The 57,671-nt window shown below is 39.1% G+C and carries 46 protein-coding genes (2 of these 46 cut by a window edge); 19 read left to right on the top strand and 27 right to left on the bottom strand.

The genetic code is table 11. From position 1 onward, the window contains the following. The 5 genes from RCC89_12230 to RCC89_12210 all read right to left on the bottom strand — a co-directional run. A protein-coding gene (locus RCC89_12230) for a hypothetical protein (protein WMJ73924.1) crosses the window boundary here: on the bottom strand, positions 1-84 show its start. 597 nt of this gene lie to the left of the window's left edge; the window shows 84 of its 681 coding nt (coding positions 1-84); it begins with the start codon at positions 82-84; its stop codon lies off the left edge, out of view. 345 nt (positions 85-429) lie between these two features. Further along, positions 430-1,326 carry a hypothetical protein gene (locus RCC89_12225; protein ID WMJ73923.1) on the bottom strand — a complete coding sequence of 299 codons (897 nt, stop codon included), beginning with the start codon at positions 1,324-1,326 and terminating at the stop codon, positions 430-432. A 91-nt stretch (positions 1,327-1,417) separates the two neighbouring features. Continuing rightward, positions 1,418-1,555 (bottom strand): hypothetical protein, encoded by a 138-nt coding sequence (locus RCC89_12220; protein ID WMJ73922.1) that lies wholly within the window; start codon positions 1,553-1,555, stop codon positions 1,418-1,420. Positions 1,556-1,663: 108 nt separating this feature from the next. Beyond that, a complete protein-coding gene (locus RCC89_12215; GenBank protein ID WMJ73921.1) occupies positions 1,664-2,875 on the bottom strand; it encodes a DUF418 domain-containing protein in 1,212 nt (403 codons plus the stop codon). A 346-nt stretch (positions 2,876-3,221) separates the two neighbouring features. Next, on the bottom strand, positions 3,222-3,386 hold the full coding sequence (locus tag RCC89_12210) for a hypothetical protein (GenBank protein ID WMJ73920.1): 165 nt from the start codon (positions 3,384-3,386) through the stop codon (positions 3,222-3,224). Between the two features lie 191 nt (positions 3,387-3,577). On the opposite strand from RCC89_12210, the gene RCC89_12205 reads away from it, so the two are divergent. Continuing rightward, positions 3,578-3,880: a hypothetical protein gene (locus RCC89_12205; GenBank protein WMJ73919.1), complete on the top strand. Its 303-nt coding sequence runs from the start codon at positions 3,578-3,580 to the stop codon at positions 3,878-3,880. A gap of 90 nt (positions 3,881-3,970) precedes the next feature. Here RCC89_12205 and RCC89_12200 read toward each other — a convergent pair whose 3' ends face one another. Then, positions 3,971-5,215 carry a cytochrome P450 gene (locus RCC89_12200; GenBank protein ID WMJ73918.1) on the bottom strand — a complete coding sequence of 415 codons (1,245 nt, stop codon included), beginning with the start codon at positions 5,213-5,215 and terminating at the stop codon, positions 3,971-3,973. Positions 5,216-5,500: 285 nt separating this feature from the next. On the opposite strand from RCC89_12200, the gene RCC89_12195 reads away from it, so the two are divergent. After that, a complete protein-coding gene (locus RCC89_12195) occupies positions 5,501-6,166 on the top strand; it encodes an HAD family phosphatase (protein ID WMJ73917.1) in 666 nt (221 codons plus the stop codon). A gap of 351 nt (positions 6,167-6,517) precedes the next feature. On the opposite strand, the gene RCC89_12190 is transcribed toward RCC89_12195, so the two are convergent. Beyond that, a complete protein-coding gene (locus tag RCC89_12190) occupies positions 6,518-7,372 on the bottom strand; it encodes a pirin family protein (protein WMJ73916.1) in 855 nt (284 codons plus the stop codon). Between the two features lie 168 nt (positions 7,373-7,540). Between RCC89_12190 and RCC89_12185 the strand changes: the two genes are divergently transcribed. Continuing rightward, the gene (locus tag RCC89_12185) at positions 7,541-8,482 is read left to right on the top strand and encodes an NADP-dependent oxidoreductase (protein WMJ73915.1); all 942 of its coding nucleotides are present in this window, start codon (positions 7,541-7,543) and stop codon (positions 8,480-8,482) included. A 66-nt stretch (positions 8,483-8,548) separates the two neighbouring features. On the opposite strand, the gene RCC89_12180 is transcribed toward RCC89_12185, so the two are convergent. Both RCC89_12180 and RCC89_12175 read right to left on the bottom strand, forming a co-directional pair. After that, on the bottom strand, positions 8,549-8,977 hold the full coding sequence (locus tag RCC89_12180; GenBank protein ID WMJ73914.1) for a hypothetical protein: 429 nt from the start codon (positions 8,975-8,977) through the stop codon (positions 8,549-8,551). A gap of 132 nt (positions 8,978-9,109) precedes the next feature. Continuing rightward, positions 9,110-9,877: a CPBP family intramembrane glutamic endopeptidase gene (locus RCC89_12175; GenBank protein ID WMJ73913.1), complete on the bottom strand. Its 768-nt coding sequence runs from the start codon at positions 9,875-9,877 to the stop codon at positions 9,110-9,112. 84 nt (positions 9,878-9,961) lie between these two features. Here RCC89_12175 and RCC89_12170 point away from each other — a divergent pair, with 84 nt between their 5' ends. After that, complete coding sequence (locus tag RCC89_12170) at positions 9,962-10,468, top strand: hypothetical protein (protein ID WMJ73912.1); 507 nt, start codon at positions 9,962-9,964, stop codon at positions 10,466-10,468. A gap of 85 nt (positions 10,469-10,553) precedes the next feature. Here the strand turns inward: RCC89_12170 and RCC89_12165 are convergent, their stop codons facing one another. Next, a complete protein-coding gene (locus tag RCC89_12165) occupies positions 10,554-11,879 on the bottom strand; it encodes an NAD(P)/FAD-dependent oxidoreductase (GenBank protein WMJ73911.1) in 1,326 nt (441 codons plus the stop codon). Positions 11,880-12,331: 452 nt separating this feature from the next. Between RCC89_12165 and RCC89_12160 the strand changes: the two genes are divergently transcribed. The 5 genes from RCC89_12160 (at position 12,332) to RCC89_12140 (ending at position 19,345) form a co-directional block, all read left to right on the top strand. Further along, positions 12,332-13,633 (top strand): metallophosphoesterase, encoded by a 1,302-nt coding sequence (locus tag RCC89_12160; protein WMJ73910.1) that lies wholly within the window; start codon positions 12,332-12,334, stop codon positions 13,631-13,633. A 40-nt stretch (positions 13,634-13,673) separates the two neighbouring features. Then, the gene (locus tag RCC89_12155) at positions 13,674-14,075 is read left to right on the top strand and encodes a DUF202 domain-containing protein (protein WMJ73909.1); all 402 of its coding nucleotides are present in this window, start codon (positions 13,674-13,676) and stop codon (positions 14,073-14,075) included. A 61-nt stretch (positions 14,076-14,136) separates the two neighbouring features. Next, positions 14,137-15,624: a transporter substrate-binding domain-containing protein gene (locus tag RCC89_12150; GenBank protein ID WMJ73908.1), complete on the top strand. Its 1,488-nt coding sequence runs from the start codon at positions 14,137-14,139 to the stop codon at positions 15,622-15,624. A 129-nt stretch (positions 15,625-15,753) separates the two neighbouring features. Further along, positions 15,754-16,893, top strand: a complete 1,140-nt coding sequence (locus RCC89_12145; protein ID WMJ73907.1) for a trypsin-like peptidase domain-containing protein — start codon at positions 15,754-15,756, stop codon at positions 16,891-16,893. A 199-nt stretch (positions 16,894-17,092) separates the two neighbouring features. Beyond that, positions 17,093-19,345 carry a helix-turn-helix domain-containing protein gene (locus RCC89_12140; protein ID WMJ73906.1) on the top strand — a complete coding sequence of 751 codons (2,253 nt, stop codon included), beginning with the start codon at positions 17,093-17,095 and terminating at the stop codon, positions 19,343-19,345. A gap of 81 nt (positions 19,346-19,426) precedes the next feature. Here the strand turns inward: RCC89_12140 and RCC89_12135 are convergent, their stop codons facing one another. Then, entirely contained in the window at positions 19,427-19,708 is a 282-nt protein-coding gene (locus RCC89_12135; protein ID WMJ73905.1) for a hypothetical protein, read from the bottom strand. Between the two features lie 265 nt (positions 19,709-19,973). Here RCC89_12135 and ade point away from each other — a divergent pair, with 265 nt between their 5' ends. Then, positions 19,974-21,617, top strand: coding sequence for an adenine deaminase (gene ade / locus RCC89_12130; GenBank protein WMJ73904.1), 1,644 nt, complete (start codon positions 19,974-19,976; stop codon positions 21,615-21,617). A gap of 135 nt (positions 21,618-21,752) precedes the next feature. Here ade and RCC89_12125 read toward each other — a convergent pair whose 3' ends face one another. Then, positions 21,753-22,739: a glycoside hydrolase family 5 protein gene (locus RCC89_12125; protein WMJ73903.1), complete on the bottom strand. Its 987-nt coding sequence runs from the start codon at positions 22,737-22,739 to the stop codon at positions 21,753-21,755. Between the two features lie 84 nt (positions 22,740-22,823). Further along, positions 22,824-23,426: an isochorismatase family cysteine hydrolase gene (locus tag RCC89_12120; protein WMJ73902.1), complete on the bottom strand. Its 603-nt coding sequence runs from the start codon at positions 23,424-23,426 to the stop codon at positions 22,824-22,826. 277 nt (positions 23,427-23,703) lie between these two features. Here RCC89_12120 and RCC89_12115 point away from each other — a divergent pair, with 277 nt between their 5' ends. Continuing rightward, complete coding sequence (locus RCC89_12115) at positions 23,704-23,979, top strand: hypothetical protein (protein WMJ73901.1); 276 nt, start codon at positions 23,704-23,706, stop codon at positions 23,977-23,979. 2 nt (positions 23,980-23,981) lie between these two features. Here RCC89_12115 and RCC89_12110 read toward each other — a convergent pair whose 3' ends face one another. From RCC89_12110 to RCC89_12090, 5 genes are all read right to left on the bottom strand, one after another. Then, the gene (locus RCC89_12110; protein ID WMJ73900.1) at positions 23,982-24,362 is read right to left on the bottom strand and encodes an SRPBCC domain-containing protein; all 381 of its coding nucleotides are present in this window, start codon (positions 24,360-24,362) and stop codon (positions 23,982-23,984) included. Positions 24,363-24,456: 94 nt separating this feature from the next. Continuing rightward, positions 24,457-25,152, bottom strand: a complete 696-nt coding sequence (locus tag RCC89_12105) for a hypothetical protein (protein WMJ73899.1) — start codon at positions 25,150-25,152, stop codon at positions 24,457-24,459. A 312-nt stretch (positions 25,153-25,464) separates the two neighbouring features. Continuing rightward, positions 25,465-26,871, bottom strand: coding sequence for a group II intron reverse transcriptase/maturase (gene ltrA, locus RCC89_12100; GenBank protein ID WMJ73898.1), 1,407 nt, complete (start codon positions 26,869-26,871; stop codon positions 25,465-25,467). 114 nt (positions 26,872-26,985) lie between these two features. Then, positions 26,986-27,186, bottom strand: a complete 201-nt coding sequence (locus RCC89_12095) for a hypothetical protein (protein ID WMJ73897.1) — start codon at positions 27,184-27,186, stop codon at positions 26,986-26,988. A 149-nt stretch (positions 27,187-27,335) separates the two neighbouring features. Further along, a complete protein-coding gene (locus RCC89_12090) occupies positions 27,336-28,346 on the bottom strand; it encodes a hypothetical protein (GenBank protein WMJ73896.1) in 1,011 nt (336 codons plus the stop codon). A 154-nt stretch (positions 28,347-28,500) separates the two neighbouring features. Between RCC89_12090 and RCC89_12085 the strand changes: the two genes are divergently transcribed. After that, a complete protein-coding gene (locus tag RCC89_12085) occupies positions 28,501-29,157 on the top strand; it encodes a hypothetical protein (protein WMJ73895.1) in 657 nt (218 codons plus the stop codon). 52 nt (positions 29,158-29,209) lie between these two features. Then, complete coding sequence (locus RCC89_12080) at positions 29,210-29,689, top strand: nucleoside deaminase (GenBank protein ID WMJ73894.1); 480 nt, start codon at positions 29,210-29,212, stop codon at positions 29,687-29,689. A gap of 512 nt (positions 29,690-30,201) precedes the next feature. Here RCC89_12080 and RCC89_12075 read toward each other — a convergent pair. From RCC89_12075 to RCC89_12060, 4 genes are all read right to left on the bottom strand, one after another. Then, positions 30,202-30,423, bottom strand: a complete 222-nt coding sequence (locus RCC89_12075) for a hypothetical protein (GenBank protein WMJ73893.1) — start codon at positions 30,421-30,423, stop codon at positions 30,202-30,204. Positions 30,424-30,700: 277 nt separating this feature from the next. Continuing rightward, positions 30,701-31,723, bottom strand: coding sequence for an alpha/beta hydrolase (locus tag RCC89_12070; GenBank protein ID WMJ73892.1), 1,023 nt, complete (start codon positions 31,721-31,723; stop codon positions 30,701-30,703). A 23-nt stretch (positions 31,724-31,746) separates the two neighbouring features. After that, positions 31,747-31,884, bottom strand: coding sequence for a hypothetical protein (locus tag RCC89_12065; protein WMJ73891.1), 138 nt, complete (start codon positions 31,882-31,884; stop codon positions 31,747-31,749). A 392-nt stretch (positions 31,885-32,276) separates the two neighbouring features. Next, positions 32,277-32,636 carry an STAS/SEC14 domain-containing protein gene (locus tag RCC89_12060; GenBank protein WMJ73890.1) on the bottom strand — a complete coding sequence of 120 codons (360 nt, stop codon included), beginning with the start codon at positions 32,634-32,636 and terminating at the stop codon, positions 32,277-32,279. A 138-nt stretch (positions 32,637-32,774) separates the two neighbouring features. On the opposite strand from RCC89_12060, the gene RCC89_12055 reads away from it, so the two are divergent. After that, positions 32,775-33,941 (top strand): L,D-transpeptidase family protein, encoded by a 1,167-nt coding sequence (locus tag RCC89_12055; GenBank protein ID WMJ73889.1) that lies wholly within the window; start codon positions 32,775-32,777, stop codon positions 33,939-33,941. A gap of 54 nt (positions 33,942-33,995) precedes the next feature. On the opposite strand, the gene RCC89_12050 is transcribed toward RCC89_12055, so the two are convergent. After that, on the bottom strand, positions 33,996-34,946 hold the full coding sequence (locus RCC89_12050; protein ID WMJ73888.1) for an aldo/keto reductase: 951 nt from the start codon (positions 34,944-34,946) through the stop codon (positions 33,996-33,998). Positions 34,947-35,642: 696 nt separating this feature from the next. On the opposite strand from RCC89_12050, the gene RCC89_12045 reads away from it, so the two are divergent. The 4 genes from RCC89_12045 (at position 35,643) to RCC89_12030 (ending at position 52,351) form a co-directional block, all read left to right on the top strand. Then, on the top strand, positions 35,643-42,635 hold the full coding sequence (locus tag RCC89_12045) for a gliding motility-associated C-terminal domain-containing protein (GenBank protein WMJ73887.1): 6,993 nt from the start codon (positions 35,643-35,645) through the stop codon (positions 42,633-42,635). A gap of 20 nt (positions 42,636-42,655) precedes the next feature. After that, entirely contained in the window at positions 42,656-43,615 is a 960-nt protein-coding gene (locus tag RCC89_12040) for a type IX secretion system membrane protein PorP/SprF (GenBank protein ID WMJ73886.1), read from the top strand. A gap of 904 nt (positions 43,616-44,519) precedes the next feature. Then, complete coding sequence (locus RCC89_12035; GenBank protein WMJ73885.1) at positions 44,520-51,380, top strand: gliding motility-associated C-terminal domain-containing protein; 6,861 nt, start codon at positions 44,520-44,522, stop codon at positions 51,378-51,380. An 11-nt stretch (positions 51,381-51,391) separates the two neighbouring features. Further along, on the top strand, positions 51,392-52,351 hold the full coding sequence (locus tag RCC89_12030) for a type IX secretion system membrane protein PorP/SprF (protein ID WMJ73884.1): 960 nt from the start codon (positions 51,392-51,394) through the stop codon (positions 52,349-52,351). 114 nt (positions 52,352-52,465) lie between these two features. Here the strand turns inward: RCC89_12030 and RCC89_12025 are convergent, their stop codons facing one another. Continuing rightward, a complete protein-coding gene (locus tag RCC89_12025) occupies positions 52,466-52,972 on the bottom strand; it encodes a sigma-70 family RNA polymerase sigma factor (GenBank protein WMJ73883.1) in 507 nt (168 codons plus the stop codon). Positions 52,973-53,273: 301 nt separating this feature from the next. Here RCC89_12025 and RCC89_12020 point away from each other — a divergent pair, with 301 nt between their 5' ends. Next, on the top strand, positions 53,274-53,414 hold the full coding sequence (locus RCC89_12020; GenBank protein ID WMJ73882.1) for a hypothetical protein: 141 nt from the start codon (positions 53,274-53,276) through the stop codon (positions 53,412-53,414). Between the two features lie 57 nt (positions 53,415-53,471). Here the strand turns inward: RCC89_12020 and RCC89_12015 are convergent, their stop codons facing one another. The 3 genes from RCC89_12015 to RCC89_12005 all read right to left on the bottom strand — a co-directional run. After that, positions 53,472-54,920 (bottom strand): exonuclease domain-containing protein, encoded by a 1,449-nt coding sequence (locus RCC89_12015; protein ID WMJ73881.1) that lies wholly within the window; start codon positions 54,918-54,920, stop codon positions 53,472-53,474. Positions 54,921-55,022: 102 nt separating this feature from the next. Beyond that, positions 55,023-57,392 carry a PAS domain-containing protein gene (locus RCC89_12010; protein WMJ73880.1) on the bottom strand — a complete coding sequence of 790 codons (2,370 nt, stop codon included), beginning with the start codon at positions 57,390-57,392 and terminating at the stop codon, positions 55,023-55,025. Between the two features lie 216 nt (positions 57,393-57,608). Then, positions 57,609-57,671: the 3' end of a cold shock domain-containing protein gene (locus RCC89_12005; protein ID WMJ73879.1), read on the bottom strand. Its footprint extends 132 nt past the window's final position; only the last 63 of its 195 coding nucleotides appear in the window; its start codon lies off the right edge, out of view — the gene reads right to left on this strand; it ends in the stop codon at positions 57,609-57,611.

The raw sequence follows: 57,671 nt of genomic DNA, 5'->3' as shown, positions 1-57,671 counted from the left end.
TATAAATGTTTTTCCATGGCCTGGCTCTAATGCGTGCATGGCACCGAGCGAAAATGCTGCTAATGTTGTTAAACCTATATTCATCTGATAATTGAGTTCTAATTGCTTACCCGTACTAATACAACGCAAAAGCTACTAAAAAATTCCATAACGCAACAAAGTTGCGACACCAAAAGTTGGCATGACCAATATCCCTTTGCTTGAAGAACTATCAAAGAACAAAAATCAGCACATTTCAGTTTGTATGCATAATCAAGCTATGATTGTTAGGAAATGGCTGATTAATAGAACGTGTTTGTTGCCCAAGCATTAGGCCTACTGACTTATGAACTTTTAAGACTTTAGTATTATAATATATAACGGATTAGGCCATTAAAAAGATAGCAGAATATGGTATAATTTTCTTTTTATTCTTAGAAACTTTACCTTTTAAGGGGTATAATTTACATATACGAAAGACTTACTATCTGGAGACCAGCAAGGCATATTAAACGTCCCCTGTCCTCCAATCGTCTCGAACAAAGTCTCAGCTTTTTTGTCAGATAGAGACATCAAACGCACCTGAATTTCTTCATTAGAAGGATGTTTGTACACGTCATTGTTATAAGAAAGAAACAGTAAATTGTTCCCATCAGGAGACGGGTGCGGGAACCAGTTATTATAGTCATCAGAAGTGATTTGCTTAAGGTTGTCCCCATTTGCATCGATCCTCCAAACCTCGGCAATTCCGCTTCTATCGGAACTAAAATAAATATACTTTCCATCTAAAGAGTAATCAGGCGTATTGCTCAAAAAATCACCAGAATTAGTCAACTTTGCCAACTCCCCTTGTAAGGAGGCGCTATAAATATCTAATTTATCACTTTGTTTTCCACAAAAAACAAACCTGTTTCCTGTTGGATCCCAACCATGAAACCAAGCATCTCCGTTGAAAGTAAAGTTTTGGGATTGTCCATCTTCTTCTAAAGAAAAAATAGTAATTTGAGTATTATCACCAGGCTTTCCCAATACCGACACCGCCAAACTTTTACCATCAGAGCTTATGCCGTAATTTGGGCTGCATGGCACAGACGAAATAACAGTTTCTACTAATCCATCCTCCACAGATATTTGAAGTATATTTTCATTCTCATTAAAAAAAATATATTTCCCATCAGGAGACCATTGGGGGGAAGATATAATATTTTCAGAAGTATAAATGGTTTTGCTTCCTTTAGACTCTAATGAAAAAACCTCTATAGAGCTAGACACTTCTTGGGTCTCATTTTCACCGCAAGAGAAAAGCATGAATATAAGTAGGAAAAAGAGGGGATAGAATTTCTGCATGTACAAATTTACATATTAGACAAATACAATGCAGGTTAAAAAGAACAAAAAAATAGTCCGAGACTAGGCCCGGACTTATGAACTAAAGCTTTTAAGCGGCTTTTCTTTCTGACTTCTTATGACCAAAGGATTTATTCGATTGCGTCTGATTTACTTGTGCCTGCTGCTCTTTTTGTCTTTGTCTTGCTACAAACTCGAAATACTCGCTGATTGGTGCATGAATTTTCATAGGGTAATGAGAATTAAAATAGTTATTATAATATGTTGTTTTTATCTTAACTCAAAACGCCTATAAACGGTTTCAGTAAAACGACTTATTTTATAAAATTATTAAGCATTATTTTCTAAACCGCTGGAGCTTGCCATAAATACAAGAACGCCACAAGTATTCTACTGGGCCATATTTAAAAAACTTTAACCACCAGTGGCTATACAAAACCTGAAAAAGAAAAAACACAAAGGCAAAAGGAACGTAGTACGCAGGCCCTACGGGACCTAAGCCAAGTCCTATGTTGTAGAAAAAAAGCACACTAATTATGCTTTGCATCAAATAATTGGTCAAAGCCATTCGCCCAGCAGGAGCCATCCAATCCAAAACAGCTTGTTTCTTGGCATATAATAAGCTAAATCCAGCCATATACCCTAATGCTAAAGGGTGCTCTCCCAATGACCTCGCCAAGGTTTTAAAAAAATGCAGATTTTCTGAGCCAGCAGGCCAAGAAAACATAAAGTAAAAATAAGTAAAAACAAGCCCGCCTAAACCTCCAAAAAGTAAAAGAAATTTAAATACTTTAGCATTTTTCTTAATATCAGCAAACAAGTTGTTCCGCCCAAAATAAAGCCCCAGAAGAAACATTCCCCATAATTTAGGGAACCTGCTTCCTGATAATATCTCTGCATACCTTAATAAAGTATCCGGAACTTTGGCCAATAAATAGGTATATAGACCACCCTCTGTAACTATGGTAGAGGATGTAGGCAAGTCCCACGATTGTTTTATACGATGGCCTAATGAGTAAAGAGACTGTCCAGGGTTTATGGACAGTTGATTCATGGCTAACTCGAGAAAAGCTGGTGAAATCAAAAGTGCAACAGAAAAACCAAGTATAGTTTTGTTGTTAGCTTTTTTGAACGGAATCAATAGAATAGCTGCCAGCGAGTATACGGTGAGAATATCACCTTGCCATACAAGTGTATGGAGCAAACCTATGACAAATAAAACACCAAGCCTTCTAAAATACAATGGTAAAAATGGAAGCCCCTTTTGGCTAGTCCTGTCCAATTGAATAGCAAAGCCAAGACCAAAAAGAAATGAGAATAAGCTATAGAATTTGCCTAATGCCAAAAAGTTTACATAAAACAAGACTTTTTCGTCTAACTCTGCTGAACCAAAACTTTCAGGAGAAAAATATTTATATCCAGAAAGGTAAAACAAATTAACAAGTAATATCCCTAGAATAGAGAATCCGCGCAGAGCATCCAAGACATGCATGCGACTTTTCTCCCCTAGCGGCCTCATACCATTACCTGCTGATTGTTGTATTGTCATTCAAAACAATCTTTATAAGATAATAGCCAGAATAAAAAATTTGTTTATTTAAACAGGTTAAAACAAAAAAGACAAAAGGGTAAGCCTAACAAAAGCAAGTAGAAAGGGCAAAGTTATTCAGGAGGAGTAAGGAGGAAAATCAAATGGCTCTGCCAGCTAAAAAACTGACAGAGCACTTCTCTGCCTGACGGCTATGGTATTGCCTTATCCCCACTCTTCTACATTCATCCCTTTCTACCTTTGCCGTACTCCGCACATGTTTTATAAGACGGTACTGTTTTATACTATCATCCATAAAATTAGATTTGATAAAAAACTGAAGAAACCATTTGCATTCAATGCTATCCTAAAAAATAATTGCAGCTTCTTTCTTGTTCTCCTTTTTATGGTTAAAGTCAAAATGCTCTTTTTGATCATTTTTAGCTGCATTTCTTAAAGCCTCTCTTTTTGCCTCTTCTTTCATTCTAGCTAGAAACTCATAGTAGTCGCTGATAGGTGCATATGCTCTCATAATGGTAAAATTTTAATGTTTAAAAATACTTTTCTGTTGTTTTATTTGATACAATATTAAAATGAATTTAAATGTGAAATAATGACTGTCGCCACCTAGAAAACTGATGTTTGTCAGTATAGAAGAAAAGGCCTCCGAAACAAATGTAAAAGAGAAGGGTTCTTTTAGAAACCATAAAGTAAACAGAACAGATGAAAAAGCTAATAGCAGTATTATTTGGATTAGGAATTCTAGGTTTTACTTCTTGCGGAGAAGGACAAGACAATGGCGCTGCAGGAACAACTACTACACCGCAGCAACAAGAGCAACAGGAACAACAAGATCCTGGGCTTGAAGAAGAGGAAGAAGAGGATGAAATGACCGAAGAACAATACGGTGAAGGAGAAAATGGTGCTGGAGCACAAGAGGGTGCAGGCGGTGAAGTAGAAGATGAAGATGACGCTGCCCAGCAAAGACGAGATGGAATTACAGAAGACGATGAAGACCAAATCTAAAGTCTTTGAATTTTGAAGGAAAGCCCCTTTTCAGTAGTTGCAACGAAAAGGCACGCCTGATCGCTACAACTATTTGAAAAGGCTTTTCTTTTAAAGAGGACGAACATTTTTTATAATAAACCCGCTGGCCGGAAGGGCAGGAATCCTGGACATGCTTACAGTCAAATCCTGCTTTGGAACCTGATAGTCCATTTTACGACACAAAAATTTAACAGCAATTTTCATTGTATCAATGGTTATCCATTCACCTGGACACCTATGGTTTTTCTCATGACTTCCTCCTCCTTGAGGTATAAAATTATAAGGGCTTTCATTCCAGTTAGAAAAGCGCTGGGGCCTAAATTTTTCAGGATTTTCCCAGGACCGAGCATCGTGGTTGGTTCCGTACAAGTCTAGTAAAACATTGGTATCTTTCTCAAACTTGAACCCTTTCCATTCAAAATCCTTCTTCACTACAGCGGTTGTAAATGGGAAAAACGGGTAATATCTACGTACCTCCTGCACAAACAACTCCACAAATTCATCATCACCTTTTCTAATTCTTTGTTTATACCCAGGATATTCATGTAGGGCCAATGCTGCAAAAACAATATACCGATCTACTGCTACTGTAGGACGAATAACATTAAGCAGTTCAACAGCAGCTATGCGAGGGTTCAGTTGCGTACCATCTGCATCTTTATGAAAAGCAATGGTGTGAAGGGCGGTATTTTCTTCAACATTTAAATCCCCCTTACGAATATCTTTAACTAAGCGTGAAATCCATTTTTCTGCTTTGCTCCTACCTCTTAAAGCTAATAAATGGATACCTACAGCTCCCGACCCCTCAATAAGTGCGCCTACCTGTTTACGTCTTTTTTTTACTTCTTTATCTTTTAATGGTATGCCACTCCATTTGCAAACAGCTTTAAAAACAATGTCTTCTGCTTCATCAAAAAGCTTTACTTCGTCTTGCTTTACCCATTTTTCAAGGTGACGCTGCCATTGCTCTTCCATTAAAGAACGCAATTTTGCAAGGCCTTCAGGAGACATCATAGACATAAACATCATCTTACGCTTTGCATGCGATTCTCCATCTAGCCCTTGAACACCACCCTCACCAAAAAGTGTTTTCTTTACTTTATCGGGAGCCGCACCCTCTCTTTTAAATAGCTCTTTATCATAAAAGACTTTTGCAGCCTCCTCCCCTTTCATGCATATGCGCCTCTCAAAAAGTAGTTTGGTTTCAAATACGTCTGACTGATACTTTTCGCACCTTTTTGTAATAAATTCATAACCATCAGCCAACAAAGCTAGGCTACTGTCTGGCATTTTATCTTTTGGTATCTTTTGCATAATCTCATTAATTTGTTTGAAAGAAATGTATTTTTATAACTGTTGTCCTTAAACCTTGTTTACAACTATATTTAAAAGCCCACAGCTATAGTAATATCAGTATCCAAAAGATTTCTTTTTTAGCATCTTTTGAACTATTATTGCTTTAATCTCAATTATGCGATATACTTCATCATGAGGAGCAAAATAACAACAAACGTGAGCGAAGACTGACCTGAAGTTGTTTTGCTGCGTATTAGAAAGCCCTATTGATTAATTCAGGTTTGACACCAATTTTGAAATTTAATGACACAGCCAAACAAAGCCTTCATATTTGATATGAATGGCACCATGATAGACGATATGAAATACCATACTGAAATCTGGTATGAAATGCTCAATAAAGATCTTGGAGCCTCTATGACTTACGAACAAGTTAAACTACAAATGTATGGCAAAAACGAAGAGCTATTAGAGCGGGTATTTGGAAAAAGCAGGTTTACTCCTGAAGAAATGAACCATTATGTTATAGAAAAAGAAAAAAGATATCAAAAACTTTATCGCCCCCACATGAAGCTTATAGATGGTCTGGACATCTTTTTTAAAGAAGCTGCTAATCAAAATATACCTATGTCTATTGGTTCCGCAGCAGGTGTTTTTAACGTCGATTATATTCTGGACAATTTAAACTTAAGGCACTACTTTAAATGCATTGTATGCGCAGAAGACGTTAAAGAGAGCAAACCTCATCCAGAAACGTTTTTATTAGCAGCCAATAGTATGGGCGTAGAACCGGAAAATTGTATCGTTTTTGAAGACGCACCCAAAGGTGTCGAATGTGCCCAAAATGCAGGAATGAAGTGCGTAGTTCTAACAACCGCACATGAAGCAAAAGACTTCGAGAAATATGATAATCTATTGGCAATTGTAAAAGATTATACTGATCCTTGTTTAAAGGCGCTTACAGTTTAACCTGCATAATCCAGGTTTAAGTAGGGCCTGCTGAAAAAGTCACAAGTGTGCAAGATATGCATGGCCTTACATGAAGACGTATTGGAATACTTCGAATGAAGGCCATAAAGTAGATTGTGCGCTTGTGGCTAGCCCAAAAAAGTATTGGATTAAAAGCTTGTTAATTTAATGTGCACGGAAAAATAAGAAATAACTGGAAAACCCTTGCACCTACACCTCCTAATTTTTATGCAAATATCAACAGGTCAATATTTTGGGCGTTTTTCAGCGCCCCCTAAGTAAAAGTTTGGTAAATGTAGTAACAAAGACTTGTCTCTACGTTTACCAAATTCATTTTATGTATGCTAAGTCTTAAGAGGACCATGTACCAAACTTTCCTTGGCGGTAATCCTTATAAGCATCTTCTATTTCTTTTTCAGTATTCATTACAAATGGCCCTTGTGCAACCACAGGTTCATCTAAAGGCTTTGCAAAGCCTAACAACACAATACTCTCCGTTTTGGCTTTAATTTCAAGCTTTTCGCCATCATTATTAAACTCTACCAGTTTTAATGCTTCTACATCGGTTCCATTCACCACAACATTGCCATTAATAACATAAAAGAATATATTTTGCTCCTTTGGTATATCAATAGAATAAAAGCCATCCTTTTCAAAGTGAGCAGTGCTTAAGTGTACATCAACAGCTGAATTAAAGGCTCCTTCTTCACTTTCCCACTTTCCAGATACTAAATTTAACTTTACTTTTCCATTGTCCATCGCAACTGAAGGAATATCCTCTTTCTGCAAGCCCTTATAAAAAGGTTTTGTCATTTTCAGCTTTGCAGGTAAGTTCAACCAAAGTTGTAAAATCTCAAGAGGTCCTCCTTTTTCTTTAAATTCATCAGAAGAAACTTCTGCATGTATTAAACCTTTGCCTGCCGTCATCCATTGAACACCTCCTGCATTAATGATACTTTCATGCCCACTACTATCTTTATGAGAAATATCCCCATTTAAAATAAAAGTGACAGTCTCCATCCCCCTGTGAGGATGTGGCCCAAAAGGTAGTCCATTGTTGTTCGGAGGATAAACCTGCGGGCCATGATGATTCAAGAATAAAAATGGGTCAATATACTGAACCGTCCGAGTAGGTATAGCTCGATAAGTTTCTAGGTCACTAATAGGCGAATATTCTGCGGTATGAATGTGTTTAATAGTCCTCATAAATACATGTTTATACAATAATCTTTAATACAAATATAACACTCATTCTGTTTTATCTAAATTCGTTTTGGGCTAAAGCGGAACTAAGGATACCTGAATAACCCACCGGTATTTATAACCTTTTTGCTCTTTAGAGGTTTCATTTATCTGCATAATCATATATGGTAAATGAAAGCAATAGTATTAAAAGAACCCGGAGGTTCTGAAAATCTAGCCCTAGAAAATTTAAAGAAACCTGATTTAAAAGAAAATGAAATACTCGTACGTGTACATGCTATAAGTATAAACCCTGTAGATGTCAAAACAAGAAACGGTGGCGCTATGTATCACCAATTAAAAAGCGAACAGCCGCTTGTTTTGGGATGGGATATATCAGGCGAGGTAGAAGCGATAGGAAGCAAGGTAAAAAAATTTAAAAAAGGTCAATTAGTATTTGGCATGACCAACTTCCCTGGACATGGCAAAGCTTATGCAGAATATGTTGCAGCACCAGAAGAACACCTCACATTAAAGCCTGAAGGCATTACTCATACCCAAGCAGCGGCCACATCCTTAGCGGCCCTTACTGCTTGGCAGGTGTTGTACCATGAGGCTCAAGTTACCACCAAGCAGAATATACTCATCCATGCTGCTGCGGGCGGCGTGGGCCACTTTGCTGTACAAATGGCCAAACTTATGGGAAGAACTGTATCAGGAACAGCTTCTTATAAAAATGCTACCTTTTTGAAAGAAATTGGGGCAGACAGGCATATTGATTACACAAAAGAACAAATAGAAGATATTGCTACAGATATTGATGTAATATTAGACCCTATCGGAGGAGATACCACGCTCAAGTCTATTGAATGCTTACGTCCTGGAGGAAAACTAATATCTATTGTTGGAGGGGTAAAAGAGGAAGTTATGGCAAAAGCAAAGGATAAAAATATTCAAGCATCAAACTATTTAGTAAAATCTTCTGGAAATGATATGAAAAAAATTGCTGAACTACTGGACTCTAGAGCAATAAAACCTATTATATCCCATGTTTTTTCATTTACTGATATTGCCAGCGCCCATCAACAAATAGAAACAGGAAAAACCAGAGGGAAAGTAGTTGTTGTTGTCTAAACCTGATAATATTAATCAAAAAAAACCTGAAGTAATTCCTTCAGGTTTTTTTGATGCTTTCATTTCTTATGGCCAATTCATCCATGGGATTCTGGTTAGAATCAATATAAATCCGATACCATAAAATATAAATATACTTTTATATCCTTTAGGAGAACCTACTTGACGCTTAGCTTTTGAGTAGCCAATAGTTATTAAAACAATGGCAATAAGCATAGTCAAGGGATGTTCAAGAAAGTATAATCTGGCTACAGAATTCCCCATAGCCTCTCCTGATATATTGCTTGCTCCTAAAGGAGAAAGAAAATAGAGTATAATACCAAGTAAAAATTGAAGGTGGGTTGGAATTAAACCCAGCAAAGACAGTTTTCTATCTTTAGCCGCAAAATCTTTTTTATTTCCAAACCCTACCAGGGCATTTAAAATACTTACAACTAAACCTGCCAATACTAAATAGGCAAGAAAAGAATGGAAGTGTTGAATTCCAGTATACATTTCAGTTTTTTGGGTTAAATGAATAATGTGGTTGTGTTTAATAACGTAAAAATAATACTCAAGTGTTAGAAATAACTATTTAACGATACTTTTTTTACATGCTTTTTCTATAAGGACTTTGAGCATGATGTACTAAGCTGAAATATGATTAAAAATCAACAATACCACATGGGCAAACATATGAGCGATAATTGCAGCTTCCAGCCCTTTTTTCCAATAAAGCCACCCAAACACAACTCCGCCAGCAGCATTGGCGAATATGATAAAGTTTACCAAAACAGGCGTAGGTTCTGATACTAACTGGCTCAGCATAGGCAAATGCCCTGCGCCAAAAAGAACAGCAGCAATCAATATACCTACCCAATATACACCTTGCGACAAATTTTTAGTAAACTTACTAATGATCCATATAACTAGAGTCATTACCCCATAGCGCATCATAATTTCTTCAGTAATACCCCCATAAAGAAACCTGGCAATTACAGAAGGTTGAGAAACTTCCTCTATTTCAAGATAGTTTACAGGCAATAAAGGTCTGAAAAGCGCATACATTAAAACAATTAAAACCCCACCTATAACACCTCCCCAAAAACCACTTTTAACCTGACCTATGAGGCTATTTTTCCAACTTCCCCCTTCTAAAGCCTTTTCTAAGGTAGGAACTTCAAGATTAACTTTGGGGCTAAACTTTACTCCTATAAAAGTACAAACTAAAAGTATAAGAGTCGGGTTGATTAGGTTTAATAACTGAAGCTGGTCCGGTGAAAATTGTTCCAGCAAATCTTCTCTTGCCTCTTCCGGTATTGCTTCTACATTAAAAGGCATAGTCAACAAAGACAAAACTCCCACAAAACCAAGCAGAAAAAGGACAACACCTATAATTAATTGTTTGTTTTTCATTTTCCTATATATTTTTCACAAAGGATAATTAAGAATTTTAAAAGTAGGAAAGTTGATGTATTTTTACATTAATCAGAAAGAGAAATGAAACTAATATTACTCATTGTTTTACTCCTTTTAATTACGTATTACTTCAGAAAAAAGGTCGGACCGGCATTTAAAAAGACATTTTACTTTACTGCGCAGTTATGGGGTTCTGGTCTGGTAATATTCTCTTTGGCGTATTTTGCCTCCCTCATTCTCACGACGGGATTCCCAGGTATAGCAGCAAGAGCTATAAGCTTTATTCCTTCGTTCTCGCTGATGATTTTGTATTCTGCACCTTTTTTATTAATAAACACTTTGCTCAACTACCTGCTTACCCCTTATGAACTTAGAAACTTCCATAAGCTAGCAATACCTGCCAACTCATTTGCTGCTGCTTCTTTAAACTTTCTTTTTATCTATACTATTGAAAACAGAAGCAGTGTACTTGACTCACTTTATATTGAGCAAACCTGGTTGATCTATATATTATATATCGTAAGCTTTTTGCTAAGTGCAGGTATATTTTTAAAATTTAAAAAAATTTTATTTTTCGCAGACAGGTAAGGGTTCAGCAAACAACAGCCATCAAGCAGCAAAAAATCTACTGCCCAATGGCTGCCCTAAAATTCCCAGTACTTAAATTTGTAGCCTATACAATCAGCTCCTCTTCTTCTTCTTTCTTAGAAGACTCCGAGGTATTTGGTTTTACTTTTGGTTTAATGATCAAACGAAGCGATTGGTCATAGGTAATATAATTCCAACACCAATTAATAAAAATCAACAAACGATTCTTTACACCAACAATAGACATTAAATGCACAAACATCCAAACCAACCAAGCAAAGAAGCCTTGGAACTTAATAAATGGCAAATCTACTACTGCCAAATTACGACCTACAGTAGCCATAGAACCAAGATCATTATAAGAAAACTCTTTCCAAGGCTTCCCTTTAAGTTCACGGATTAAATTTTTGGCCAAACAGTCTGCTTGTTGCAAAGCAGGCTGCGCCACTTGTGGGTGTCCATTGGGGAACTTTTCTTCCACCATAAGTGCTTGGTCACCTAATGCAAAAATATTATCAAACCCTTCTACCCTATTATATCGATCTACAGAAATTCGGCCACCTCTGTTTATAACAGATGCTGGAATACCTGGGATTACATTAGCTTTCACACCAGCAGCCCAGATAAGCGTTCTACTTTCAATCGTGTAGCCATCCCCTAAAAACACGGTTTTACCATCATAGTCTTTTACGCCTATGTTTGTCCTAACGGTCACACCAAGCTTTGTCAGGTATTCTTCAGCCTTTTCCGAAGCTTTGGGCGACATAGGATTAAGCACTTTTCCAGCCGCTTCTACCAAATAAATTTTCATTGAGGTAAAGTCAAGGTCAGGAAAATCTTTAGGCAAAACAGTTTTTTTCATTTCCGCCAATGTACCTGCCACCTCTACCCCAGTAGGCCCTCCACCTACCACAACAATATTCATCAAGCGCTGTCTTTCTATGTCATCAGAAACAGAAAGTGCGTCCTCGAGGTTTTGAAGAAGGTGGTTCCGCAACGCAAGCGCTTCGCTGACTGATTTCATAGGCATAGATTTTTCCATAATAGACTTCATGCCGTAGTAGTTGGTGTCTGCGCCCATAGATAAAACTAAGTAATCATACCGAAGCTCTCCCAGCGCTGTTTGAACCTCGTTTTTCTCCGGGTCAATAGACTTAACTTCCGTAATACGGATGTGAACGTTAGGGTGTGATTGAAAAGCCTTACGAAGAGGAAAAGATATTGCACTTGGTTCCAGACCAGCCGTAGCTACTTGATAAAATAAAGGTTGAAACTGATGGTAGTTATTTTTATCTAACAAAACAACCTGATAGTCCTTAGAAGCAAGCCTACGAGCCAACTTCAAGCCACCAAAGCCCGCTCCTATAATGACAACTCTTTTTAAATTACTTTCCGGGATGTGAATATTCATGCTATTTGGTAGTTCTGGTGTATTATAAACAATGCAATAATTGTTCCGTACATGGCTTTTTTATAAAAAAATTCAAAAAAAATGATATAGATTATTGCCTATAAAATTAATTCATGAACAAAATCACGAAAGACTAAAAAATAATGAAGTAAGCCATATTAAATTTTAACATAAGAACTTTGGTATTCAATACAATAGCATTCAACTCCAATATCCTCTAAATGTAAAGCCATAGCTCGTAGGATCTAAAAAGTTTTTCAGCAAGCCATAAAGAAGACAAGGAACTTAATGACCAACCTTTAGGTAATATAAATGCGATGTCTAACAGAAACTTAAGATCATCTACTATTATTTACATCATTTTAGATCAGACATATAAAATGAAAACCTTTTTCGCATATATGTTACTCTGATGATTTCCAGAAGATCAGACTTCAACTTTTTATAAACTAATGACAAAAAAAATAACATATATACTTCTTGCTTCCATAGGAATACTAGTGCTATTAATAGACTGGTATGTATTTCAGGGGATAAAGACTTTAACAACTTCAGCAGGTATGAGTGCGATAGTAAATACCGCTTATTGGGTTCTGTTCACAGGTATAAACATCCTTTTATTCTATTTTATATTAGGTATCAGAGGAAGAGAAATCAGTACATGGGCCAAAACCTTTTTTCATTTGTACCTCACTATCTTAGTTACGAAACTATCTTTTGTAACCATAATGCTAGGAGAAGATGTCTATAGAACCTTGGCATTTGCATACAATTATAATTCTGAAGGAGAGCAACACCTACCATTAAGAAGTAAATTAGTGAGTAAAATAGGTATAGTATTAGCTTCTTTCCCTTTTGCTTTTTTCATCTATGGTATCTCCAAAGGAAAGTATGCTTATAAGGTAAGAAAAGAAGTGCTTTATTTTGACGATTTGCCAGAAGCATTTGAAGGGTTCACGCTGACGCAAATTTCCGATATTCATGCGGGAAGCCTTGACAATCCAATAGCTGTAAAAAAAGGAATAGAGTTAATTAATGCCCAAAACTCTGACCTTTTCGTTTTCACTGGTGACATAGTCAACAATGAAGCTTCAGAATTAAAGCCTTGGATAGAAATTTTTAAAGAAATAAAAGCACCCTATGGAAAATATTCGGTTTTAGGCAACCATGATTATGGGGACTATATTTCATGGCCATCGGTTGAGGACAAGAGAACAAATCTACAAAACCTAAAGCGGTTTCATAAAGAAATAGGCTTCCACCTATTATTAGACAACCATGTAACAATTGAAAAGGGAGGTGAAAAAATAAGCCTGTTAGGGGTAGAAAACTGGGGTTTGGGCTTTGGGCAAAAAGGAGATTTAAAGAAAGCACTATTAGGGGTAGAAAAATCATCATTCAAGGTTCTATTAAGCCATGATCCAACACACTGGGAAGAAGTGGTAAAAAAAGAAGAAGTTCCTGTACACCTCACACTATCCGGCCATACACATGGAATGCAATTTGGGTTCGAGCTTCTAGGGTTTAAGTGGAGCCCGGTAAAATACCGTTATCCGCACTGGGCTGGTATGAAAAAAGAAAACGGAAAGCATTTATACATTAACAGAGGTTTTGGATTTATTGGCTTTTCTGGCAGGGTTGGCATTTGGCCAGAAATAACTGTTATAGAATTTAGAAAGAAAGTAATACAAAAAGATTCTCCGCTCACAAAATCACAAAACAAAAGCATACGTAGCATGGAAATAAACATATAGCATCCCAAAGTGTTATATAACTTTATTAAAACAGGAATGCATGAGTGCTCCAGAACCCGAAAATGCAGATTACAGCGGAGATGAAGGGCGCCAAGAACTTGCCGGCGACCGTACAGAGTGGGCCCAACAACGGACTTTGCTGGCCAAAGAGCGTACCTTTAGTGCTTGGATAAGGACAGGCATATCATCTATGATAGCCGGACTTGGTATTGCAGAGTTTTTAACGGCTGTAGATTACGCTATTTTGGCAAGAATACTTGCCGTAATTTTAATAGTGACAGGAGGAACAATTTACGTAATTGGCTTTTTCAGTTATAAAAACGCACTTAAAGAACTCGCTGAAATGGGAATCAGAAGCACTTCTCTTCAGTTAATAGGAATTGTGGCTTTTTCACTTATGTTTACTGCCTGTATAGCCTTATTTATTATATTAACCAATTAATTTTTTTAGAACAACTTTATCCAACTTTTTCGTATCTTAGCTATTTACAAAAGCTAAAGGTATGATCAACTTTTACAGGTTTACAAAATTATTTCTTTTGCTGGCTATGCCATTGCTATTCACGCAATGTGCACCAGAACCACAAAAAGAGACAAAAAAACAAGCGTCATCAGAAGAGTTTGTTGAAGACGCAATAAATGCTCCAGAAAAACCTAAACTTACGCACGATTTTACACAAATTAAAAATGATGGGGTACTGAGGGCTATTGTAGGATATAGTTCAACAAGCTTCTTTACTTATAAAGGAGAGCCAATGGGCTATGAGTATGAACTGCTAAAAAAGCTTTCAGACCATTTAGGCGTGAAATTGGAAATCGTGTTAGCTAGAAATTATGATGAAATGTTTACTATGCTCAATGAAGGCAAAGGGGACATCATCGCTTTTGGACTGACCATTACAGAGTCCAGAAGAAAGTTCGTAGATTTTACAAGTTGGCACACCACTACAGAGCAAGTCCTTGTTCAGCGAAAACCAGACAACTGGAGAGACATACCCGTACATAGGACTGAGAAACAGCTAATCAGAAATGTACTGGATCTCACAGAAAAAGAAGTTTATGTACGGAAAAAATCAAGTTACTTTGAAAGGTTGATCAATCTAGGGCATGAAATCGGTGAACCGATAAACATTAAAACAGTACCTGGCGATATGAGTACAGAAGAGTTGATACGCTTGGTCAACGAGAAAGAGATACCGTGCACCGTTGCCGATCAACATATAGCTATGCTTAACAGCACATTTTACCGTGACTTAGATATAAAAACAAAAATCAGCTTCCCTCAAAGAATCGCCTGGGCCGTGAGGAAAAACTCACCCGAACTATTAGAAGTTGTTAATGAATGGGTTGAAAAAAACAGGGGAACAGTTACTTTTAATGTGATCTTTAATAAATACTTTAAAAACAACAAAGCATTTAGAGAACGTGCCGGGAGTATGTATTTTTCCAAAACAGGAGGAAAAATATCTGAATATGACGATTTTATTAAAGCAGCCGCTTCTGAAATCAATTGGGACTGGCGCTTACTAGCATCTCTAATTTTTCAAGAATCACGCTTTGATGCCAATGCAGAATCATGGGCAGGTGCCGTTGGGCTAATGCAAATGATGCCTGCTACTGCAAAAGAACATGGGTGCAACGACCTTAGAAACCCACATGAATCTTTAAAAGCAGGCACATCATTTTTGAAATGGCTCTTAAATTATTGGTCAGAAATAGAGGTAGAAGAAGAAAGGGTTAAATTTGTTTTAGCCTCTTACAATGTAGGACATGGACATGTGCAAGATGCCAGAAGGCTCGCAAAAAAATACGGTGCAGACCCTAACGTTTGGGATGACAATGTAGCAAAGTATTTATTGAAAAAATCTAGTGAAGAATACTATACCCAAGATGTGGTAAGACATGGTTACTGCCGATGTGCTGAACCTTATCAGTATGTAAAAGCTATTTTAAAAAGGTATAAAATCTATAAAGAGCTAATTCCAGCATAGAAAATATGCTAAATATTATGCACCCATAACATATTCATATTCAAACATAACGCAAGAGATAAAAACATCACAATCTGAATTATGTTACTTTAATATAGAAGAAATACATTTACTCAGATTATTAGGAATATGAAAAATACATGTTTTTATCTCATAGCAGTAGCTATGTTTATTTTTCAGGGATGTGATGCATCATCTGAAAATAATGCACATTTGGCGTCAGTCTTTAGCGATGGGGACAGACCAGACGATTTTGCGGAGGCGGCAGAGCATGCCACACCTGCAGTAGTTCATATAAACGCATATGGCGAAGGTGGTGGAGAAAGGCATCCGCTAGAGGAACTTTTCGGCGATCCTGAGGGTGGCCCTGAACAACAGCAGCAGCCACCAGGACAAGGACCTGGACAACAAGACCAGGATCCCAACCTTTTAGGGTCTGGTTCAGGTGTAATTATTTCTGAAGAAGGACATATTGTTACATCTTTGCACATAATTGCCGAAGCTGAAAGTATCCAAGTTACCCTTAACGACAAAAGGGTGTATGACGCAACAGTGGAAGGTACTGATCCACTGACCGACCTTGCGCTGATAAAAATAGAGGAACAGGATTTGCCAATATTAGAGTTTGCGGATTCTGACGAACTACAAGTTGGCGAATGGGTAATTGCGGTAGGCAACCCGTTTAATCTTACTTCTACAGTAACAGCTGGTATCGTAAGTGCAAAAGGGAGAAACCTGAACATTCTGGAAGGCAATGGAAACAGGTCTATCGAATCTTTTATCCAGACGGATGCTGCTGTAAACCCTGGAAACAGTGGAGGCGCCTTGGTAAATACCAATGGAGATTTAGTGGGTATCAATGCAGCCATTGCTAGTCCAACAGGAGCTTTTGCAGGATACTCTTTTGCAGTACCTGGAAATATGGTAAGAAAAGTTGTGGACGATATCATGGAATATGGAGAAGTTCGCAGAGGTTTATTAGGAGTAATGATCCAAGACTTGAATGCACAACTTGCCGACGAAAGAGACATTGAAAACCTTAACGGGGTCTATGTACACGAAGTGAACCCTGGTAGTGCAGCAGACGACGCTGGTCTGCAAGATGGAGACATCATTGTATCCTTAGAAGATTCAGAAGTAAACTCCCCTGCTGAGGTTCAAGAAATTATAGGTATGAAGAGACCTGATGAAGAGGTTACTGTAGAGTACAGACGCGACGGGGAAACCAGGTCAACCACAGCAAGGTTGCAAGGTGGAACAGATAGTTAAGAAAATTAAATAAACAACGAAAAGTCGGAAAGCTATTCTTTCCGACTTTTTTTATGCACATTAATACAGTTCTACCATCCCCCACCTACACAACAATAATTCACTTTTATCCTTTGTTAATTGCATTATTTTTAACATCTTAGAAGGCTAAAACAACAGTTACATTTTTTTAAACTTTAAGTCCAGCTATTAACCAATCATGCAAGCCGATAAGTCAAACCGAAACTTTGAACTAGCGGTAAAATTTGTCAACCATACCTCTAAAAATCTATTCTTAACTGGCAAAGCCGGTACAGGAAAAACAACTTTTTTAAGATATATTAAAGAAAATACGCATAAAAAGCATGCCATAGTAGCCCCTACGGGAATAGCAGCAATGAATGCAGGCGGAGTTACCATACATTCTTTTTTTCAATTACCATTTGGTTCCTTCGTCCCTTTACAGCAATATTCAAAACCGCATGATTCAGGCAACCTTTTTGACAGGCATAGCTTAATGAAGCACCTGCGCTTAAGGAAGGACAAAAGAGAACTTATGCAGGAGATTGACCTGTTAATCATTGATGAAGTCTCCATGCTCCGTGCGGATTTACTAGATGCCATAGACACCATTTTAAGACATGTCAGGCGTAGAAGGCACATACCTTTCGGAGGTGTACAGATGCTTTTTATTGGTGATCTATTTCAACTTCCACCAGTAACAGCCGAGCAAGAGTGGAAAGTTTTGCAAGAGTACTATCCCAGCCCGTTTTTCTTCCATGCCCATGGCCTACAAGAAGCCCCTCCTGTATACCTGGAACTAAAAAAAATATACAGACAGAAGGATGTGAAATTTATTACCCTGCTCAACAACCTCAGGAACAACAAAATTTCCAACGAAGATTTAGAACTTCTAAAAAGCTATTACCAACCAAACTTTAAACCACACCCAGAAAGCGGACACATTCTGTTAACAACACACAATGCAAAAGCTGACATTATCAACCAAGAGGAACTGGACAAGCTACCTGGAAAGGCATATACTTTTGAAGCTAAGCTAGAGGGCAATTTTGGGAAAAGCCTGCCAGCAGAGCAAACCTTAACCCTGAAAGAAGGTGCTCAAATTATGTTTATCAGAAATGACAAAGGAGAAAACAGGCGTTACTATAATGGGAAAACAGGAATCATTGATAAGATTGAAGAAGACAAAATATACGTAGCTTTTCCCGGACAAAGCGATAAACTACTGGTGGAGAAAGAGACTTGGAGAAATGTAAAGTACACCTATAATAAAGAAGAAGACAAAATCGAAGAAGACAACAAGGGTTCCTTCACCCAATACCCGATTAGGCTTGCCTGGGCTATAACTATTCACAAAAGTCAAGGTCTAACTTTTGACAAAGCCATAATTGACGCTGGAGAGTCTTTCGCACCGGGACAGGTTTATGTGGCGCTGAGCAGACTTACCTCACTAAACGGTCTAGTCCTTCTATCTAAAATAAATTCTGACTGTATTTATACAGACGCGCAGGCAAGTGCATTTTCACAAAATGAACCAGAGGAAAATCAGCTAAACAAAGAACTAGAGCAAGCAAAAGAAAGCTATATCCACAATTCCCTGATCAATGCATTCAACTGGAACAAGCTTCTTAATGTATTTACAAACTTTTATGAATCCTTTGATAATAGACGGATTCCTTTACAAGAAGAAGCCCAAGAGCTAGGAGAAAAACTTCTATCCTGCGTTGAGAAACAGGAAAATACAGCCTCAAAATTCACTGTCCAGTTGGAAAACTTGTTAAGCAATAAAGACAACAAACCTACAGACTACAACCATCTGAATGAAAGAATAGCTGCAGCTAGCGCCTACTTTAAAGAAAAAATACACAAAGAGCTGTTTAATCCCATAAAAGATCATTTACACATTATAAAAACAAAACCTAAAACTAAAAAATACCAGAAAGAGCTTAAATACCTACTAAACACCTTAAAACATAAAAAATCTATTTTAGAGAAAGGGTTGCTTATAACACAAGGCTTGGCTGAAGGGACTGATACAGAAATATTGCTAAAAGAACTTTCTGACAAAAAAGAAAGCCTTAAAAAAGAAGATTCAGAAAAAACGGAACGAAAAAAAGCAAAAGTCCCAAAGGGAGAAACTTTTAGAATATCGCTTAAAATGTTTAAAGAAGGAAAGAATATTTCCGATATAGCTCAAGAACGCGGATTGGTTACAAGTACAATAGAAAACCACCTCATCCGCTTCATTTCCACAGACGAGTTAAATTTAGAAGAGTTAGTTCCCAAGAAAAAAGCACAGCAAATTCTAAAGGCTATAAAGCAGTTAAATCAAGAAGAAGATTTTACGCTTTCAAAACTTAAAGGCATGTTAGGTGAAGAATATACCTATGGGGAAATTAGAGCAGCCATAGCTTATTACAAAAAGATGGAAGACTATTCAAAAATTGATTAAAAGCAAGCATCCGAGTTGGTAAAAAATATTCCTTAGGTACAAAAAAGGGGCTTTTTTCGCCCCTCTCCTATTTTAAATTTATTATACTACCAGGGTTTCCTGAAGCTCTTTTTTTCTTTCAAGGTAATCTTTAACCCTACTACACGAACCTACTTCACACAACCTGATCCCTTTTCTCTTCATGTAATACATGGCATATTCAATAATTTTATCAAGCGCCTCTTGCTCTCTTTGGCTACCGGTCAAAAAAGGGCAGTGAAACTCCCACAAGTTTGGTTCTAAGTCATTGTACTCTAAGCTATATTCTGTACCTTTTACTATGGCATAAAATTTCCCCTGTCTTACATCATGTTGAATATCCATAAAAGATGATTTTTAAAATGGTATAATATTTCAACAGGCCTAATATTAAAATCGTGCCATTATCTTACATGTTTTTTTCAAAGAATTATATTCATATAGACAGTTCTAGCATTAGGAGGAATAATAAAGGAAACTGCTGAGAAAATTATAAGTGATACAAATACGAAAAGCATCCCAACTGAATAAGAATAATAAAACTTATTTCAACTTCTGGTATTAACCAATAAGGACATTACCTTTATAGATCGTAAAGCACATCAACATTATGAAGGATTTTACCATATCAGGAAACATTATAGATATAATAAACAAGCGTACCTATCCAGGAACTATTACAGTATCTGATGGAAAAATTGTCCAAATATCCCAAACAGCCAATGCAGATGATATTTATATTTTACCTGGGTTTATAGATGCCCATGTCCATATAGAAAGTTCCATGGTAGTTCCTTCAGAATTCGCAAAAGTAGCAGTGGTACATGGCACGGTAGCCACAGTTTCAGACCCACATGAAATTGCAAATGTCTTGGGTATTCAAGGTATAAACTATATGATAGATAATGGAAAGACAGTACCGTTTAAGTTTTATTTTGGCGCCCCATCTTGTGTTCCAGCAACCACTTTTGAGACCGCAGGAGCAGAAGTGACGGCCGGCGATATAGAAAAGCTCTTTAAAGAAAGAGACCTTAAGTATTTGGGCGAAATGATGAACTGGCCTGGTGTGCTGAACCAAGACCCAACCGTTTTAGCGAAAATACATATTGCCAAAAAGTATAACAAAATAATAGACGGCCATGCCCCTGGTCTAAAAGGTGCATTAGCAGAACAGTACGCTTCTGCCGGAATAAGTACAGACCATGAATGTTTTACAAAAGATGAAGCCCTCGACAAACTAAAAGCAGGAATGAAGATAGCCATTAGAGAAGGAAGTGCGGCTAAAAACTTTGAAGCTCTATACCCTCTTCTAAATGACTATGAAGATCACATCATGTTCTGTTCAGACGATAAACATCCAGACTATTTAGTAAAAAGCCATATTGACGAACTGGTAAAAAGATCGATTGCAAAAGGTGTAGATTTTTACAAGGTATTGAAAGCTGCCTGTGTCAATCCGGTAATTCATTACGACCTAGATGTAGGGCTTGTGCGAGAAGGTGATCCGGCAGACTTTATTGTGGTGAATAATATCAAAGAGTTCTCGGTTTTAAAAACATATATCAACGGCGAATTGCAAGCAGAAAATGGTAAAAGCTTCATCAAGACTAAACCAGCGGATATAATCAACAAATTTGACACATCTCTCAAAACGCCAGAGTTCTTCAAAATAGCTCCATTAGGCAACAAAATTAAAGTGATTGAAGCATTAGATGGTCAATTAATAACCAATGCTTTAGAAGTAGAACCAACCATTTTAAATGGAGAGCTTCAAGCCGATATAAACAAGGACTTATTAAAAATCACTGTGGTAAATCGATATAAGAACACACCGCCTGCCATAGCTTTTATTAAAGGATTTGGTCTAAAAAAAGGCGCAATAGCTTCATCTGTAGCCCACGACTCTCATAATATTGTTGCCGTTGGTACCACGGACATAGATTTAACCAAAGCAGTAAACGAGGTTATAAAAAATAAAGGAGGCATATCCGCCGTATTTGACGAAAAGACGCATAGTTTACCTTTGCCAGTAGCAGGGCTAATGTCTATAGAAGACGGTTATACAGTTGCAAAAAAATATACAGAAATGGATAGTATTTCAAAAGAAATGGGCAGCCCACTTACCTCTCCTTTTATGACCTTGTCCTTTATGGCCTTATTGGTTATCCCTGCACTAAAACTAAGCGATTTGGGACTTTTTGACGCAAAGGATTTCAAATTTGTTGAACAGTTTAAAACAATAAACCAACAATGAGGTTTTATTGAACAACCAAATTTTGCTTCAGATGAAAAAAACCAAAAGATTCAGATTAAAACGAGGGACAGTAAGAAACCAGAAAAGACAACTTAAGAAAGTAAGAAAAGGGAGAAAGAGCTAAGCTCTGCTCCCTTACTTTTCAAGGCTTTCAAAAATAGGGCCATTCTTTCTTAAAAGCTCCTCTCTTACAAATTTCCCAGAAGGTGTAATTTGATGTTCTTTCCATTTCCCTCTCCAACCGGCTCCAAATACCAAAGCAGAGGCCGCTTCTTCCTTATCAGAGACAGCCCAGTTTGCCCAACTAATTTTATATTTGTCGAGAAAATCCCACCACTTTTGTGCTTCTTCAAAATCAAGCTCCCCATCACCACTAGCCTCACAGATACCAAACTCTGTAACAAAAATAGCAATACCTGCATCAAGTGCCCTCTGAGCAATGTTCCTTAATGATTCTTTATGCGTTCCAGCATAGTAATGAAGGGCATAAGCCACATTATGATCATCTACCGGATCCAGAGCAGCCTCACTTACCATTTGCGACCATTGTCTGGTTCCACATATGACCAAGTTATGAGGGTCATGAGAGCGGATTACTTCAATAATTTCAGTAGAATATGGCTTAAGGACTTTTGTCCAAGAAACCTGAAGAGGCTCATTGTAGATTTCATAAATCACGTTGGGGTATTTTCCATACTTCTTAGCCATTTCAGCAAAAAAACGTTTTGCTTCTTCTGGATTTTCATGGGCATGATGACTATGATAATCAATAATCACATATATACCTTGATCAATAGCTGCTTTTACTATACGTTCTACTTTTTCTTTTTCTTCATATGCATTATGCAAATAGCCGCCACTCTCATCTACACCCATAGCAGCACGTACCACCGTACATTTCCAATCGTCACGCAACCACTGAACAACTCTCTTGTTATAATACTCGCCTTTCCATTGGCTCCAAAAAAAAGACATGCCCCGCAACTGCACCGTATCTCCATGCTCCCCTATGATATAATTTCCATCAACAGACAATCTTCCATACTTTTCCACGATGCTTTTTTGAGCATACACAGTACTTTGCAAAGACAAGAGAAAAAAAAGAAGTATCAACTGTTTCATGATAGATTATGATTTGCCACATTGTTAATGATCAAAGAACATGCCAACAACAATGTATATTCTCTAGATTTAAATTTCCATTAATCAATTCTTTTTGCTCTGAATTAAATCTATTTCCGCTGATGTACATACTTCCGCTTTTAAGATCCGCTCCATATTCTCCATAGCTATTTTATGCTGATCATTATTAACCGCTGCAGAGCAGTCAGAAGGGATAATTAATTTATAGTCTCTTAAATAAGCGTCGCTTGCGGTAAAAAATAAACATATATCAGAAGTGATACCTGTGAGAATTATTTTATCGGCGCCCAAATGGTCAAGCAATATTTCTAATGTAGTTGAGTAAAAGCCACTATGTTTCGGTTTCAGCACAAAATAGTCCTCTGGCTCTGGTCGTAACATTTCTGCTATTGGTTTGCCTAATGTGTTTTCATTAATGACATGCTCAGTCAAAACCTTAAAATCCGATTTCCACTTACCAAAGTTATCATTTACATAAATAATAGGGACATGTTCTTTTTTAGCTCTGTTCTTTAAAGCTTTAATATTTTTTGCAGCAGGCAATGAGTTGTTAAATAATGCTTCACCATCAGGAAAGTCAAAGTCATTGATCATATCAATAATTACTAGAACTACCGGACATTTGTCAGGCGCAGAACCATATAAATCTTCATTCAAAATTTTCATTATCTCACGGTTTACAGTGCATTCTTATTACTTAACCTCTATCAGCATGAGGTGTTGAAAGTTCATTCAAAGAAAGTCCTAGGAACGAATAACCAAGCGTGTTGTAATTAGAAGCAAACCGCTGCTTATATATAATAGAATCAGTTCATGAGGGGAAAACAACTTCAAGTCAGAATATTAAGGCTCAACATAAAAGAACCTATTCTCGTATTTAGAAGTATTGTGGTTAAGAACGTTTAACCGGAACTTAAAGACTAAGAAAACACCTTATACAGACATGATCATAACATCTATATTTATACTAGCTTTTTCTTATTATATAGCAAGGGGCGTTATAAAAACACCGTCAGTGCTTGCATTGAAAGCAAAAAGTATTAAACCACAAGTAGAGATGGTGGTTCCCGTAAAGACTTTGGCTCATGTAGACGGGAAAACGCTCCACCTTGATACTTATCTAGAGGAAAAAAGAAGAGAAAGGCAAAAATGCAAAACCCAAAAGCTACGTCTTGAACTAATGCCTGATTCTATGATTTCTGTTTTTTACCTAAACTAGGATTAATCATCCTCATAAAACTCTCTTAACCAAGCAAAATACGTATTATCCCAACCTTCTACCATATCTTCATATTCCTCGTCAGGAATATTAGTATGTCTAAGTTCCACTGATGTTCCTCTTTTATCTGGGTGTAATTTGATTGTGACAATGGAAGGCTCCTCTTGGTCAAAATACCATTGCTGCACTATCTTCTCACTTTTAACAAACTCAAGGTTTTTCCCTACTATACTTTCTCCAAATAAAGAAAACTCTGTACCCGGTTCAGCCACCATTTGAACTTCGTCTCCAGTCCAAAGCTGAATAGTTGGCTCATTTGTTAAAGCGAGATAAACCTCATCCGGAGGTGCTGGAATTATATAGTACTTTTTAAAATCTTTCATTTTATGGTTTTGGTATTTTCCACAAATTTAGAAAGTTTCTAGCAAGGATAACATATCGGAACAAAAAAAGCCCCGACATATCAGGGCTTTTTGATTATCTACGCGACCGCCTTCCTGAAGAAGGGGCAGTTCCGGCGCTTCGGCTTGAACGAGACGAAGACCGTACTTGCGAACCTCCTCTGTTAGACCTGGAAGGTGCCGAATTCACTTGTGACCTTCTGGAGTTACGGTTGGGTGCCGCTTGAACATTTCTTTGCCTTTGAGCTGGCGCCTCAACTCTTCTTTGTCTTCTAGCAGGAGCGTCAACACTTTGCCTCCGGTTTGACCTAGAATTATTTTCAGGGCGAACAGCTCTATTATTTCTTGACTCAATCCGCCTGTTTTGCCCTTCAATTCTACGGTTACCTCTAGGTGTAGATTGATTCATGTTCTGACTCCTAGAATATAGTCTTTGATGCCTCCTGTTGTCTCTATATGGTCTAGTTCCATTGAAGTTAATTTGCGTAAAGTGTGCACTCCTAAAATTATAATTTGCATACATAGGAGGAACCCTCATGCTTCTACGCCATCTAAAACCATTATGCCAATAATAAGCACCAGTAAATGAATCGTAATAAAGGTTGATAGATGGAACATAGTAATAGCGCATAGATGCTTGATGTACATGTCCCACAGCCCATGCAGGAGGCGCTGAGTGAAATCCTCCGCCACCTGCAACATAAACCCTGCTCGAGCAAGAAGTTAATTGTAACAGGGCAAAAATCATCGCAACATATAGTAAATTTTTCATAAGCAATAAAGTAGTTGTAAAAATAATTAAACAAATACTTTACCAAACTTAGTTTACATTTTAAAAAATATTCACAAAGTGCAGCAGTTTATATATAAAATATATCGTTTTAAAGAATAAAACACACTTAACACAATAAATAAGCTATCTCTTATTTCAATGAAAAATATAAATTATACATAATATTTGAAACAAAAGACCTTACTTCAACCAGTTAAAAATCGAGTAGGAGGAAAATAAAATAGTTTTCCTCCTATTTTATTTTCCGACCTCTCACACCACCTTGCGTACCGTTCGGTACAGGGCGGTTCCTTAAGTTTTGACCCTAACCTTTTGGTAGTAGTCTGACAGGAATATATAGCCTGCCTGTCTAAGTCTATCTATGGTGATAGTGGTATTAAGGATAAAGCTATTGGCTATATGCCAATAGACTTTCCTCGTGTTTGCCCACTCTAAAGCTTTGAATTTATTAACACCAAGCTTAACAAGATTCCTCAGTTTGGTTTTCACCCGTTTCCACTGTTTCCAGATAACCATTCTGATTCTCCTCCTGTACCATTCATCTATCCTTAGTAACAGGCTTTGCATATCTGCCAGTTTAAAGTAGCCCACCCAGCCGACAATGTATTGGCGAAGCTTTTCCTTCCTACGTGCATTTCCCCAGCCGTTGCTGCGTGATGTCAGTTCTTTTAGTTTCACTTTCATCTTCAATACACTTTTTGGGTGTATACGCAACCGACCTACCCCCTTCGTTTTATAAAACGAATAGCCAAGGAATTTGACCTTGGATATAGGAACGGTTTGGCTTTTCTCCTTGTTCTCTTTCAGGAACAGCTTATCTTCTATGAAGCAGATTAGCGACCTCTTTACACGTTCTGCACTTCGCTTGCTCCTGCACCAGATAACCATGTCATCTGCGTAACGTACAAACTTGTGCCCCCTTCGTTCCAGCTCACCGTCCAGCTCATTGAGCATAATATTACTCAACAAGGGGCTTAGAGGGCCTCCTTGAGGCACTCCCATTTCACTGGTCTCAAAGCTTCCCCCTACCTGCACTCCGGCGTTCAGGTATTTGTGTATCAGCGATACTACCCGTCCGTCCTTGATTGTGCGCGAAAGTACTTCTATTAGTTTGCTATGGTTCACCTTATCGAAGAACTTCTCCAAGTCCAAATCGACTGCGTAAACGTAGCCCTCTGTGATATAGCTTCTACACTTTTCTAGAGCCTGGTGGGCGTTGCGCTTTGGCCTAAACCCATAACTGTGGTCGCTGAATTGGGGTTCGTAGAGGGGGATAAGTGACTGGGCAATTGCTTGTTGAATTACTCTGTCCACTACCGCGGGTATGCCCAATTGTCGCTTTTGTCCGTTGTCCTTAGGTATTTCTACCCTGCGGACAGGATTGGGGCGGTACTTGCCCTGCAATATGGATGTTACCAGTTCGTCCTTGTTTGCGACAAGATAACCTTTGAGGGATTCGACTTCCATCTCATCAACACCTCCTGCTCCTTTGTTGCGCTTTACCTGTTTATAGGCTGCGTTCAGGTTGGATGGCGACAGAACAAACTCTAACAGTCCATACCCTAATCGATTAGTATCCGTGAGGTTGTTTTCAGTTATCCACATGAAAGTCTGCCCTCCCACATATCCTTCGGATGCCGTCCTATTCTTTTGTGGGCAGGTCTTTTCTTCAAAGATATTCTGCTTTCTTCCTTTCATGCGGTAACATTCATTCACTTCTCACTCCTTAAAGTTCAGCCCTTCCCAGATCTAGTCGTTATCTGGTACTATGGCTTCGGCTGACTTCTCATGGCAAGCTTTACTCCGTGCTTCTTACTCTGTTTCCGCACGTCCATGAGACCTCCCGTGGTAAGGCAACTCACTTTCTCTCCATGTCCCCGCCTCATTTACATTCCGATGTCCGTGTAATCTTTGGACTTCGACTTGTTTGGTAGTCTCATCCCACCGGTTATGCCTGATAAGGTTCGTGTTACTCGGGGCAGAGTTTTGCCGCCAGCTTCCTTCAGATTCCACTTCACAGTGGACACCCTTGCTATTGGCTAGTGGTTGGCGATTACAAACCCCCACAGTGGACTTTCACCACCTAGTTAGTTACCATGCACGGCACACCAAAAAAAGGCAGTCCTTTGGAGACTGCCTCTGTTATTACCAATTAGGTAAAATTATCTGGTGCGTGCATTTCGTCTATCTTGAGCGGGTGTATTTCCTCCAGTGTTTGCCCTCCTATTGTTATTTCCTCCAGCCTGTTGTTGACGACGGTTAGCTGGTGCTGCACTTTGATTTCTTCCGGCAGGTTCAGCATTCCTTGTATTTTGATTTCGTTGGTTATTAGCCGGTGCTGCATTCCTCGTACGCTGATTTCGTTGGTTATTAGCCGGGGCAGCCTCTCTTGTCTGACGGTTCCTTTGATTGCTTGCAGGGGCAGCATTCCTAGACCTATCATTCCTAGCTGGTCTTGCATTGGAACTATTTTGGTTTTGAGCATTTCCCCTGTCATTATTATCATTGACACCTGACCTACGCCTACCTGGATTTCCGGCATTGTTATTTGCAGGTGGAGTATCAGTATTTCTTTGGTTTGCTCTTCTTTCCCTTGTATTGGCATTACGGTTATTCTGACCACTAGAATTACCATCCCTTCTATTACGAACCCTGCTATTGTTATTCTGCCTGTTTGCCGGATCAGAGGCTGCCGCCCTTCTATCAGGAACTACGGTGTTACGGTCCCTACTTGGTCTAGTATTGTTATTATTATTAGAAGGTCTGGAATTGTTAGGCCCAGAAGATCCAGTGTTGCTTACCCTTTGCCTACCTGCTGGATGCAACCTTTGATGCCTGCTGTTCTGCCTATAAGGGTCTGTCCCATTATAATTGATTTGGGTAACATACATATTGTTTATGTTAACATTGTTATATTGAGCAGGCAAGCGAGAAGAGGTCATCCAAGTACCTCCATGATAATAATGATAATGCTGTGTATAGGTATCGTAGTATAGATTTAAGTCAGGAACATAGTAATACCTCATTTCACTTCTAAAACCATGAGCAGGCGCCCAAGGTGGTGGAGCGGCATTTTGATAAACAGGAGCGCGGTTTACATATACTGTCCTGCCACATGAAGATAATCCTAAAACAACAAAAGAAGTTAAGAGTAAATATATAAGACTTTTCATACACAATGTTTTTATGTCCTTACGAAAATATAGGTCCTTGGTTTAAAATGTTATTATTTTACGCTAGTTTCAAATTCTGTACCAAATAATATATCCTATATAACATTCTATAAAAAATATTATTTTACGCTAACAGCATTAAAACATAAAAGCTTTGCAAATTAGTATACCACAAGAACACGTTATTCCTTTGATCGAAAATATCAATAAAACAGCAAAAAAATATTCATACGGTCAAGAGAAACATAAAATAATAATTCAGGATCTACTTGGTAATGAAATTATTAATTTCAGATTACCTCTAAACATTTCATACCCAGAGTATGATAAAAACGATATAAACTACATTATACTTTTAATCCAATCTGGAAGTTGCTCTTTAGGAATGTATGAAGACGGAATAAATGTAGACCATAAAGTTTTTAAGTCATACATGGTTAGAAAAAAACAAGGAAAAAGTCAAATCAAGTACTTAAAGACCAAAGGAAAGTCAAGAGCGGGTTCAAGGGTAAGGTTAGGAAATACCGTAGAGTTTTTTGAAAACATCAATCACAGGCTCCAAGAGTACTTTGACAACTGGACTGTAAACAGAATTGCCATGAGCTGTTCTAAAATTTTGATTCCGTACCTTTTCAATTCAAAAGTACAATGTCCATTCAGTAAAAAAGACGACAGAATATATAAAATACCTAAGCATATTGAAACGCCTAACCATGAAGTACTGAACAACGTAAATCGCTTTCTACTGAAAGGGCATTTGATGTACAATGAAGAAAATCAAGATCTGGTGGATGAAATTTTGGACATATAAACATAATAGGACTTTTCATGTCAAATGATTGACGGTAAATACAATCAAGCTTATGCTAAAGGAAGAAAAAGAGAAATGGCTAAAAGAAGCTATAAAATTATCAGTACAAGGAGTTAAAAAACACAAAGGAGGTCCATTTGGAGCCGTTGTTGTAAAAAACGGACAAATTATAGGAAAAGGATTTAACCAAGTAACATCAAGCAATGACCCTACAGCGCATGCTGAAATAATAGCAATAAGAGAGGCTTGTAAATATTTAGATTCTTTTCAATTAGATGGTTGTGAAATCTATACAAGCTGTGAACCTTGTCCGATGTGCCTGGGGGCGATATATTGGGCAAGGCCTAAAGCCATTTACTATGCATGTACTAGAGAAACTGCGGCCGAGGCCGGTTTTGATGACTCGCTCATATATGATGAAATTAACAAGAGTGCTGAAAACAGAAAAATCCCTATGAAAAAAATTGACTTACCAAACGACCAAGAACCCTTTGATGAGTGGAAGAAAAAAGCAGATAAGACGGAGTATTAAACCACTACTTTTCGTAAACTATTACAAGGGGCGGTGGCATAAATAAAACTATAGGATTACCCATTTAAGTCTCTAGGAAGTAATAAGATTTTATTCTACGATAAAAATGCCTTTAAACTGCCTTTCTTAAATGGCGGTATGTCCCATTGTTAGAAAATAATACGGCCATTGATGAAATTGCGTTAAGAACTTTATAAGCATGGAGCGGCCAAAAAATTTGCTGTTTGAGCCCGACGCAAGGAGGGTGAGTTTCATCCCGATAGCTATCGGGATAGCGTAATGGTTATAAAGTTTAGCAAATTTCATCACAGGCCTTGACTTTTTTGCTTACTTTTTTTGTCTAAGAAAAAAAGTAAGGCCCTGCCGGCGAGGCAAAAAGTAACTAAACGAGCCCAAGTAAGCTAATAACACATAAGATATCTAATGGTTAACCCTATAAAAAAAAGCTTTTTTAAACAAAAAAACCTTAGGAGCTTTCCCCTAAGGTTTTTTAATCATTAGAAACTTTTTGCCTATTGACTCTTGTCTTTAATTTTTTCTTCAGCATCCTGCATTGCATATACCTTTTTAATGCTTTTTAACTCCTCCAAAGTTTCAAGCTCTTTATCCGAGGTAGGCTTGTTGCTGCCCGAGTATTCTTTAATGAACCTCTTGATTTCATTTTGCTTGTCCCTACGTGAAAGATACCTGCTTTTTACGACTTTTTCCATTACATTGTCAAAAGTAATCTTCATAAATGCGTTGTTTTTTTGTATTAAAAGATATGCAATAACTTGTTATTATGATGATTTTAAGAAAAGCAGTCAAACCTCACCCTTTTTACTACCAGTGCTTTAACTTAAAACAAGAAGTATATAGAACGTTTACTTGATTAACGTTTTCCTTACGGAAAAAACAACTTTTCTCAGAATAAACTTTGTATTCTTTGCGGCTCCTTATAATTGTTAACAAAGATATTTATAATTAGTTTAAAAATCATTGAAAAATATTAAAAACTAATAAAAGTTTCACTCAGCCATCCAGTAAATTAAAGATAGCTTCATGTATAACCCCCATATGCTCAGGTGCAAAATCATGTCCCATCTGAGGCACCCAAACACCTAAAGCTGCTGGTATTAAGTTTGCAGTTTTTTTACCGTGTTCTATAGGAATAAGCGGATCGTCTTCCCCATGAATGACCAAAGATGGCACTTTAACACCTTTCAAAGCACTTACCCTTGACCCGGAAGCATTGATAGCTGCAATATGCTGACGAAAAGCTCCCCTGTAAGGCGTATCGCGATTTCTCTTACTATATAAAGCTTTTTCGGCCAAAACTGCCATACGATCTTCTGATAAATAAGGCACAAAAACGCTGCGTGCAGCAATTCTTTGTCTCATTACCCCTACTTCAGAACCACCAATACCATACCTTAGACTAGCAGCGATAAGCCGAAGAAACAACTTCCTGTTCACCTGTGGCAGTTCAGGGTCATTTATATCAGCCGAAGACATAATAGAAGTAAGTGTCTGGACTCTGTGAGGGGTATGAATAGCCATACTTTGCCCGATCATCCCTCCCATAGAAATTCCTATAATATGGGCATTTTCAGCACCAACTTCATCCAATACAGATAAAGCATCCAAAGACATATCCTCTAAGGTGTACGGGTGATCAGCACTCCAGTCCCTCACTTTTTCTGAATTGCCAGTACTCCTATTATCATACCTAATCACATGATATCCATGATCTACCAAAGGTTCATAAAAAAACGCTGGCCATTCTAGAGCATCTCCCCCAAGTCCCATAATCAACAATACCGTTCCTTTAACTTCACCTAGAGGTTTTATGGACTCATACCATATTTCATAATCTCCAGACTTTACTTTTCCTGTATCCCCTACCACCAATTCAGGACTTTTTGAATTTAGAATATCCTGAATGATATCATCCGCCCTAGTGGGTAATGAAGGAGAAAAAGCAACTATAAGGATGACTAAACCAAGTATTAATGACAATAAAAAAAATGCACCCTTAATAACAATCTGCTTCATTCACATTTAAAGTGTCAAACCATTTACAAAAAAGTAAAATTACCAAACAAAAAATAAACAATGGCAGCAATTATCAATAAGGTCAAACATCCACAACCACCTCTGCCGCCAGAGCTGCTCAACAATTTACCAATTAATAATCCTTTCAATATTCGTCTCATAAAAATGCTTTTTTATTTAAAAAGTCTACAAATGTTTAAAGAGAAATTTCACATAAAATGTTTTACGACCAAGCTAAGTACAACCCGCGGAAAAAGTCACAAGTGTGCAGCATGGACAAGGTCTGCAAAATTTAAATCCGAAATATTCAACAGAGCTTTCTATTAGGCAACAAAACAAAAACAACTTTAAATCAGTCGGTTTCCTCACATTTGTGTCTTAACCTAGCGCTGCTATGCTTTACGAACCCAAAGCACTGATTTATTGTTATTTTGCTCCTCAAGACGAAACCTATCACATAAATTAAGGTTAAAGCTTTTTCAGCGACCATAAAAAAAGGCTGTCCTTGGACAGCCCCATATATGCAACAGAAAATGTTTATTGTTTAAATATATTACTCAGATATCCAATTTTTGGCTTCTTCCTTTTGTTCTGGTGAAAAGTATTTAATTTTTGCAGGGTTTACAAAGTCACTAGCCTTAGTAGCAAACTCTTCCCATTTTTTTTCACCAACAATAGCAACTTTTTCTAAGTCTGTGTAATGCTTAAACGAAAGTTTAAATTCATCCCATAAAGACTTAGGGTCTTCCCAACCTTCAAAATTCTCCAATTCTACATAAAGGTTAATCTTGCCATATTTGGCTACTGTTTCCTCTACCAAAGGAAACATTTGATTGTAGTCACTTTGATTAAGTTTTCCAGAAATTTTTGTAGCAAGAACGTTTTCCTGCGTCTTTTCAAGTAAATCAAACATAGTTTTCCCTCCTTTTACATACCCTTTTATATAACATTATAGATTAACAGACTAGTTCGATACCTCCCCGACCCCTACTGCTTTCTTACTATCTAACTTTTCTTTCGAATATGTTGTTTATTTATAAAGTACAATCTTATGAAATCAGAAAAGTATATATATCTTTTAGGAGTTGTGATTTTTTTAATGACATCCTTAGGTGCCAAGGCAAAAAGCCACAACAACCCCAAAAACCACCCACAGTATGAACAGTTACAAGAGGCATTGGAAAAGTACGAAGAAATTGCTAACAATGGTGGTTTTCATGAAGTCCCTTGGTTTGAAGGAGCTTTAAATTTAGGTGCTGTTTCAGATGTAGTGCCAGATATCAGAAAACGATTAGCAACAACTGGGGATATTGAAGAAGAAGCTGGCAAGTCTGACAGCCGGGAATATGATGAAGATGTGGCTTTAGCTGTAGGAAAGTTCCAAAAGAGGCACGGTCTCCAAGTAGACGGTATTACAGGCCCAGCTACACTTCAGCAAATGAACAAACCTATAGATGATAAATTAGAAAAAATAAAATTCTCTTTAGACAGTTGGGCGGACCTTCCAGAAGATTTAGGAGAAAAGTACATCTTTGTAAATATACCAGAGTTTGAACTCACTGCATACGAAGACAAAGATGACAAAAAGTTTTCTATGCGTGTTATCGTGGGAGATGAATACAATGGGCAAGAAACACCTGCCTTCAACGATAGCATGCAATATATAGAGTTTAACCCTTATTGGAATATTCCTCACAGTATTGTCCAAAGAACCATGCTGCCACAAGCTAGAGAAGATACCACTTATTTAGAAAGGAACAACTATGAGATAGTTGACCAGTTTGCCGAGGACGCTGAAGTTTTTGAAAACACCCAGGAGAATTTAGACCTACTTGAGCAAGAAGAATTATTTCTTAGACAAAAACCAGGACCAAACAATGCTATGGGGCAGATGAAGTTTATGTTTCCTAATGAATATGCCATATACCTTCATGACACTCCACAAGATCACCTTTTTGATGTAGAAGAAAGGACTTTTAGTAATGGGTGCATTCGTGTAGAAAACCCAGTAAAATTGGCAGAATATCTACTGAAAGACAATACCAACGCACCTGGACACTGGAACAGACAACGAATTATACAAGAAGCAAACCAAGATGAAACAACCCAGATTTACCTCATAGACAGGACTCCAATTTATATTATATATTGGACAGCATTTGTAGATGAAGACGGAAACTTAAACTTCCGGGACGACATTTATGATGAAAATGTTTAAAAAGGTAAAAAATAGACTTAATAAGTCAGGGAAAACAGTTCCCTGACTTAAACTTTAATTTCTTAAAGGTGGCGCCATAAATTCAGGCCCAACGGGATCTTTTACAGTCTTATTAATAATATCATCAATTAATTTCATATCCTCATGAGTAATTTTCCAACCAGATATTTCTTTGATAACATCTAGTTGCTGGGGCTTCCGAGCACCCCAAAGAGCCGTAGCGACACCTTGCTGAAGAATCCATCTGGCAGCTAAGTGTATGACACTTTTATTATAGTTACCAGCTATTTCATCTAACTTCTTCACCGCATCGAGATATTGAATATATCGAGGTTTTTGAAACTTAGGATCCTTTTTCCTTAAATCATCCCCTTCAAAAACAGTCTCCTCCTGCATCCTACCAGACAAAAGCCCACGACATATAGCACCATAGGTCATAAGAAAAATATTATTCTCTAAACAATATGGTAAATGCCTTTGCTCAATCTCCCTTTCAAAGAGGTTATAGGGAGGTTGCGAAAAATGAATAGGCGCTACTTCTCTGAAAGCATCCATCTGCTCATTATTATAATTGCTTACACCTATTGACCTTATTTTTCCTGATTTAAACAAGCTATACATAGCTTCTGCAGTTTCATGGAAAGGCACCAAAGTGTCTGGCCAATGAACAAACAAAATATCAACATAATCTGTTTGTAGCCTTTTTAAAGAATGTTCAACCTCTGACAATATCCGTTCCTTTGAAGCATTCCGGTGAACCTTTCCATTGTCGTCCCATTCAAGAGAGCATTTAGTAGAAACAATGAGCCCTTCACGTTTATTAATTTGGGCGATGGACTTTCCTACAATTCCCTCAGACCTGCCAAAACCATAAACCGGGGCAGTATCTATCAAGTTTACCCCCATTTGAAATGCCTTTACAATTGTATCTACACATTCCTTTTCATCACTTCCTCCCCACATCCAACCACCAATAGCCCATGTACCCAATCCAATCCGTGACATTTCCTTTTTTAAAACTGGAATATACATTTTCTCCATAGACGTCGATATTAAAGTTTAAAAATTAAAAAAGTATAAAAAGGTATTCTCAAATACTCTCCTTACAGTCTAATGATAAGCACAAATTAGTAAACCTTTTTAAAAGTACCATAAGCCAACACACTAATTCTCTCATTGTTTATAACCTATTCCAAGCCTAAATCAAAAATTTTCAAAAAAAATTCTATAGACTGATAAAGATAAAAGAAACAAAAAGAATAGATATTTTATAAAAATATTACAATATATTACATAAAAATCCAAGGAATAAATTGGTAGCAAAAAGGAAAAAAAAGCTGATTTTCTATATCTTTATTAGTTGAAAAGTCCCGCAAAAACACTAATAATACTATTTAAACATAAAAAAATATAAAAAAAACGAACCTATTTGATAAACATAAACCCAAGGAAAATAGTTTATGCAAACCATTAACAATCAACAATCTTACAGGGATTAAAAACATTTAGGTTACAGTGACCTACGGAAAAAGCAGGCGTAAGAATATTGTTTTTTCTGGTTTTTTATAGAAAATATTTATAAATTCCGGTTACAACTTTACCAATTTTGATATTAACCCTATAAATAACGTCTTTTAAGATTATCAGACAACTTAGAAAAAGTACATTAAAGTAGTCCAATTAATATATATACATTACATTATGGAATTAAAAAGGCCGAATTTTTTAATTTACAACAACCTGAAAAAATGCCTGCTGCTCATGCTGCTATTGGCATGGGTTACGGAAGGTAGTTCACAAAACGTGACCATCTCTGGAGGTAATACAGTTTCCACCATTATGTGTGCAAACGGATTTATGTACACATGGGGAGATAATGCCGGAGGCAGACTAGGTAATGCCAGTGGCGATCTTATAGTAAATCAAATTACTGAGGATGCCAGGGTACAGTTTCCTGATGATGACCCATATTTTACTTCTGAAGGCATTGATGGAATTTTAGTTCGAAATGTGGATGCAGGTTCAGGAGCCCACTTTGTTGCCTCTGACTGCCATGACGGTGTTTGGTCTTGGGGTATAAACTCTTATGGGCAAATAGGAATAGGAACTACTAGTGAAGTAGTAAATACGCCAACAAGGGTATTAGCCGGAGAAAGAGTAAATCCACCAGGGACTCATCCTGATTTAATGGATTACTTAATAAATATTGAATTTATAGGAGGAGGTAATGAAGCTACTTATGTTGTTACTGAAGAAGGTACTGTTCTGGCATGGGGAAATAATTCCGTAGGGCAGTTGGGTAATGGAGATCAAACTTTAGAGTACAGCGCAGAACCTGTTTATGTAAGAACTCCAGATGGGAACCCACTAGAGGGTATAATAGCAATTGAAGCAGGAGATAATACAGCTTATGCTTTAGGGGAAAATGGAAGAATTTACTCCTGGGGAGCAGGAGGTTTTGGAGAAGGGATGGAGAGGAGTAGATATATGCTAGGAAGAAACGCTGATGGTACTGCTAATAATGGAGAGGAGGAAGATGATGACTTTTGGGCTAGGCCAGTTATAATGGCAGACGGCACCCCTTTAGAAAACATCGTAAGCCTTGGTGTTGGAGACGTTATGGTTTATGCCCTAGATGAAGATGGTTATGTATGGGCATGGGGAAATGGAGGTTGGAATGGTCTAAATGGGACAACTCCTGATTGGGGAAACCAAGAATATGGTGACCCTCCTCACTCAGACCCTAGAAGAGTCTTAGCTGGTGAATGGGGAGAGGAAACCGGTGAAGAGTATTTAAGAGCTATATCTGTTTCGGGCGGTCAAGGTTTTGGAACTGCCGTTACTATAGATAACAGACCTGTTTCATGGGGTAACAATATAGGTTGTGAAGACGGAATTGGAGGAGTACTAGGTAATGGGGAATCAGGCAACGAAACCGAAGGAGCTTTTACACCTGTTTTTATTCGAAGACAAAATGGCGAAATAGATAATAATGTTACAGAAATTTCTGCCGCCGATACATGGGGGTTCTATGTAACGGATGATATGAATTTTTATGCTTGGGGTAATAACCATGTAGGACAACTTGGGGTTGGGGACACTGATTGCAGATATTTTGCTGTTCCATTTAACCCTGGGGAATGTCGGCCACCAGACCCTGCGCCTGAAGTAAGGCTTAGTCCAAGAGACTTAACTGTATGTGAAGAGGTATTAAGTGAAGAAGGGCAATTAATAGATGCGGTTTTTAATTTAGGAGAAGATGCAGACCAGCAGGTAAGAGCAAGATATGAAGTTATATGGTATAAAGACGATGAGGCGTTCTTAACTGGAACTGCTGATGACAATACAATATTTACACAGGAAGTTTTTGAACCTGGGGAATATAAAATAACTATTGAATACACAGGTGATGATGTTCCATGTACTGTTTATGAGTTAGCAAAGGATTCTATAAACATTTCAGTTTTTGAACAAGAGTTCACTGTACCTGATGATTTAGAGTTCTGTGGGGACACTATTTTCACTAATGTAGAAACAGGAGAAGGTACTTATGACTGGTATACAGAATTAACTGGTGGTGACTTTTTAGGCAGAAGCTATAGAACTGATTCAGCATTAATTCTTGCAGAAAATGTCACTGAAATTTCAGAAGAGGATGATGGAACTTACTACACGGTTTATGTAGAAGAGTCTGGACACGTGAATGGGTCTATACCTCAAGGCTGCACTAATTCCAACCCCAACCAAACAAACGACTATCAAATAGATAACAACAGTAGGGTGGCATCACAGATCACGGTTTACGGAGAAGAAGTTGTAGTTGACACAGTAACCGTACTTCAACATGGTGAATGGGACTCGACTCCTGAAGATGAAAATGATTGGCAAGTTTGTATATATGGAACCCAGCCGGGTGCTCAAGCGAACACTTTAGCTGCTGATCCTAACACCGTCATTGGCTGTGGTCCTGTTACAAGCTTACCTGGCAATGATGGACAAGGCTTTTCTGAAATAAAAATACCAGTAAACGTAACCCTTGAAGGTTCTGAATCTGGAAGGCATTATTTTATTGGCTTTAGCAGTGCAAACACTGCCAGTCATATAAGAATGTCAGAGTGTACTGATGGTTACCCTGTCAATGACGATATACCAGATGAAGACCTTTTAGCATTAACAGCTTTACAAGAAGGGCAAAATACTAATGCCCAATCTAACACAATTAGAGGGCCTTTTCCTAACATTCAGTTTTCAGGTCCTCAAAAGTTCTGTACAAGAGTACCTGTGCTAATAAAAGAAGATTGCCCTTGTACTCCTCCAAATGAGCTTACTATCGCTCCGTCTGATACTGTAAGGCTTTGTGAAGGCTCAGAGCTTCTTCTGGAAGCAACAGTTGATACTACTGATCTTAATCCACTAAATGAAAACTTTTACTTCACTTGGTACTTAGATGAAGATCAGCTTGGCGCACCTTCTGTAGATTATGAAGATATTGATATTGCCGAAATCACTGTTGACCAAAGCGGACTTTACAGAATTAGAGTGGAAGACGGTACTACCGGAAACTCTAGCTGCTACTTAGAAGACTCTGTTTACGTCATTGTCGACGAACCTGTAGACCCGGGATCTATTGTTGATGAAGAACAAGTCATCTGTGTTGGCACAATACCAGATGCCCTACTTTCTGACGAACCTGCATCAGGCGGAAACGACTCAGGAGACTTCGATTACCAGTGGCAAAGCTCCCTAACCGGGGACGAGGAAGATTTTGATGACATTGCCGGTGCAGATGAGGAAGACTTTACACCTGATGCACTTGAAGAAAGTACTTATTTTAGAAGAATGGCAACTTCAGGGGAGTGCCCTCCAACCTATACAGATCCAGTCCTTGTAACTGTTATAGATGAAGTTGACCCTGGTGAGATCGGAGAAGACGTAGAAATTTGTATCAATACAATTCCTCCAACAATTGAAGAAACCGTTGCTGCAAGCGGCGGAGATGAGGATTTTGTTTATCAGTGGGAGGTGTCAATAGACGGAGACACTTGGGATGAAATAGATGGTGAAACAAGTATAGATTATTCTCCGTCTGACCCAATAAGTGAAGAGACTTATTATAGAAGAAGAGTTTCAGCAGGACCATGCGACTCTGTTTACTCTAACATTGTTACTATATCTATTACCCCAGTACTGACAGGTGGCGCCATCAGCCAAGACCAAAGAACCTGCTACGATGTAGAACCTGACTTCCCATTGGTAAGCGAACAAGATGCCGATGGCGGGGACGGAACCTATGAGTACACCTGGCAGTCTGCCTCTCTGGACGATCCTGAGAACTGGACACCGGAAAGTGCTGCCGATGGCAGTGAACTTGTACTTGGTGCCCTTACCGAAAGCAGGATGTACAGACGTATGGTAGTGTCGGGTGACAACGAAGAGTGTAATACTGCTTATTCCGACACCGTCACTGTTACTGTTTATGAGATGACAGAACCAGGCACCATCGGTGACCCGGAGATCATTTGCTATAACGGAACGCCTTCGGAACTGATCAATGTTGACCTGCCTACGGAAGGCGATACCGAAGAGGTTGTACCTTATACATACCGCTGGTTATATGCAGAAGAAAGCGCACCAGGCTCTTGGGCCGCTGCCGGAGGAACGGGAGAGAATTTCCAGCCGGGGCAACTTACCGAAACCACTTGGTTTGTAAGGGAAGTTACTTCTGGCAACTGCCCTCCTGTAGAGTCTGACCCTATAGAGATTGCTGTTACAGACCCACTGGAGCCGGGCGCTATCGGGGACGACACAACCATATGCGCAGGTTCTTCGCCTGGCACTATTGCGGAAATTGACCCTGCCGAAGGCGGTGGCGGAGGCTATACCTACGTTTGGGAAAAATCTGAGGACAACGGCCCATGGGAAGTGATAGATGACGAAACAGCTTTTGAATACACCCCTGACAATGTCCTTGTCGATACAAGGTACAGAAGGATTGTGTCCACCGATGTTTGCGATGCAGAAGAGTCAAATATCGTCACAGTCTCTGTACTGCCAGGGCTTGACCCAGGAGAGATTGCCGATGACCAGGCCATCTGTTACGATACCCAGCCAGACGAGATCATTAGCGTGTCATCGGCACAGGGCGGTACAGGAGATTTTGACTACTCTTGGCTCTATGCGACCGAAGACGATATCGCAAATGACGACTGGAACCCAATAACTGGCGAAGATGGCCTTACCTATACCCCGGACAACCTTACCGAGTCTACCTATTTTGCCAGAATGGTAGTGTCCGGTACGGGCGACTGTAACACTTCTGTTACCATGCCTGTATTCATCGAGGTATATGAAGACTTGACCCCTGGCGCTATCGAAGATGACCAGGAAATTTGCGAGGACGAAACTCCTGAGCCGATCACAGAGCTTACGCCTGCTGCAGGAGGAGACGGTGACTATGCCTACACTTGGGAAATGACAGAAGACAATGGCACTACCTGGACAACAATAAGTGGCGCAACGACTGCAACCTATGCACCTGGCGCGCTTACCCAGACCACTATCTACAGAAGGAACGTGACTTCGGGCGACTGTGGCACGGTAACATCGAACATGGTAGAAATCGATGTGACCCCAAATGAAGCGGTAGACGTTTCAATCACCAACCCAGGGAATACGTGTATCGGGGAAAACATGACTTTCAATGCAACCCCTCAAAATGAAGGAAATTCCCCTGTATATGCCTGGTATGTCAATGATACCGAAGTACCGGGGGGAACAGGATCCAGTTTCACTACCGATGACCTCAATGACGGGGACAGGGTAAAAGTGATACTTACTTCTTCTATAGAATGTACAACAAACAACCCGGCAGAGTCAAACGAAGAAGTGGCGGACATCACCACTTCAGTGATCCCTGCCGTAACGATCAACAACCCGGATGATATCTGTGAAGGTGAAGAAGTGAACTTTACGGCCAACCCTTCTGGTGGCGGGAACACTCCTACCTACGAGTGGTTTGTAAACGGTGTATCGCAAGGACCGGAAGACTTAGTTGCCACATGGTCAAGCGACCAGTTGCAAGATGGAGACGAGGTACACGTGGTCATGACCTCTAGCTCACAATGTATCGATGCGAGCGTTAGCGATGAAGCAACCTCCAACACCCATGAGATGGAAGTGATCGAGAATGCGGTTGTAAGTGTGTCCATAAGCGCCAACCCTGCTTCAAGGGAGTGCGAAGGCACACCGGTCACCTTTACGGCCACTCCGACCAACGAAGGCACCTCCCCTACTTACCAATGGTATGTCAACGGGCAGCCAACAGGGATGAACAATCCGGTATTTGAAGCGGACGACCTAGAAGACGAAGACGAGGTATGGGTAGAGATGGAGTCGTCGCTTAGATGTGTCGTGCAAAGGGATGCTGCCTCAAACATCCATGAGATGGAAGTCGAGCCGATAGTACCCGTTTCTGTTTCCCTACAAGGGCCTTCAGGAACCATTTGCGAAGGTGCAGAAGCCACCTTTACCGCTACCCCGACCAATGGCGGGTCAAACCCTACATACCAGTGGTTTGTAGAAGGACAGTTGCAAGCCGAAACAAGCGACGTATTTGTGAGCGACGAGCTCAGTGACGATGATGAAGTTGAGGTAAGGCTTACCTCAAGCGAAATGTGCCCGGACGGCACGGCCAGCGACAACTTCACTGCCGACATATTTACCATGCCAGATATCAATGTCACCCCAACACCTGTGGTGATGTGCGAAGGAAGTTCTCAGCTATTGACACCTGACGTTAACGAATCAGGAAGTACCTATGAATGGTTTATCGACGGTACAAGCACAGGACATAACTCAAGGACTTACATGGCTTCTGAGACTGGAACACATACTGTATGGGTAGACTTCCCGCACGGATGCGGCAAGGAGTCGGAGCCGGCAGAGGTGACCGTACTGCCTGAGCCTGACCCTGTGATCAACGAAGACAGCACGACCATTTGTGAAGACGAATATGCTACTTTCACTGTGGACGCCTCTGACAACAACAACTCGATACAGTGGTACCTGAACGGTATGCCTATAGACGGTGAGACCGGCCATACCATACATATCAACGAGCCGGGCTTGCTGACGGTAGTCGAAGACAACGGGACATGCAACACTAGGTCTACAGAAGTGCCGCTGGTAGTGATACCAAACCCTGTTCCATATGCCGGGGAAGACGTGACGGTAATAGAAGGGGATCCGGTACAACTGACGGCAACTGGCGGGGAAACATTTAGCTGGTACCCTGAAGACGGGCTGGACGACCCGAACATCCCTAACCCGGTTTTCATTTCGGAAGACAACATTACCTATACGGTAACGGTGGCAAACGAGCACTGTGAGGGACAGGACGAAGTGAACATTACGGTCCAAAAGCCGATCGTGGTACGCAACTCGTTCACGCCAAACGGTGACAACATAAACGACACTTGGTACATCGAGAACCTGGAAAGGTTCCCGGACGCAAGGATCGAGATATACAACAGGTGGGGTAGTCTTGTATGGTTGTCAGATGGCCCTGCCGAGTGGGACGGTACAAACTTCAGGAACAACGAAGATTTGCCGGTGGCCACTTATTACTATGTCATCATCCTTAATTCTGAAATATTTGACAAGCCATATACTGGCCATGTAACTATTGTGAGATAATTATAAGACAAAGATAAAACATGAAAAAACTACTAATATTCTTTTTCCTGCAATTATCTGTAGTTGCAGTATTTGGCCAGCAAAGGCCCCAGTACTCCCAGTATATGGTGAACCCGTTCCTGCTCAACCCCGCGGTGGCAGGAACGGAAGACTATGCTGATTTCAGGGCCGGTTACAGAAATCAATGGATCGGGTTTCCAGGCGCACCGACCACTATCTACCTTAGTGGACATGCCCCCATAGGAAAGGGAATGGTACAGAACAACAGGACAAGGGTCAAAAAGAACGGGTTCCATGCTGTAGGTGGTGTCGTGTCAAACGATGTCACAGGGCCAAGCAGCAGGTTGACAATTACCGCTTCCTACGCTTACCACCTAAAAATTGCCCCTAAAACTTTTATCTCCATGGGTATATCGGGTGGAATGCAGCAATATATGTTGGACGAGTCACAACTGACCACTGTAGTGGACAACGACCCGATGATTCACGGTATTTCAAATACCTCGTTGGCAGATGTAAGTACAGGCTTCTGGTTGTACAACCCTAACTATTTTGTGGGCGGTTCCATTAGCCAGATATTCAACCCTGTTATTTTCAACCACCATACCAATGAGATGGAAAACCATGGAAGGCTTAACCACCATTACTTCATAACTTCCGGTGTAAGGATCCCATTGGATCATGACTGGTCGTTGGTGCCATCGGTACTACTTAAAGGCGTCACCCCTGCCCCACTATCTTTTGACGTAAACTGCAAGATCAGGTACCAAAACATTGCATGGGGCGGTATCTCCTACAGACGTACAGATGCAGTGGCAGCCATGGTAGGCTTTATATTGAACGACAGGTTTGACATTAGTTATTCTTATGACTTCATCACCTCCAATATCAGGCACTATACAGGAGGTAGCCACGAAATTGTCATAGGTTATAGAATGCCACTCGCTCCGGGACTTGTATGCCCTTCTAAGTATTGGTAAGAAAATAATACCTCAATAAAAAAAGACTGTTGCTATTTGCGACAGTCTTTTTTTTATATCCCCCCTAACCCAAACCTGCTTGAAAATTCACAGCTATACGTAGCCACAAAGAATGCCTGGTGGCTACGTATAGCTAACATAAAAGCATATTGAATAACCTCGAATGTGTGGCCGTAAAGTAGATTGTACACTTATGGTTAGCCGAAAACTAACCAGTATGGCTTGAACCTTAAACATACATTAGGACTTTCTTTTACCCCTCATAACGAAATCTAATACATAATCCAGGTTGATTATGTGCTTGAACTTAAAAACATCTACGGAAAAATCCTTAAATCATCTATAGAGGTTAAGTTCAAAGAATGGATAAATAAAACCTACGCCATTTAAACCATGAAACTTCTAACAGGTAGCCAATACTGTAGACAATAACCCAAAGAATCATACATAACGTTTTTGCAACAAGTCATTCATTGCCATTGCAGAATAATATAAAAACCTTTCTTAACAATTATGCTCTAAATGATTAAACAACTAACTGTCAGTAGCTTTTCAATCATTTTCTAAATAATAAAAAAACAAAACGAACCTAAAACCAAAAAAAGTTCTCAAAATATTTGATTTTTTTTATATAAATAGTATAAATAAAAATATTTATTATTATATTTAAAAACTTGGAGATAAAGTACACTATAATAAACAAAAGGAAAAATATAAGAAAAACACAAAACCAACTATGTATTTCACTATATTTCTAAGTTATAAATAAATAGTATCAATAAAATAAAAAAAAACTATCAACAGAGGTTACTTTTTAGTCGCTAATGATATATAGCGCTGGATCTGTTAAAAAATGTGTCAGATCTTGATTTAGTTCTTTTACTTATTCTTTTATTATTGAGCAATGAAACCGAAAGAGCGGAACAATATCTCCGCTGCCCTAAAAAAAAGTTGGCTGCTGCTAGTGCTGCTGTCTGCTAGTATAACATCTGGTTATACTCAAAACTTGCATATTTCAGGAGGAAATACTGTTTCCACTATTATGTGTACAAATGGTTTTATGTATACTTGGGGAGATAACACCGGTGAACGGTTAGGGCATGATGGCCCTCAACCCTATACAACTAGTCCTCGACAAGTTTTATTCCCTACCAATGATCCGTATTTTAATTCATTGGGTCGAGGGATAGAGGTAAGAAATGTGGACGCTGGGTCAGGGGCGCACTTCATTGCTTCAGATTGTTATGGCGGTGTGTGGTCATGGGGGATAAACCCTTATGGGCAAATTGGAATTGGCGAAAACGAAGGTGTGGTAAGTCGCCCAACCAGAGTTTTAAGAGGAGAACATCCCGGTGGAGGTGATATCCATCCGTCCTTAGCTGATTATTTAGTAGATATTACCTTTATAGCTGGTGGTAATGAGGCCAGTTATGTTGTAACAAAAGAGGGCGAGGTTCTTGCATGGGGAAGAAATAACCTGGGGCAGCTTGGCATCGGAGAATATACTGATTTTGAAACCACACCAAGATATGTGTTAACAGGACCGGGACAACGTCTTACCAATGTTGTTGAAGTTGGAGCCGGAGACTATACCGCCTATGCGCGAACAGCAGATGGCCGTATTTTTTCATGGGGTGCCGGAACATCACCTTTAGGTGGATCTGGAATGTTAGGCCGTAATGCCGCAGGCACCGCCAACAACGGGAATGAAGTTGCCAATGACAACTTTGCCAGACCTGTTTTAATGCGAAATGGACAACCATTAAGAAATATTGTTTCGCTAAATGCTGGGGACGTCATGTGTCTTGCTCTAGACGCTGACGGCTTTGTTTGGGCTTGGGGCAATGCAGGCTGGGGAGGAAATACAGGGCAAGGTGCAACCGCTACACATTCTGACCCAAGAAGGGTACTTGCGGGTGAATGGGGAACCGCCCCGGGCTCTGCAGGACTAGGAGAAACATTTTTAAGAGCAAGATCTATATCAGGTGGACAAGGCTTTGGAACCGCTGTTACTATAGATGGAATTCCTGTTGCTTGGGGGAACAACGGAGCATGTGGCGTTAATGCAGCCGGAGGCAGCTTAGGAAATGGAGGCACTACTGCATCATCTGTTCCAGTAATAATTAGAACTGGTGCAAACAACTATCATTCTAATGTTATTCAAATTTCGGCAGCAGATACTTGGGGTTATTATATAACTGAAGACAACCAGATATTCACGTGGGGTAATAATGGTCGTGGACAACTTGGGTTAGGGAATACCACCTGCCGCAACTATGCCACACAATTTAGTTTACCTGCATGTACTTTCCCTGCTCCTAACCCAGAAGCCAGTATTAGCCCAAGCTCTTTTTCTGTATGTTCTGCAAAATGGGACGGAACAATTTTAAACTCCAACTTTATAGTAGGCAGTGCGCTAGCAAGTGACTATGCAATAAGATGGTATAAAGACGGAGACTTGGTCAGATCTGGGCACGCTGGAAATGCAGCCACCTATTTAGCTGAACTAGTAGGAGAATATAGCATAGAGATAGAGTATATCGGAGACGACATACCTTGTACTCCTTATGAAATAGCCCGTGACACTATTCTTATTTCAGAATGGCCTCAAGAATTTTCTGTTCCAGATGACCTTACTTTTTGTGGGGACTCTATTACTGCAAATGTAGCTACAGGACAAGGACTCTATGAGTGGTTTACTGAAGAGACCGGAGGTGTATCTCTCGGAACAAGTGTCCGTACAGGAAACGTAAGGTTCCCTAAAACTTCAGTTACAGAGGTAAACGAACAGGAATACACTGTTTATGTAGAAGAGATTGGTTTTGGAAGCGGAAATGTAGGTTCTGTTACACCTCCTGGTTGTACCCCTACTGATCAATCCGATCCTAAACAGACCAATTCAATGATTACTGTCTTTGATGGTAATGTAACCATCGATACAGTTTCTGTTTATCATTACGGTAACGGTGGAGCTACAGGAAACAGGGATTGGCAGGTTTGTATTTATGGATCAAGATTGCACAATCAAAGGCCAATCGCTGACAGGGACAATGTTATAGCTTGTGGCCCCGTGGTTTCTTTTCCTAATCATAACATTAACAACGACAGAATTGAATTAAGGATACCTGTAGAGGTTACCCTTGAAGGCGCTTCTACAGGAACTGATTACTGGATAGGGTTCTCTAGCAACACTACTGGAGAAAGAACAACTTATTTTGAATGCAACCCGAACTACCCTGTTTTAGACGATCTTCCAAATGGAGAATTTGTTAGTATGGTTAATGCTGATAAACATGGCAATGGAAACCAAAACCCTCAATGGGGGCAATTTGCTAACATCCAGTTTACTGCTGAACAAAGGTTTTGTACGAGAGTTCCAGTTACAATTACGGAAGAGTGTCCTTGCACCCCTCCTAACGAAATCACTTTTGCCTCCACCGATACTTCTATTTGCGTTGGGGAGGACCTTATAATCAGTGCCACTATAGACACTACTGACCTAACCCCTCTTAAAGGGTATCACTTTACGTGGTTCCATAATGGAGTTGCCTTAGGTACAGCGTCAACTACATACGTCAACCTCGAATTATCATCCATTACTACAGACCAAGCAGGAACATATACCCTTAGAGTTGAAGATGGCAATGAAGGAACGATAAGCTGTTTCCTTGAGGAATCTATTGATGTCATAGTCCATGAAGAGGTTGTTCCAGGAGCTATAGAAAGCGAGCAGACAATCTGTACAGGTACGTCTCCTTTGGAATTAATTACTGCAACGGCCGCTTCAGGAGGAGATGGCTCTGGAGATTTTACATGGCAATGGCAAGTTTCCACAACTGGAGTTGCAGATGAAGATTTTTCAGACATATCCGGGGAAGAAAGTGAAAGCTTAACTGCTGGCTCTTTAACCCAGGACACTTACTTTAGAAGGGTTGCTTACTCTGGTGAATGCCCAGGAAGACCAACAGACCCTATACTAATAACTGTAGTTGAACCAGTAGATCCTGGAACTATAGGGGAAGACATAGAAATTTGTGAAAACACTGTACCTCCTATTATGGAAACAGTCACTCCTGCCACAGGTGGCCTTGGAGAGGACACCTATATCTATCAGTGGGAACAATCTATTGATGGAGGCAATACTTGGACTGAAATAGCTGGTGCTATTGATGCTGACTTTGAGCCGACAAACCCTATCAGTGTGGAAACCCATTATAGAAGAAAAGTTTCATCGGGTCCATGTGATGCAGAGTATACCAATACCGTAATTGTCTCTATAAGACCAGAGTTAATACCAGGTACTATTCAAGAAGACCAGCAAACCTGTTATAACATTGCCCCATCCCCTATTACCAATGTGACCCTTGCCACTGGTGGCACAGGAACTTACGACTACAGTTGGGAATCATCGACAGATGGTGGGGTTACATGGAACCCAGAATCAGGTACAGGAGAAGATCTTACTCTAGGTGGTTTAATAACTTCAACCATGTACAGGCGGGTGGTAACTTCTGGCACCGAAACAGAGTGTAACACAGCTTATACAACACCAATTACTATTACTGTTTATAATGAACCTACTCCTGGAAGTATTGGCGACGACCAAATTATATGCTCAGGTGACACACCTGCATTGATAAGCAACATAGAAGATCCAAGTGGAGGTGATGCAACCTATACTTACCGATGGTTCGCATCTACAACAGGCGCCACAGGTACTTACTCCACAGTTGGCGGGGTAAATCCTGATTTTCAAGCAGGAAGCCTTACTCAAACAACTTGGTTTGTAAGAGAAGTAACATCAGGGAATTGCCCATCTGTTAATTCACTACCTGTCCAGGTTGAAGTTGTTGATCCTTTAACGGCAGGAACTATTGGTACCGATGCTCAAATTTGCGGCGGCACCTCTCCAGGAACTTTGACTGAAGTTTTATCTCCAACAGGAGGAAATGGCACTTATACCTATATTTGGGAGGCATCAGTTAATAATGGCCCATGGGAGGAAGTTGCGAGTGGTACAGACCCAGAGTTTACCCCTGGTAATATCATGGAAGAAACACGTTTTAGGAGACTTGTTACCTCTGGTCCTTGTGGCCCTGAAGTATCTAACATTGTTACTATTTCAGTACTTCCAGGGCTTAACCCGGGAATAATTGCTTCGGATCAAAACATTTGCTACAACTCCACCCCTACCACTATTACCAACACAGAAGCTGCTTCTGGTGGTGAGGGAGCTGGAACGTACAATTACCAGTGGCAAATGGCATTAGCAAGTGACCCAAGCAACTGGTCGGATATTATAGGTGAAACAGGTACTACTTATGCTCCAGGCGCACTTACTACTACAACTCTTTACAGAAGAGTAGTAGTGTCTGGAACCGGTATTTGCAATACATCTATGACTGATCCTGTGACCATACACGTCTATGAAGATCTTGAACCAGGAACAATAGGAGCTGATCAGAATATTTGTGAAGGTGATATTCCTGATGAACTCATAGAGCTCTCTCCTGCAACAGGAGGTACAGAACAATATACTTATCAGTGGGAAAGCACAGTGGACAATGGTAGCAATTGGACATTAATAGCTGGAGCAACATCTGCCTCTTACCTTTCCCCTGCACTAACTCAAACTACAGCATTCCGAAGAAATGTAACTTCAGGTGCATGCGGTACTGTTACAAGCCAAGAAATTGTGATTAATGTAACGCCTAATGTAGCAGTAGATGTAACCATTGGTGATCCAGGAGATATTTGTGCAAACGAACCTGTTGTGTTCGAAGCTACCCCAGTTAATGAAGGTACAAATCCTACTTATACTTGGCATGTTGATGGTATTCCTGTTTCTGGTGCAAACGGCCCGATCTTCACAACTTCTACTTTACAGGATCAACAGAGAGTAACAGTAGTGTTAAACTCTTCTATTGGATGTACCACTAACAACCCTGCGACTTCCAACGAAGTAGTGATGCAAGTAAAAGACGCTGTAGTTCCTTCGGTGAGCATTAATACTCCTTCAGAGATTTGTGCCGGAACGAATGTTATCTTTAATGCAATTCCATCAGGTGGAGGAGACAATCCAACTTTCGAATGGTTTGTTAATGGCTCACCTCAAGGAATCTCTGGTGCTTCTTACTCAAATGACCAACTGAATGACGGAGATGAAATTCATGTAATCATGACTTCCAACTCTCTATGTCTCGCAGACCCTAATGCACCGGATGCTCAATCAAATACACATACTATGAATGTGGTTGATAATGTTCCAGTAAGTGTCACCATCAATGAACCAGACAAAATATGTGCAGGAGCAACTGTTACCTATAATGCTGTAGCTGTAAATCAAGGACTAACTCCTACATATCAGTGGTATGTGAATGGACAGCCAAGAGGAATGAACAGCCCTACATTTACACCGACTAATTTACCTGTTGGTCAAAACAATGTGAGTGTAATGGTAACATCTTCTCTAAACTGTGTATTAGATAACCCTGCGTCTTCTAATGTCCATACATTGACAGTTGACCCTGTATTACCTGTTTCAGTTTCAATTCAAGGTCCTCAGGTAACACTTTGTGAAGAAGATAATGCAGTCTTTACCGCAAACCCTGTAAACCCAGGCACCAACCCGCAATATGTTTGGAGCGTAGCAGGGGTCATACAAGCAGAAACAAGCAATCAGTTTGTATCCAATACCATAAGACCAGGGCAACGTGTTACCGTAGAACTAACCTCTTCAGAAGAATGTCAGACAGGGCCTGCTACTGCAAACTTTACCCCGGACATATTTGAAATCCCGGTTGTTTCTATAGCGCCTTCTCCGGTTAACATATGCCAAGGCAGTACACAACCTTTAAGGCCAAGATCAGATACTGATCTTCCTAATGGAAGTTCAGTAGAATGGTTCCGTGACTCTGTTAGCCTAGGCGTGCACCAATGGTACCCTGCAAACAGTGCAGGTTCATATCATATAGAAGTTACTTTCCCGTATGGGTGTAGCACTACGTCAGACCCTACAGAGGTAAAAGTTATAGATGTACAAGAACCAGTTATTAATGAAGCTGACACAACAATTTGCGAAGACGAGTACATGAAATTTACTGTTGACAATACCATAGGACAACTCCAGTGGTACAGGAACGGCATATTGATGCCAGGAGAAACTGATGCAACATTAAATGTAAACCAGCCAGGATCTTATACTGTAGTAGAAAGTATTCTACATTGCACAGCCCTTTCTAACGAAGCTAACTTGCAAGTGGTATCAATTCCTAATGCCAATGCAGGTATGGATCAAACAGTGCTAGAAGGATCACCAGTGCAACTTTTTGCCACAGGAGGCGAAACATATGAATGGTTCCCTACCGTAGGCTTAAGCGATGCCAATGTGCAAAATCCAATTTTCATGGCTGAAGATAACATTACCTATACGGTCACAGTCTCAAACGGAAGGTGTTCTGCTGAAGATGAGGTAAATATTATAGTACAAAAGCCAATCGTTGTAAGAAACTCATTTACACCAAATGGAGACAACATAAATGATACTTGGTTTATAGAAAACCTTGACAGATTCCCTTCTGCACGAATAGAAATTTACAACAGATGGGGTACGCTGGTATGGTTAAGTGATGGCCCTGCAGAGTGGAACGGTACCAACTTTAGGAATGGTGAAATTTTGCCGGTAGCCACTTATTACTATGTGATCATTCTTAACTCTGAAATTTTTGACAAACCTTACACTGGCCATGTAACTATTGTAAGATAGTATTTACTTCAATGAAAAAATTATTAGTACTCTTTTGTCTGCAATTAATAGTTATTGCAGCTTACGGTCAGCAAAGGCCCCAGTATTCACAGTACATGGTAAATCCGTTCTTGCTCAATCCTGCTGTAGCAGGAACGGAAGACTATGCTGACTTTCGTGCAGGATATAGAAACCAATGGGTTGGCTTTCCTGGTGCACCCAAAACACTATATCTAAGTGGGCATGCACCTATTGGGAAAAAACTCGTTGAGAACAACCGCTCAAGAATTAAGAAAAATGGCTTCCATGGTGTAGGAGGTATAATAACCAATGACGTTACTGGCCCTAGCAGAAGAATGACTATTACTGGTACGTATGCCTATCATTTAAAGATTGCTCCCAAGACTTATATTTCTATGGGACTTTCCGGTGGTATTCAGCAGTATGTTTTAGATGAGTCTCAACTTACTACGGTTATAGACAACGACCCTTTGATTCATGGGATATCCAATACATCATTGGCAGATGTAAGCACAGGTTTTTGGCTGTATTCTCCTGACTTCTATGTAGGAGGATCTATTAATCAAATATTCAACCCGGTAATATTTAGCCATCATACCAACGAAATGGAAAACCATGGCAGGCTCAACCACCACTACTTTATAACTTCCGGCGTAAGGATTCCTATAGATCATGACTGGTCATTGATCCCCTCTGTAGTATTAAAAGGGGTAAGTCCAGCTCCGTTATCTTTTGATATAAACTGTAAAGTAAGATATCAAAATGTGGCTTGGGGTGGTGTTTCTTATAGACGTACCGATGCAGTCGCTGCAATGGTGGGCTTTATTCTTAATGACCGGTTCGATGTTAGTTATTCTTATGATTTCATAACATCAAACATCAGGAGATATACAGGCGGAAGCCATGAAATTGTGATTGGCTATAGAATGCCTATCGTGCCTGGTTTGGTTTGCCCTTCCAAATACTGGTAGACCAGATTAGTGGATTAGAAACCCTATTAAAGATACCGAAAGATCAAATATCTTTAATAGGGTTTTATATTTATAAAATACCCATCCGATTATCTATTACCTGCCAAGCAAAAATTATTTATAATCCTGCAAGTCAGCCATTAGCATTTTTCTAGCTACGTGAATCCTATTCTTTACCGTACCCAGTGGAATACTTAGCTCCTCTGCAATTTCCTCATATTTGAAACCTGAAAAATGCATCATAAAAGGACGCTTTAGGTTTTCATCAAGCTTTTGCAGAGCACTGTTTATATCGTCCAACACCAAATTACCAGCCCCTTTATTACTGTCCGTATTTCCTTTGCTGGTAAAAGTGTAAGAGTCTTCTACAGGATCAACATAAACACTTCTTCTAGTTTTGTTGTATTTACTTATAAAGGTGTTTTTCATAATAATGTATAACCAAGCTTTGATGTTTGATCCTTGTTGGAACTTACTTTTATTTCTCAAAGCTTTAAGTACTGTGTCCTGAATAAGGTCATTAGCATCTTCTTCATTTCTGGTATACTTTAATGCCGGAGACTTTAAAGATTCAGAAGCAGTGTAAACTAGGTCGTTAAATTCTGATGGGATCATACTCATTACGTTTTTCGTTTGCGTTTATACAAATGTAATAAATCATCCATTTAAACAATAAAAAACGAAACATATTTCTATAAATACCGTAGTACGCACTATAATTAACATATATAAACATGTAATAAAGACTTTCAACAAGACAAACAAAACTAAAATTTTACTAATCACAAGTATTATATTACAAGACTGGCTTACGTACTATTTATACTTCTAAAAGCAATTTATCAAAAGAGCTATCTGAAATCAAAGACAAGTATAACATAGCTAAGGGTTACAGGTTATCTATAAAAAAACAGGTGTAAATATGGGCATTGAGTTATTTATATTCCTTTTGATTGTAGTAATACTGGCAATATTTGTCTTATACAATGTATTAAAACAAAAAGACGATAAAAAAAGAGGTAAAAAGCCTAAACCACCAGAAGAACCCGATAGGTTGGAATAATTAGGTTAGTTTTATCAGCTTCCCCCTCTGCTTAAGCTGAAAATACTAGTGCTATAGTTAAAAAAGTGTCAGGTTAAAAGTAGAAGTATGAGACTGTGCAGTCTGGCGGTTTGACTCCACTGAATCGTTTGTAGCAAAATAATAAACAGAGCTTGCGTTTCCACTTCTCAAATAGCTTTCTAAGATTTTCTGAATATCTTGGTTATCCCAATGCCCATTTACTACAGCTTTTAACTTTAGCAAGTCATTATTAAAATCATCGATAGGCAAATATCCAAAACCCAAATACTTTCCGCATTCAACAAGCACTATAGACAGTTCATCGTCACTCCTACCCTCTCCTTTTATGACATAAGTCTTAGCGCTTCCAATAAAGCTATCTATTGCTATCGAAACTTTAGCATTATACCGTTCAGGGCTTTCAGATTTCCCGCATGCCCCTTTACAAACACCTGCCCCATAATCAGTACAATGCCCTTGGGTATTTTGCAACCCTGTAAGGCGAGGACATAATTCAAAATCTTGGGTTGTTCTTGACAAAAAATCTCTTGCTTCTAAGATATACCGGAAGTAAAGCAGAGGCTTTTGGTGCTTCTTAACATTGCCAATCGTCAACCGCAAGTATCCTTCTTGGTCTTCATAGCTATAAATACCATAGTTTTGTTTGACCCGCTTCTGAACACGGTTATAGAATGGCCAGTGCTTTTTTATTTCGTAAGATTCTAACAAAAGCGCGATCAGTTCATTTCCGCATAAAGTGTATCTAACACCATGAATCTCTCTAATAAAATGCTGGCTTTGCTGACTCTTATTTTTAGCAGAAAAATGACTAATAACCCGCTTTTTAATATTCAAAGCTTTTCCTACATATATAACTTTCCCTTTTTGATTGAGAAAGTAATAAACCCCAGGCGCTTCTGGAAGGGCATCAAATTGCTCACGTGGTAAATGTCCGGGCAAAAGTGATTCACGAGAGTTTCTCTTCAGAGACTTTTCAATAAACCCTTCTGAATCGTTTTTTAAAAGAAGGGAGAAAAGGTGAACAGTTGCTTCTGCATCTCCGTATGCTCTGTGACGATTTTTTACAACTATCCCTAAGCTGTTGCATAAATTACCTAGGCTATAAGAAGGTAAACCGGGAAAAATTTTCCTACTAAGCCTTACTGAGCATAGTTTTGGCCGATCAAAAGTCTTGCCTATAGATTCAAATTCCTTCTTTAAAAAAGTATAATCAAAATTTACATTATGGGCGATAAAAACACTACCCTTGGTAATTGCATCTATTTCATCTGCAACATCTTCAAAAGAGGGAGCATCCCTTACCATTTCATTCGTAATACCTGTGAGAGAGGTAATAAAACCAGGGATACGAAGGTTCGGATTTAAAAGGGTATGATACTCGTCAATTATTCCATCTTTATTAAATCGAAAAATCGCAATTTCTATAATCCTATTTCCCGAGGCAACACCTCCGGTTGTTTCAATATCTACAATAGACCAGATCATTTTTTCACTTCGAAGCGGCAAGACCAAAGGTGACAACTAAACCTATAACGCTATAAACGGTCTATTAATATACCATAAGGAAAACACTAGGGAAAGTCAACCTTATACAAGAGGAAAGTATATTTTAAACTCAGAGCCTTTGTCTACCTCGCTTTCAACTATGATCTCCCCACCAACATTGTCTATCATCCTCTTAACAATAAAGAGGCCCACACCAGAGCCCTCTACATGATCATGCAAGCGCTTAAACATACTAAAAATCTTTCTTTTGTGCTTTTCATCCATCCCTAAACCATTATCTTTAACTTTTAACAGCACAAAGTCGCCATTTCTTTCGGTGCCAATTTCCACCAAAGGCTTCCTCTTAGGTGATGAATATTTCAGAGCATTTGTCACCAAATTATAAATAATACTTCGAAGGTTCTTTTTAGAGAACTTTATGTTTGGCACCTTAAAGTTGGTTCTTATTTCTGCCTTACTATTGACAGTCATCACTTTAATATCTTCTAACACCTCGTCTAGCATATGCTGAACAGACACCTCTTGAGGGGGATCGTCATACCCTTTATGGACATGCGAAATATCAGTTAGGTCTTTTAATGTTTCCTTAAAACGCTCTATAGACTCAAACATCATTTGATAAACAGGGTTCAACTCGTCTGACACCTCTGTCTCTGACAATACAGTTGAGAGTAAACCTTCTAAATTAGAAATAGGAGCCTTCAAGTCATGGGAGGCAGTATAAATAAAGTTGTCCAAATCAGAGTTGATCCTAGTAAGCTTTTCGTTCGTATGCACAAGTTCTTCAAAGCTTTTCTGACGTTCTTGGTTAGCTATTTGCAGTTCAACATTTCTGGCTTCTAGATCTTCAGTCAATCTTTTCAACTTTTCTTCAGCCACCTTTCTATCAGTAATATCCATTACAATACCAGCCATTCGGACTGGTATTTCATTTTGGTAGAAGGCCTTACCTTTGGCCGTAATCCACCTCACTTCATTATCAGCCCTGAGTATACGTGCCTCAAATTCCAAACTGCCAACTTCAGCAGCTATTTGAAACTTTTCTGCAACTTGTGCTTTATCTTCAGGCAAAATATGGGACATGAAAATTTCATACCCCCAACTTGGCAACAACTCTTTATATCCAAAAATCTGATCATGCTGCAAAGACCGCTCCGAAGTATCGTTTATCAAATCCAAATGCCAAGTACCCATATTTCCAGCTTCTAATGCAATCCGTAAGCTCTCTTCCCCTCTCTCCACCAATTTCCGACCCTTTATTTCACTTGTAATCTCATACCCAAAAGACAACACCCCATCAACTTCCCCTTCAGAATTATACAAGGCTTTATATATAGCATTAAAATACCTGGTTTCTAACTCACCATCTTCTTTATAAAAATCAATAGCAACTTCTTTACATGAATAAGTCTTACCTGTTTCATATACATTTTTTAAAATATCAGAAACTTCCTGTCCCGTAAGTTCAGGAACAGCTTCAAGCAAGGATTTCCCTACCAATGATTTACCTGGAAAAAGTTTTTGATACTCAGGGTTAACAAGCTCAATAACAAAATTTGGCCCACGCATAACAGCGATACCTGCCGGTATTTCCATATAAAGATCATGCAAAACTTGAGCTTGCTTCTTTGCTTCCTCACGTGCAGCAAGTTCAGCAGACAAAAGCTTCTCCTTTTCAAGCGCAGTTTTTTGATCGGTTATGTCCAAAATTATCCCAGACATGCTTATTGCATCTCCAACCAAATTATAATGAGCCTTACCTTTAACTTTAATCCAATGAACACTCTGATCCGGCCAACGTACCCGTAACTCATAGTCTGCATTGCCAGTTTTAAGACTCTCTTCATAATATTTCATAGCGAGCTCGCGATCTTCAGGCAAAACATGTTCAACAAACATATCCACGTTCCAGGATGCCAAAGGACTGTCGTAGCCAAAGGCCATATCATGTTCAAGCGAACGAATTACAGTATCGTTTACAAAGTCCATATACCAAGTACCCACTTTGCCAGATTCCAAAGCAGATTGAAGAAGGTCTTGATCCCGCTCTAGCTGTTGCTTCGACAAAACAAGTTCCGTTACTTCAGTAGCAGATTGAGTAATACCACAAACTTGTCCATCTTTATCATAAAAAGGAGTATATAGTATATTGAAATAAGCTGTTTCTAACTTACCATTCCTTTTCAGAACTGCTGGAAGTTCGTTTCCAGAAAATGCTTTCCCTGTATTATATACGTCTGCCAAAATACCTTCAAAGCCTTGTCCCCTGACCTCAGACAAAGCATCAAAAAGAGGTTTACCTAAAATCTCTGCTTCACTTCTATCCCACACGGCACACATAGCACTATTAGCAAGCCTTATAACATGGTTTTCTCCTAAATATACACCAATGGCTACAGGGGTATTCCTATAAATATGCTCAAGCCACTGTTTGTCATCCAAATCTACCATTTACCAAAAAACGCGTGATTATTTCTTAAAAATAAAGAGGTATGCAATAACCTTCCAAAAGCAATATCATAAAAGCTTAGAAAAAACAAAAACCTATTTATATCAAAAAAGTTATCTCAACGCCATAGAAACAACAATAGCTATAAAATAAAAAAACCACCTTAATGCAGGTGGTTTTAACAAAGAAAGTCTTTTTTATATAAATATATTAACTTCTTAGTCGATTAGCTCAACGTTTACTGCGTTAAGACCTTTTTTACCTCTTTCAACTTCGAATTG

This window comes from Cytophagaceae bacterium ABcell3 (assembly GCA_030913385.1).
Taxonomy (GTDB): Bacteria; Bacteroidota; Bacteroidia; order Cytophagales; family Cytophagaceae; genus ABcell3.
This window is presented reverse-complemented; position numbering and strand designations above follow the sequence as displayed.

What these genes read in the sequence shown, in the direction of transcription:
- ade (WMJ73904.1), top strand. Translation starts at nt 19,974, where the DNA reads ATGAAGGATTTTACCATATCAGGAAACATTATAGATATAATAAACAAG.
- RCC89_12115 (WMJ73901.1), top strand. Translation starts at nt 23,704, where the DNA reads ATGATCATAACATCTATATTTATACTAGCTTTTTCTTATTATATAGCA.
- RCC89_12070 (WMJ73892.1), bottom strand. Translation starts at nt 31,723, where the DNA reads ATGAAGCAGATTGTTATTAAGGGTGCATTTTTTTTATTGTCATTAATA.
- RCC89_12185 (WMJ73915.1), top strand. Translation starts at nt 7,541, where the DNA reads ATGAAAGCAATAGTATTAAAAGAACCCGGAGGTTCTGAAAATCTAGCC.
- RCC89_12200 (WMJ73918.1), bottom strand. Translation starts at nt 5,215, where the DNA reads ATGCAAAAGATACCAAAAGATAAAATGCCAGACAGTAGCCTAGCTTTG.
- RCC89_12015 (WMJ73881.1), bottom strand. Translation starts at nt 54,920, where the DNA reads ATGATCTGGTCTATTGTAGATATTGAAACAACCGGAGGTGTTGCCTCG.
- ltrA (WMJ73898.1), bottom strand. Translation starts at nt 26,871, where the DNA reads ATGAAAGGAAGAAAGCAGAATATCTTTGAAGAAAAGACCTGCCCACAA.
- RCC89_12105 (WMJ73899.1), bottom strand. Translation starts at nt 25,152, where the DNA reads ATGAAAAATTTACTATATGTTGCGATGATTTTTGCCCTGTTACAATTA.
- RCC89_12010 (WMJ73880.1), bottom strand. Translation starts at nt 57,392, where the DNA reads ATGGTAGATTTGGATGACAAACAGTGGCTTGAGCATATTTATAGGAAT.
- RCC89_12225 (WMJ73923.1), bottom strand. Translation starts at nt 1,326, where the DNA reads ATGCAGAAATTCTATCCCCTCTTTTTCCTACTTATATTCATGCTTTTC.
- RCC89_12060 (WMJ73890.1), bottom strand. Translation starts at nt 32,636, where the DNA reads ATGTTTGATTTACTTGAAAAGACGCAGGAAAACGTTCTTGCTACAAAA.
- RCC89_12170 (WMJ73912.1), top strand. Translation starts at nt 9,962, where the DNA reads ATGAAACTAATATTACTCATTGTTTTACTCCTTTTAATTACGTATTAC.
- RCC89_12055 (WMJ73889.1), top strand. Translation starts at nt 32,775, where the DNA reads ATGAAATCAGAAAAGTATATATATCTTTTAGGAGTTGTGATTTTTTTA.
- RCC89_12210 (WMJ73920.1), bottom strand. Translation starts at nt 3,386, where the DNA reads ATGAGAGCATATGCACCTATCAGCGACTACTATGAGTTTCTAGCTAGA.
- RCC89_12110 (WMJ73900.1), bottom strand. Translation starts at nt 24,362, where the DNA reads ATGAAAGATTTTAAAAAGTACTATATAATTCCAGCACCTCCGGATGAG.
- RCC89_12205 (WMJ73919.1), top strand. Translation starts at nt 3,578, where the DNA reads ATGAAAAAGCTAATAGCAGTATTATTTGGATTAGGAATTCTAGGTTTT.
- RCC89_12075 (WMJ73893.1), bottom strand. Translation starts at nt 30,423, where the DNA reads ATGAAGATTACTTTTGACAATGTAATGGAAAAAGTCGTAAAAAGCAGG.
- RCC89_12180 (WMJ73914.1), bottom strand. Translation starts at nt 8,977, where the DNA reads ATGTATACTGGAATTCAACACTTCCATTCTTTTCTTGCCTATTTAGTA.
- RCC89_12065 (WMJ73891.1), bottom strand. Translation starts at nt 31,884, where the DNA reads ATGAGACGAATATTGAAAGGATTATTAATTGGTAAATTGTTGAGCAGC.
- RCC89_12155 (WMJ73909.1), top strand. Translation starts at nt 13,674, where the DNA reads ATGAGTGCTCCAGAACCCGAAAATGCAGATTACAGCGGAGATGAAGGG.
- RCC89_12090 (WMJ73896.1), bottom strand. Translation starts at nt 28,346, where the DNA reads ATGAAAAGTCTTATATATTTACTCTTAACTTCTTTTGTTGTTTTAGGA.
- RCC89_12195 (WMJ73917.1), top strand. Translation starts at nt 5,501, where the DNA reads ATGACACAGCCAAACAAAGCCTTCATATTTGATATGAATGGCACCATG.
- RCC89_12125 (WMJ73903.1), bottom strand. Translation starts at nt 22,739, where the DNA reads ATGAAACAGTTGATACTTCTTTTTTTTCTCTTGTCTTTGCAAAGTACT.
- RCC89_12150 (WMJ73908.1), top strand. Translation starts at nt 14,137, where the DNA reads ATGATCAACTTTTACAGGTTTACAAAATTATTTCTTTTGCTGGCTATG.
- RCC89_12160 (WMJ73910.1), top strand. Translation starts at nt 12,332, where the DNA reads ATGACAAAAAAAATAACATATATACTTCTTGCTTCCATAGGAATACTA.
- RCC89_12080 (WMJ73894.1), top strand. Translation starts at nt 29,210, where the DNA reads ATGCTAAAGGAAGAAAAAGAGAAATGGCTAAAAGAAGCTATAAAATTA.
- RCC89_12040 (WMJ73886.1), top strand. Translation starts at nt 42,656, where the DNA reads ATGAAAAAACTACTAATATTCTTTTTCCTGCAATTATCTGTAGTTGCA.
- RCC89_12175 (WMJ73913.1), bottom strand. Translation starts at nt 9,877, where the DNA reads ATGAAAAACAAACAATTAATTATAGGTGTTGTCCTTTTTCTGCTTGGT.
- RCC89_12190 (WMJ73916.1), bottom strand. Translation starts at nt 7,372, where the DNA reads ATGAGGACTATTAAACACATTCATACCGCAGAATATTCGCCTATTAGT.
- RCC89_12035 (WMJ73885.1), top strand. Translation starts at nt 44,520, where the DNA reads ATGAAACCGAAAGAGCGGAACAATATCTCCGCTGCCCTAAAAAAAAGT.
- RCC89_12025 (WMJ73883.1), bottom strand. Translation starts at nt 52,972, where the DNA reads ATGAGTATGATCCCATCAGAATTTAACGACCTAGTTTACACTGCTTCT.
- RCC89_12045 (WMJ73887.1), top strand. Translation starts at nt 35,643, where the DNA reads ATGGAATTAAAAAGGCCGAATTTTTTAATTTACAACAACCTGAAAAAA.
- RCC89_12120 (WMJ73902.1), bottom strand. Translation starts at nt 23,426, where the DNA reads ATGAAAATTTTGAATGAAGATTTATATGGTTCTGCGCCTGACAAATGT.
- RCC89_12220 (WMJ73922.1), bottom strand. Translation starts at nt 1,555, where the DNA reads ATGAAAATTCATGCACCAATCAGCGAGTATTTCGAGTTTGTAGCAAGA.
- RCC89_12020 (WMJ73882.1), top strand. Translation starts at nt 53,274, where the DNA reads ATGGGCATTGAGTTATTTATATTCCTTTTGATTGTAGTAATACTGGCA.
- RCC89_12215 (WMJ73921.1), bottom strand. Translation starts at nt 2,875, where the DNA reads ATGACAATACAACAATCAGCAGGTAATGGTATGAGGCCGCTAGGGGAG.
- RCC89_12030 (WMJ73884.1), top strand. Translation starts at nt 51,392, where the DNA reads ATGAAAAAATTATTAGTACTCTTTTGTCTGCAATTAATAGTTATTGCA.
- RCC89_12145 (WMJ73907.1), top strand. Translation starts at nt 15,754, where the DNA reads ATGAAAAATACATGTTTTTATCTCATAGCAGTAGCTATGTTTATTTTT.
- RCC89_12140 (WMJ73906.1), top strand. Translation starts at nt 17,093, where the DNA reads ATGCAAGCCGATAAGTCAAACCGAAACTTTGAACTAGCGGTAAAATTT.
- RCC89_12165 (WMJ73911.1), bottom strand. Translation starts at nt 11,879, where the DNA reads ATGAATATTCACATCCCGGAAAGTAATTTAAAAAGAGTTGTCATTATA.
- RCC89_12050 (WMJ73888.1), bottom strand. Translation starts at nt 34,946, where the DNA reads ATGTCACGGATTGGATTGGGTACATGGGCTATTGGTGGTTGGATGTGG.
- RCC89_12135 (WMJ73905.1), bottom strand. Translation starts at nt 19,708, where the DNA reads ATGGATATTCAACATGATGTAAGACAGGGGAAATTTTATGCCATAGTA.